At 72.5% G+C, this 57,671-nt stretch carries 44 protein-coding genes and 1 tRNA gene (2 of these 45 cut by a window edge); 13 read left to right on the top strand and 32 right to left on the bottom strand.

The annotated features are described in order from the left end of the window. Together IB242_RS19305 and IB242_RS19300 are read right to left on the bottom strand one after the other, a co-directional pair. On the bottom strand, positions 1–4,235 hold the 5' portion of the coding sequence (locus IB242_RS19305) for an SdrD B-like domain-containing protein (RefSeq protein WP_192283393.1). The gene continues 3,775 nt to the left of window position 1, outside the view; the window shows 4,235 of its 8,010 coding nt (coding positions 1–4,235); its start codon is at positions 4,233–4,235; its stop codon lies beyond the left edge, outside the window. 371 nt (positions 4,236–4,606) lie between these two features. Then, positions 4,607–5,362: a response regulator transcription factor gene (locus IB242_RS19300; RefSeq protein WP_192283391.1), complete on the bottom strand. Its 756-nt coding sequence runs from the start codon at positions 5,360–5,362 to the stop codon at positions 4,607–4,609. Positions 5,363–5,462: 100 nt separating this feature from the next. Between IB242_RS19300 and IB242_RS19295 the strand changes: the two genes are divergently transcribed. From IB242_RS19295 to IB242_RS19280, 4 genes are all read left to right on the top strand, one after another. Beyond that, entirely contained in the window at positions 5,463–7,250 is a 1,788-nt protein-coding gene (locus IB242_RS19295) for an autotransporter assembly complex family protein (protein ID WP_192283388.1), read from the top strand. Then, positions 7,247–11,044 (top strand): translocation/assembly module TamB domain-containing protein, encoded by a 3,798-nt coding sequence (locus IB242_RS19290; protein WP_192283386.1) that lies wholly within the window; start codon positions 7,247–7,249, stop codon positions 11,042–11,044. Before IB242_RS19295 ends, IB242_RS19290 begins: the two co-directional genes overlap by 4 nt. A 139-nt stretch (positions 11,045–11,183) precedes the next feature. Continuing rightward, positions 11,184–13,322 carry a S46 family peptidase gene (locus IB242_RS19285; protein WP_192283378.1) on the top strand — a complete coding sequence of 713 codons (2,139 nt, stop codon included), beginning with the start codon at positions 11,184–11,186 and terminating at the stop codon, positions 13,320–13,322. Positions 13,323–13,353: 31 nt separating this feature from the next. Then, on the top strand, positions 13,354–14,418 hold the full coding sequence (locus IB242_RS19280) for an isoaspartyl peptidase/L-asparaginase (RefSeq protein ID WP_192283376.1): 1,065 nt from the start codon (positions 13,354–13,356) through the stop codon (positions 14,416–14,418). Between the two features lie 215 nt (positions 14,419–14,633). On the opposite strand, the gene IB242_RS19275 is transcribed toward IB242_RS19280, so the two are convergent. Next, a complete protein-coding gene (locus IB242_RS19275; protein ID WP_192283374.1) occupies positions 14,634–15,086 on the bottom strand; it encodes a TonB family protein in 453 nt (150 codons plus the stop codon). Between the two features lie 166 nt (positions 15,087–15,252). Continuing rightward, on the bottom strand, positions 15,253–16,050 hold the full coding sequence (locus IB242_RS19270; protein ID WP_192283372.1) for an energy transducer TonB: 798 nt from the start codon (positions 16,048–16,050) through the stop codon (positions 15,253–15,255). Here IB242_RS19270 and IB242_RS19265 point away from each other — a divergent pair. Together IB242_RS19265 and IB242_RS19260 are read left to right on the top strand one after the other, a co-directional pair. After that, complete coding sequence (locus IB242_RS19265; protein ID WP_225540870.1) at positions 15,976–18,345, top strand: Tex family protein; 2,370 nt, start codon at positions 15,976–15,978, stop codon at positions 18,343–18,345. The two genes, IB242_RS19270 and IB242_RS19265, sit on opposite strands and share 75 nt — an antisense overlap. Before the next feature lie 88 nt (positions 18,346–18,433). Continuing rightward, the gene (locus IB242_RS19260) at positions 18,434–18,826 is read left to right on the top strand and encodes a disulfide bond formation protein B (RefSeq protein ID WP_192283368.1); all 393 of its coding nucleotides are present in this window, start codon (positions 18,434–18,436) and stop codon (positions 18,824–18,826) included. A gap of 21 nt (positions 18,827–18,847) precedes the next feature. Here the strand turns inward: IB242_RS19260 and IB242_RS19255 are convergent, their stop codons facing one another. From IB242_RS19255 to IB242_RS19230, 6 genes are all read right to left on the bottom strand, one after another. Then, complete coding sequence (locus IB242_RS19255; RefSeq protein WP_192283366.1) at positions 18,848–19,030, bottom strand: hypothetical protein; 183 nt, start codon at positions 19,028–19,030, stop codon at positions 18,848–18,850. A gap of 209 nt (positions 19,031–19,239) precedes the next feature. Further along, the gene (locus tag IB242_RS19250) at positions 19,240–20,058 is read right to left on the bottom strand and encodes a hypothetical protein (protein ID WP_192283364.1); all 819 of its coding nucleotides are present in this window, start codon (positions 20,056–20,058) and stop codon (positions 19,240–19,242) included. Continuing rightward, positions 20,055–20,789 carry a hypothetical protein gene (locus tag IB242_RS19245; RefSeq protein WP_192283362.1) on the bottom strand — a complete coding sequence of 245 codons (735 nt, stop codon included), beginning with the start codon at positions 20,787–20,789 and terminating at the stop codon, positions 20,055–20,057. Before IB242_RS19245 ends, IB242_RS19250 begins: the two co-directional genes overlap by 4 nt. Before the next feature lie 247 nt (positions 20,790–21,036). Then, the gene (locus tag IB242_RS19240; RefSeq protein WP_192283360.1) at positions 21,037–22,002 is read right to left on the bottom strand and encodes a cation transporter; all 966 of its coding nucleotides are present in this window, start codon (positions 22,000–22,002) and stop codon (positions 21,037–21,039) included. A gap of 59 nt (positions 22,003–22,061) precedes the next feature. Continuing rightward, complete coding sequence (gene mnmG / locus IB242_RS19235) at positions 22,062–23,957, bottom strand: tRNA uridine-5-carboxymethylaminomethyl(34) synthesis enzyme MnmG (protein ID WP_192283358.1); 1,896 nt, start codon at positions 23,955–23,957, stop codon at positions 22,062–22,064. Between the two features lie 531 nt (positions 23,958–24,488). After that, positions 24,489–25,145 (bottom strand): hypothetical protein, encoded by a 657-nt coding sequence (locus tag IB242_RS19230; protein WP_192283356.1) that lies wholly within the window; start codon positions 25,143–25,145, stop codon positions 24,489–24,491. 113 nt (positions 25,146–25,258) lie between these two features. Here IB242_RS19230 and IB242_RS19225 point away from each other — a divergent pair, with 113 nt between their 5' ends. From IB242_RS19225 to IB242_RS19215, 3 genes are read left to right on the top strand one after another with little or no spacing between them, the layout of a single operon-like run. Then, complete coding sequence (locus IB242_RS19225) at positions 25,259–26,209, top strand: pyridoxal-phosphate dependent enzyme (protein WP_192283354.1); 951 nt, start codon at positions 25,259–25,261, stop codon at positions 26,207–26,209. Next, complete coding sequence (locus IB242_RS19220) at positions 26,203–26,808, top strand: YdcF family protein (RefSeq protein WP_192283352.1); 606 nt, start codon at positions 26,203–26,205, stop codon at positions 26,806–26,808. Before IB242_RS19225 ends, IB242_RS19220 begins: the two co-directional genes overlap by 7 nt. Before the next feature lie 56 nt (positions 26,809–26,864). Beyond that, complete coding sequence (locus tag IB242_RS19215; protein ID WP_192283350.1) at positions 26,865–27,290, top strand: ketosteroid isomerase-related protein; 426 nt, start codon at positions 26,865–26,867, stop codon at positions 27,288–27,290. Between the two features lie 45 nt (positions 27,291–27,335). Here IB242_RS19215 and lpxO read toward each other — a convergent pair whose 3' ends face one another. From lpxO to IB242_RS19195, 4 genes are all read right to left on the bottom strand, one after another. Continuing rightward, complete coding sequence (gene lpxO / locus IB242_RS19210) at positions 27,336–28,241, bottom strand: lipid A hydroxylase LpxO (RefSeq protein WP_192283348.1); 906 nt, start codon at positions 28,239–28,241, stop codon at positions 27,336–27,338. Between the two features lie 65 nt (positions 28,242–28,306). Next, a complete protein-coding gene (gene bioC, locus IB242_RS19205; RefSeq protein ID WP_192283340.1) occupies positions 28,307–29,188 on the bottom strand; it encodes a malonyl-ACP O-methyltransferase BioC in 882 nt (293 codons plus the stop codon). A 22-nt stretch (positions 29,189–29,210) separates the two neighbouring features. Then, positions 29,211–29,975, bottom strand: coding sequence for a pimeloyl-ACP methyl ester esterase BioH (gene bioH / locus IB242_RS19200; RefSeq protein ID WP_192283338.1), 765 nt, complete (start codon positions 29,973–29,975; stop codon positions 29,211–29,213). Positions 29,976–30,021: 46 nt separating this feature from the next. After that, positions 30,022–31,221, bottom strand: coding sequence for an aminotransferase class I/II-fold pyridoxal phosphate-dependent enzyme (locus IB242_RS19195; RefSeq protein WP_343237178.1), 1,200 nt, complete (start codon positions 31,219–31,221; stop codon positions 30,022–30,024). Positions 31,222–31,511: 290 nt separating this feature from the next. On the opposite strand from IB242_RS19195, the gene IB242_RS19190 reads away from it, so the two are divergent. Beyond that, positions 31,512–32,276 (top strand): ComF family protein, encoded by a 765-nt coding sequence (locus IB242_RS19190; RefSeq protein ID WP_192283334.1) that lies wholly within the window; start codon positions 31,512–31,514, stop codon positions 32,274–32,276. 232 nt (positions 32,277–32,508) lie between these two features. Here IB242_RS19190 and IB242_RS19185 read toward each other — a convergent pair whose 3' ends face one another. From IB242_RS19185 to IB242_RS19115, 15 genes are all read right to left on the bottom strand, one after another. Further along, positions 32,509–33,279 carry a heme ABC transporter ATP-binding protein gene (locus IB242_RS19185; RefSeq protein ID WP_192283332.1) on the bottom strand — a complete coding sequence of 257 codons (771 nt, stop codon included), beginning with the start codon at positions 33,277–33,279 and terminating at the stop codon, positions 32,509–32,511. Continuing rightward, the gene (locus tag IB242_RS19180; RefSeq protein ID WP_192283434.1) at positions 33,276–34,283 is read right to left on the bottom strand and encodes an iron ABC transporter permease; all 1,008 of its coding nucleotides are present in this window, start codon (positions 34,281–34,283) and stop codon (positions 33,276–33,278) included. Before IB242_RS19180 ends, IB242_RS19185 begins: the two co-directional genes overlap by 4 nt. Positions 34,284–34,318: 35 nt before the next feature. Further along, positions 34,319–35,377: an ABC transporter substrate-binding protein gene (locus IB242_RS19175; protein WP_192283330.1), complete on the bottom strand. Its 1,059-nt coding sequence runs from the start codon at positions 35,375–35,377 to the stop codon at positions 34,319–34,321. A 95-nt stretch (positions 35,378–35,472) separates the two neighbouring features. Then, the gene (locus IB242_RS19170; RefSeq protein WP_192283328.1) at positions 35,473–36,705 is read right to left on the bottom strand and encodes an MFS transporter; all 1,233 of its coding nucleotides are present in this window, start codon (positions 36,703–36,705) and stop codon (positions 35,473–35,475) included. Next, a complete protein-coding gene (locus IB242_RS19165) occupies positions 36,702–37,355 on the bottom strand; it encodes an isochorismatase family protein (RefSeq protein ID WP_192283326.1) in 654 nt (217 codons plus the stop codon). Before IB242_RS19165 ends, IB242_RS19170 begins: the two co-directional genes overlap by 4 nt. Beyond that, positions 37,352–38,641 (bottom strand): isochorismate synthase, encoded by a 1,290-nt coding sequence (locus IB242_RS19160; RefSeq protein WP_225540869.1) that lies wholly within the window; start codon positions 38,639–38,641, stop codon positions 37,352–37,354. The genes IB242_RS19165 and IB242_RS19160 overlap by 4 nt, the downstream gene beginning before the upstream one ends. A 45-nt stretch (positions 38,642–38,686) precedes the next feature. Beyond that, entirely contained in the window at positions 38,687–39,469 is a 783-nt protein-coding gene (locus tag IB242_RS19155) for a 2,3-dihydro-2,3-dihydroxybenzoate dehydrogenase (RefSeq protein ID WP_192283324.1), read from the bottom strand. Continuing rightward, positions 39,466–43,404 (bottom strand): non-ribosomal peptide synthetase, encoded by a 3,939-nt coding sequence (locus IB242_RS19150; RefSeq protein WP_192283322.1) that lies wholly within the window; start codon positions 43,402–43,404, stop codon positions 39,466–39,468. Before IB242_RS19150 ends, IB242_RS19155 begins: the two co-directional genes overlap by 4 nt. After that, a complete protein-coding gene (locus IB242_RS19145) occupies positions 43,401–43,661 on the bottom strand; it encodes a phosphopantetheine-binding protein (protein ID WP_192283320.1) in 261 nt (86 codons plus the stop codon). Before IB242_RS19145 ends, IB242_RS19150 begins: the two co-directional genes overlap by 4 nt. Before the next feature lie 46 nt (positions 43,662–43,707). Then, on the bottom strand, positions 43,708–45,330 hold the full coding sequence (locus tag IB242_RS19140; RefSeq protein ID WP_192283318.1) for an AMP-binding protein: 1,623 nt from the start codon (positions 45,328–45,330) through the stop codon (positions 43,708–43,710). Between the two features lie 592 nt (positions 45,331–45,922). After that, a complete protein-coding gene (locus IB242_RS19135; protein WP_343237177.1) occupies positions 45,923–47,128 on the bottom strand; it encodes an MFS transporter in 1,206 nt (401 codons plus the stop codon). Positions 47,129–47,354: 226 nt separating this feature from the next. Next, a complete protein-coding gene (locus tag IB242_RS19130) occupies positions 47,355–48,761 on the bottom strand; it encodes a DUF4394 domain-containing protein (RefSeq protein ID WP_192283314.1) in 1,407 nt (468 codons plus the stop codon). Between the two features lie 118 nt (positions 48,762–48,879). Beyond that, on the bottom strand, positions 48,880–50,199 hold the full coding sequence (locus IB242_RS19125; protein ID WP_192283312.1) for a class I SAM-dependent methyltransferase: 1,320 nt from the start codon (positions 50,197–50,199) through the stop codon (positions 48,880–48,882). Beyond that, positions 50,196–51,212 (bottom strand): alpha/beta hydrolase-fold protein, encoded by a 1,017-nt coding sequence (locus tag IB242_RS19120; RefSeq protein ID WP_192283310.1) that lies wholly within the window; start codon positions 51,210–51,212, stop codon positions 50,196–50,198. Before IB242_RS19120 ends, IB242_RS19125 begins: the two co-directional genes overlap by 4 nt. A gap of 49 nt (positions 51,213–51,261) precedes the next feature. Further along, on the bottom strand, positions 51,262–53,523 hold the full coding sequence (locus IB242_RS19115) for a TonB-dependent siderophore receptor (RefSeq protein WP_192283308.1): 2,262 nt from the start codon (positions 53,521–53,523) through the stop codon (positions 51,262–51,264). Between IB242_RS19115 and IB242_RS19110 the strand changes: the two genes are divergently transcribed. Then, positions 53,522–54,358 (top strand): DUF308 domain-containing protein, encoded by an 837-nt coding sequence (locus IB242_RS19110; protein WP_343237176.1) that lies wholly within the window; start codon positions 53,522–53,524, stop codon positions 54,356–54,358. The genes IB242_RS19115 and IB242_RS19110 overlap by 2 nt on opposite strands. Positions 54,359–54,380: 22 nt before the next feature. Here the strand turns inward: IB242_RS19110 and ubiA are convergent, their stop codons facing one another. Continuing rightward, a complete protein-coding gene (ubiA, locus tag IB242_RS19105; protein ID WP_192283304.1) occupies positions 54,381–55,292 on the bottom strand; it encodes a 4-hydroxybenzoate octaprenyltransferase in 912 nt (303 codons plus the stop codon). A gap of 97 nt (positions 55,293–55,389) precedes the next feature. Here ubiA and IB242_RS19100 point away from each other — a divergent pair, with 97 nt between their 5' ends. Next, positions 55,390–56,556 (top strand): nucleotide sugar dehydrogenase, encoded by a 1,167-nt coding sequence (locus IB242_RS19100; protein ID WP_192283302.1) that lies wholly within the window; start codon positions 55,390–55,392, stop codon positions 56,554–56,556. A gap of 9 nt (positions 56,557–56,565) precedes the next feature. Here IB242_RS19100 and IB242_RS19095 read toward each other — a convergent pair whose 3' ends face one another. After that, on the bottom strand, positions 56,566–57,042 hold the full coding sequence (locus tag IB242_RS19095; RefSeq protein WP_192283294.1) for a GNAT family N-acetyltransferase: 477 nt from the start codon (positions 57,040–57,042) through the stop codon (positions 56,566–56,568). A 142-nt stretch (positions 57,043–57,184) separates the two neighbouring features. On the opposite strand from IB242_RS19095, the gene IB242_RS19090 reads away from it, so the two are divergent. After that, positions 57,185–57,261, top strand: a tRNA-Arg gene (locus IB242_RS19090). Positions 57,262–57,472: 211 nt separating this feature from the next. Here IB242_RS19090 and IB242_RS19085 read toward each other — a convergent pair. After that, positions 57,473–57,671, bottom strand: the 3' end of a protein-coding gene (locus IB242_RS19085) for an amidohydrolase (RefSeq protein ID WP_192283292.1). It continues 968 nt past the right edge of the window; only the last 199 of its 1,167 coding nucleotides appear in the window; its start codon lies off the right edge, out of view; it ends in the stop codon at positions 57,473–57,475.

The following is a 57,671-nucleotide window of genomic DNA, read 5'->3' as shown; positions in this document are numbered from 1 at the left end:
ACGCCCTGGAACTCGGGGAAGTCGAACTGCACGCCCTCGGCGCCGCTGGCGAGCACGACGCCGCCGATGACGCTGGTCGAGGCGGTGTTGGCGACGCTGTAGTCCGCGCCCGCCGGCGTGGTGCCGGTGCTGACGCCGTTGCGCACGGTGCGCGCGACGTTGGGCTGCGGCAGGCCGTTGTCGTAACCGGCCGGCTGGGTCTGGGTCAGCGTGTACCCCGCCGCGTCGGACGGCGGCAGGCTGGCGAACAGGTAATCGCCGCTGGCATCGGTGACGGTGCTGACGTCGATGGTGTTGCCGTTGCGGTCGGTGCCGGTCAGGCGCACGGTGACGCCGGCGATGCCGGTGTCGCCCGCGTCCTGGTCGCCGTTGTCGTTGCTGTCCACGAACACGCGGCCACCCAGGCGCGCGGCCGTGGCCACCTGCACCGGCGACTCGTCGGTGTTGTTGCCCGGGACGTTGTCGACCGACACCTCGTTGCCGTCGGCGTCGCGGCCCGGCTGCACCTCGGCCTGGTTGATGCGGTCGACCAGGAACGGCGCGCTGGCCGATCCGTCGTACACGCCGGGCACCGGACGCGCCCACAGGCTGATGGTGACGGTGCCACCGGCGGGGAAGACGCCGCCCACGTCGCAGGTCAGCGCCTGGCGCTGGGCCGGTGCGGTCACCGCGGCAACGCCGTTGGAGACATAGCAGACGTTGTCGGTGCCGTTGGCGGGCACGGTGGCGCTCACCGCGAGCGGACCGGACAGCGAGGCGCCGGAGGCGGCGACCGCGGTCGGGACCTGCGTGCTCACCCAGTCGAAGCCGCTCGGCAGGGTGTCGAGCAGACGCATGCGGGCGACGGTGCCGGCACCGTTGTTGGTCAGCACGACGTCGTAGCGGACGTGCTGGCCGACATCGACCGGACCGGCGGTGACCGTGTTCTTGCTGACCGCCAGGTCGGCGACCGGCATGATCAGGTCGTTGACCGAGGCCAGGTTGTTGGCCGCCACGGCGGCATCGTCCGAACAGCGGCCGGCGCTCTCGTAGGTGTTGGTCTCGTCGGCGCACACGTAGGCGCGATTGCCGAACAGCACCGGGCCGGTCGCCGTGCCGGTCATGCTCAGCACCAGCTCGAAGTTGATCTCCTCGCCTGCGTCCAGATAGCTGTCCGCGACCGCGGGCGCCAGCTGGCAGACGATGTTGGCGTTCTGCGAGGCCTGGGTGCAGGTCACCGCGCGGTTGACGAAGCTGAAGCCGCCACTGGACGTGCCCTGGTTGTAGTTCTCCGGACCGGCGGCCAGCGCGAAGCTGAAGCCGGCCGGCAGCGGCTCGAGCACGTCGGTCATCACCACGCGCTCGGCACGGGACGGACCGGCATTGCGGATGCCGAAGCGGTAGCGCAGCGCATCGCCCATCTGGAAACGGGTCTGCCCGGCGGGCAGGACGCGGATCTTCGACTGCTGCAGGTCGATCGCCGGCACCTTCACGTCGAAGTTCGCGTCATCGGCGTTGTTGCTCAGCGCCCGCGCGTCGCCGCAGGCGGCGCTGACCGGCGTGCCGTCGGTGCGCCACTCGCACAGGCCGCCGCCGAGCTCGACCCGGGCGACGTTGCTCACGCCCGAGTACAGCGTGTGGCCGGCCGGGTGGTCGCTCGGGTTGAGGACCGGCTTCTTGAAGCGCGCGCGGATCACCACCGCATGCGAGGTATTGCTGTCGATGCGCTGCGCGTTGGCGCACTGCACGCGGGTGGTGTCGGCCAGCGACGGATGCGGGATGGTCGCGCAGCTCATCGCAGCGGAACTGGTGGTCACCTCGACGATGTCGTAGGCCGGCTGCGCGAGCGTGGCGGTGCCGGTGAACAGGTCGTCGACGACGACGAAGTCGCCGGCGTCCATGATCGGGAACGGCCCGCGGTTCTGCGCGTTGATCGTGAACGTCACGATCTGGCCGATCACCGGCTCGGTCGGGCTCACCGTCTTGCTGGTCAGCGCCACGTCCAGGCGCGGCTCCAGCTGCAGGTCCGCGTCGTCTTCCAGGGTGCCGGTCAGGATCGCGTCCGGCGAGCTGAGGGTGGCGGTATTGACCAGCAGCGCATTGCCGCCGGTGCCGGCCTGCATCTGCGCCACGCTCGCGCCCAGCGGACGCGCGACGTTGAGCGCGATGACGATCTCGGCGCCGGGAGCGACGCTGGTGAACGCGCAGTTGAGCAGGTTGTTGCCCGCGGTGATGGTCGCCGGGCAGTTGTGCGAGGCGACGTTGCTGGCGGTGACCGAGACCGGAATCGCCGGCGTCCTGCGCGAGGCATCGATGTTGATGACGCCGGGCAGCGGATCGCGGACCCGCAGGGTCGGGATGGTCAGCTGCGCGGGATTGTCGGTGGTGTCGGGCGTGCTGATCCGCAGGCGCCAGATCATGCCGTTGGTCGCCGCCGGCATCAGCGCGCTGTCGACCCAGGTGCCGCCGTTGTCGACGGACACTTCCTTGACGATGTCCACGCGGGCGCTGTCGTCGTCGATCGGCGTGGCGACCAGGCCGGTGCCGGCGTCGTCGCAGTCGTTGCCGGTATTGGTGTCGGCCGGCTGCGGCCCGGCGGCCGGGCCCAGACCGAGTGCGGCGAGCGCGCTGCCGCCGGTGCAGGCGCGGTTGAGCAGCGCGACCGGCGGATCGGTGTCGGCCATCGGCGCGACCTCGCTGGTGAAGCGCAGCGACAGCGAGTTTCCGCGCAGGAGCGTGCCGCTGCCGGTGGTGGCGCAGGTGACCATCACCGTGTGGGCGGGGGTCGGCGGCGTGGCACTGCCGGGCACCGGCCCGACCGAACAGCTCCAGGTGCCCGCGCCCTGGGTGATGGCGACGCTGCCGCCGGTCCCGCCCACGATCTCCTGCGGCAGCAGGTAGTCGATCACGCGGATCGGCGTGGCGGGCGTGTACGCCAGGTCGCTGCTGCTGTCGGCCGCATTGGCGACGGTCAGCCGGGTTTCGAGCAGCGTGCCCGGAGCGACCGGGGCACTGGTCGTGCTGGTGCCGTTGACGAACTTGGACTTGCCGATGCCCAGGTCGGCGAACGGCTCGGCGACCTGCCACGGACGCACGGTGTCGTTGTTGGCCGGTACCGCATCCTTGAGCCCGGCGGGCGGCGTGGCCACGATCGGGAAGTCGCCGGTGCCCGGCGTCAGCGGCATCGTCAGCGGCAGCGCGAACGACTGCCCCGCCGCGACGTTGACCGTGCCGGCCACGGTGCACACCACCAGCGTGCCGCTGTAGAGGGTGCCGTCGACCGTGAGCGAGGACGTGCCGGGGCTGGCCGAGCAGCCGGCCGGCAGGGTGCCGATGCCGAACCCGTCCGGAATGATCGTCCGCACGGTGCCGCCGTTGGACACCATCGGACCGTTGTTGAAGTAGGTGATGGTGAACGAGGCGGCGCTGCCGACCACGCGCGGCGTGGAGTCGAAGACGCCGCGCGCCTCGATGTCGGTGCCCGGCGTGGCGCTGTAGGGCAGCGTGGCGGTGTTGTTGTTCGAGTCCCGGTCGATGTACTGGCCGTTCTGCGAGGCGATGTCGGCGATGTTGAAGAACGAGCCGTCGATGCCCTGGGTGCCCTCGATGAAGATCCGGCTGGCGTTGAACGCCGCGGCGGTGAACGGGCCCGCGTAGACGCAGCGCACCTCATGCGCGCCGGTGTTCACCGAACAGCTCGGCGACAGGCCGGTCGAGGAATGGGTCACGCCGGTGAACTGGCCGACGGCGCCCGGCAGGCGGTCGACCACCACCAGCGACGCGCCCGACGGCACGTCGCTGCCGCCGGTGGCGATGTTCGGCGTGAGCTGGAAGCGGATGCGGCTGCCGGCGAAGGTGTCCTCGTCGGCGGTCAGCTTGCTCTTGGCGACGCTGATGTCGCCGCTGTTGCGGATGTCGCTGGACTGCGAGGCGCTGGTCGCGCCGGCGTCGTTGCCGACCGCAGTCAGGTTGAAGCCGCCCAGCACCGCGCCGGTCACCGGCAGGAGGATCGTCCCCGAGGTCTGCCCGGCAGGCACGGTGCAGGTCACGCGGCTGCCGGACACCGCGCAGCCGCTGGCGGCCAGCGCCGCCGGATCGACGCTGAGCTGGGACGGCAGCGGATCGATGACGATGGTGTCGGCGGCGCCCGCGGACAAGCGGCTCCAGTCGATCTCGGCGTTGACCGTCATCGCCAGGCCGATGTCGGGCGGCAGCCGGACTTCCTGCGGAATCACCGCGGCCCACGCCCCTGCCATCGGCAGCAGTCCTGCCAGCAACGCCAGCCACGCGCGGCCCGCGCCCTGTCGGCGCCGGCCAGTGGTGTACGCGGCCGAATGCCGGCCATGCGCCGCGGAAGGCGCCCTGTCGTCCTGTTGGATCACGCTGGTTTTCCCCTTGGCCGGTTCCCGCTGCTGCGCGGGACCGGCTTTGCCTGGTGTGCCGGGGCATGCGCGGCGACGGGCGCGCGCATGCGGTGGGCCCGAGGGCCCGGTTGCGGCGCGGATTCTTCAGGGAACCGGGGCGGGGGTCAGTAACGGAGGGTCACGTTCGCTCACGCAACCTCACGCACGCACCCCGGGGCACGTGCGATGGACAGGCAGGGCGGGGAGAAGAGCGGCGACGCCGCTCAGTCCGGATCGGCCACCAGCAGGTAGCCGGCGCCGCGCACGGCGCGCAGGGGCAGCGCCTGGCCGCTCGCGCTGCGCACGCGGGTCCGCAGGCGATGGGCGAGGACCTCGAGCCGGTGCGGATCGAAGTCCCAGGGCGCGTCGGTGAGGCCGGCGATCAGGGTCTCGCGGTCGACCGGGGTTTCTGGCGTGGCGAACAGCGGCTGCAGGAAGGCGCGTTCGGTCGCGCTGAGTTCCAGCGTGGTCCCGTTTGGCGCGCGCAGCCGCCAGCCGCCGGCCTGCAGGCTCCAGCCGGCGGGTGGCTCCTCGCTGGCGGGTGCGGCAGCGGCCGCGGCGGTCAGGCGACGGCGCAGGCTCAGCAGCGCCGCGGTCATGACGTCGGGATCGAACGGCTTGACCAGGTAGACGTCGGCGCCCTGCCCCAGGCCATGGGCCATGTCGCGCGAGGCGCCGCGGCCGGTCAGCATCACGATGCCCACCGCGGAGGACCGGCGCAGGTGCGCGGCGATGGAATAGCCGTTCTCGCCGGGCATCATCACGTCGAGGATGACGATGTCGCAGCGTTCGCCGGCCAGATGCCGGTACAGCGCGCCGGCGTCCTCCACGCCCACGGCGTCGGCACCGCGGTCGTCGAGTTCGGCGACAAGCAGCGCGCGCATCTCCGCATCGTCATCGACCACCACCACGCGCAGCCCGGCCAGCGGCATCGCCTCGGCGTCCAGTGCATCGGCCGCCGGATGAAACGGGTCCTCCACCTGCGCCTCGGAGCGTCATCAGATCGGCATCGATGCTAGCACGCGCCCTGCCTCACGCCGGCTTAAGCCCGTGCCCGGCCGATCCCGGTATCCTCCCCGCATGCGTCCGTTCTCCCCCCTGACAGCAGCGCTGTCCACCCTCGTGCTGCTCGGTCTCGCCGCTCCTGCCGCCCATGCGCGCGGTGTCATCGAGCGGTTCGAGATCGCCGGCCTGGACGGCAACGCCAACGAGCCGCTGCGCGAGAACATCCGCCTGTCGCTGACCCTGCGCGACGCGGTCGGCAAGGAACAGGGCGAGTCCCGGCTGGAGTACCTGATCAACCGCACCGAGAGCGAGACCCGGCAGGCGCTGGAGCCGTTCGGCTACTACTCGCCGACGATCACCGTCGAAGCCCCGCGCGATGCGGACGACAACATCGTGGTCACCATCCGGGTCGACAAGGGCGAGCCGGTGCGGGTGCGCGAGGCGCGGGTCGGGCTGATCGGTCCGGCCGAGGACGACATCTATCTGGCGCGCGACGTCGCCGCGTTCCATCCGCAGCCGGGCGAGGTCCTGGACCACACCGTCTACGAGACCCACCGCGACCGGATCACCCACCGCCTGGCCGAGCGCGGCTACTTCGACGCCGACTTCGATGCGCGCGAGGTGCGGGTGACGCGCGCGGCCAACGCCGCCGACATCGACCTGGTCTGGGACAGCGGCGCCCGCTACGACATGGGCCCTACCACCTTCAACCAGGACTACTTCCGCCCCGGCCTGCTCGAGCAGCTGGTCAGCTGGGAGGAAGGCAGCTACTTCCACCAGGGCAAGCTGGACCGGCTGCGCGAGTCGCTGGTCAAGCTGGACTACTTCAGCGTGATCGACATCCAGATCCGGCCCGAGGACGCGGTGGACGACTACCAGGTGCCGATCGACGTCAACCTGACCCTGGCCAAGCGCAACATCCAGACCTACGGCCTCAGCTACGGCAGCGAGAGCGGCACCGGTGTGCGGGTCGGCCTGGAGCGGCGCTACGTCAACGACCGCGGCCACAAGCTCAACTACGACCTGGACTACGCGCAGAAGCGCAAGAGCTTCCTGACCCAGTACCGGATCCCGGCGTTCCGCTGGCTCGATGGCTGGTACGCAGCCGCGACCAGCGTCTACGACGAGCAGACCGACTACATCGACCTGCGCAACGTGCGCCTGATCGGCAGCCGCAGCGGCGAGATCAACGAGCACTGGACCGCGGTGGCCTCGATCAACGCGCTGCGCGAGCGCTGGAGCGTGACCCCCGAGGACGACACCACGCTGCGCAGCTACAGCTACGCGACCCTGGTCTATCCGGAGATCACCGGCACCTACGTCAACGTCGACGACCGCCTGTTCCCGCGGCGGGGCATCAGCGCCAACCTGGTCCTGCGCGGCGGCATCGAGGGCGCCGGCTCGGACACCAGCTTCACCCAGGCCCAGATCAACGCGACCTGGTTCCAGGGCCTGGGCGAGAACAACCGCCTGATCGTGCGCGGCGAAGCCGGCACCACCTGGACCAGCGAGCTGGTGGCGATGGCGCCGAGCCTGCGCTTCTTCGCCGGCGGCGACCGCAGCATCCGCGGCTACGCCTGGCGCGAAGTCGGCCCGCGCCGCGGCGACTACGCGCTGGGCGCCAAGAACGTGGTCACCGGCTCGGTCGAGTACGAGCACTACCTCGGCGGCGGCCCCTGGGGCGGCGCGGTGTTCGTCGACGCCGGCGACGCCTTCGACGACCGCATGGACGTACGCGTCGGCGTCGGCGTCGGCCTGCGCTGGCGCTCGCCGGTCGGCCCGGTGCGGATCGACATCGGCCACGGCCTGGACAACCCCGACTCGCAGTTCCAGCTGTACCTGAGCCTGGGAGCCAACCTGTGAGCGCGCCGGAGCCGACCCCGGCCGCGGCCCCGCGCCGCCGGTTCTACCGCAGGCGCCGCTTCTGGGCGTGGTCGGGCGTCGGGGTGCTCGGCGTGGTCCTGGCGCTGCTGGTCCTGGTGTACTGGCTGCTGCAGACCGTGGCCGGACGCGACGTGCTGCTCGCGCAGATCGTCTCGCGGCTGCCGCTCAACGCCAGCCTGGAGTGGGAGAAGGTCGAAGGCCCGATCGCCGGCCCGCTGATCATCCACGGCCTGGACTTCCGCTACGACGACTACCGCTTCACCGCCGAGCGCGCCTATCTGGATCCGGACATCCGTCCGCTGCTGGGCAAACGCCTGCGCCTGGACGCGTTCGAACTGACCAATGCGCGCCTGAACCTGGCGCCCAGCGACGAACCGTTCGAACTGCCGCGCTGGCCCGACGTGCTGCCGGCGATCGAGATGCCGCTGGCGATCCAGGCCGACACCATCGTGGTCGACGGCCTGGTGGTGACCTCCGGCAATGAACCGCTGATCGACATCCGCAGCCTGCGCGGCGGCATCGACATCGCCACCGGCAGCCTGCATGCCGAGCAGCTGAAGGTCGACAGCGACCTGGGCGTCTTCAGCGTCCACGGCGACTACGTGCCCGCCGAGGACTACCGCAGCGACCTGGTCGCCACCGCGGTGCTGCCGGCCCCGCGCGGCCAGGCGCCGGCGCGTTTCGGCCTGATCGCCAAGGGCGACCTGTCGCGGATGGACGTGGCCATCGGCGGCCGCGCGCCGGAGTCGCTGCGCGCCACCGTGGTGCTGGGCGGCGATGCCGACGCGCCGACCTGGCAGCTGCGTGCGCGCAGCGAGGGGCTGGACCCGGCACTGCTGACCGGCGAGGCCGCCAGCGGCGAGCCGTATGCGTTCGCGCTCACCGTCGACGGCGTCGGCGGACGCATGGACATCGGCGGCGATGCGCGCCAGGGCGACATGGCGGTCACCATCGCACCGTCGAAGATCCACCTGGAAGACCAGGTGCTGGTGGTCGAGCCGCTGCTGCTGGAGGGATTCGACGGCAGCGTGCGGCTGCAGGGCCGCGCCGACTTCACCGATCCGGAGAACGCCAGCTTCCGGATGGCGCTCAACGCGCGCGCACTGCAGTTCACCGGCAGCGAGCCGGACGCGCCGACGGTCGGCGTCGATGCCGCGCTCGGCCTCGCCGGCACGCTGAAACAGTGGGCCGCCTACGGCGAGGCCACCCTGCAGCGCGATGCCGAGCAGGCCACGCTGGACCTGGACATCCGTGGCGACGACCAGCGCGCGCGCATCCATGCGCTGCGCGCGACGATGCCGACCGGCACGCTCGACGTCACCGGCGAGGCCGGCTGGGTGCCGCAGCTGGCCTGGGACGTGCAGGCGCGCCTGCAGGGCTTCGATCCCGGCTATTTCCTGCCCGACTGGGAGGGCAACGTCGATGGCCGCCTCGCCAGCCAGGGCCACCTGCGCGAAGAAGGCGGCATCGAGACCGACGTGGTGATCGAGGATCTGGGTGGCCGCCTGCGCGGGCGGCCGCTCGACGGCAGCGGCCGGCTGGCGCTGCGCGGCGACAGCGGCGAGGGCCGGCTGGCGCTGAGCCTGGGCAGCAGCCGGGTCCGCGCCGAGGGCCGCTTCGGCAGCGACCGCATCGCGATCGACGCCACCCTGCAGCCGCTGCAGCTGGACGACCTGCTGCCCGGTGCGGGCGGCCGCATCGCCGGCAGCCTGCGTGTCGCAGGCAGCCCGCAGACGCCGGACATCACCGCCGACCTGTCCGGCAGCGCGCTGAGCTGGGACACCTGGCGCGCCGACCGCATCGCGCTGCGCGGCAAGCTTCCCTGGCGCGGCGACGGCGGCGATCTGCTGCTGCAGGGCGACGCGCTGCAGGCCGGCATCGCCCTGCAGCGCGTGCGCGTGCATGCCCGCGGCGCGGTGGCCAACCTGCAGCTGGACGCCGAGGTCGACAGCCCGGAAGCGGCCAGCATCGCCCTGGCCGGCACGCTGCGCCAGCGTGGCCAGGCCTGGGAGGGCAGCGTGGCCACGCTGCGGATCGACCCCGTCCTCGGCGACACCTGGACCCTGCAGGCGCCGGCCACGTTCGCCATCAACGGCCCGCGCTACCAGCTGCAGCCGGCCTGCCTGGCCACCGGCAGCGGCGACCGGAGCGCCACCCTCTGCGCCGAGGCCGACTGGCCGCGCGCCGGCCTGCAGGTGACCAGCGAGCGCCTGCCGCTGGCCCTGGTCCACGACTGGCTGCCGCGCAACGAAGGCCGCGCGATCCTGCTGCGCGGCGACCTGAGCCTGGACGCGCAGCTGCGGCCGCAGGGCAACCGCTGGACCGGCCAGGTCCGCGTGGCCTCGCCCGAGGGCGGCCTGCGCCTGGGCGACCGCACCCGCCGCGAGATCCTGCGCTACGACCAGTTCAGCATCGACGCCACCTTCGACCCGCAGAAGATCCAGGGCCGGCTCGGCGTGGGCTTCCAGGGCGACGGCTACGTCGACGCCAGCTTCGATACCGGCTGGGAAGACGGCTCGCCGCTGACCGGCAACCTGTACATGTACATGTCGCAGCTGTTCTGGCTGGAGCTGTTCTCGCCGGACCTGGTGCGTCCACGCGGCGTCGTCCGCGGCCATGTCAGCGTGACCGGCAGCCGCGGCCAGCCGGCGATGGGTGGCCAGCTGGTACTGGAGGAGTTCCAGGGCGAACTGCCGGTGCTGGGCCTGGTGCTCAGCGAAGGCAAGGGCAGCTTCGACGCGCAGCCGGACGGCTCGGCCAGCATCACCGCGTCGGTGAAGTCCGGCGAGGGCACGCTGACCGTCGATGGCGGCCTGTCGTGGTACGGCGATGCCACGCCGCTGCAGCTCGCCATCCGCGGCCAGAACGTGCTGGTGTCCGATACCGCGATGCTGCGCGCGGTCGCCGCGCCCGACCTGCAGTTCAGCATCGTCGACCGGACCATGCTGCTGCGCGGCCAGGTCGACATCCCCAGCGCGCGCCTGGACCTGGAACGGTTCGACTCCGGGGTGTCGCCATCGGACGACGTGGTGGTGGTCGATCCGGTCGATCCGGAGGAAGGACCGGACGCGCCGCTGGACATGGATCTGGCGCTGGTGCTCGGCGACGGCGTGCAGCTCAGCGGCTTCGGCCTGGACGGCACCCTCGCCGGCCGCCTGCAGGTGCGCTCGCGCCCGGGCCGCGACATGACCGCCACCGGCGTGCTCGACGTCGGCGGCGAGTACAAGGCCTACGGCCAGGAACTGGCGATCTCGCGCGGACAGCTGACCTGGAGCAACAATCTGGTCACCGATCCACGCATCAACCTGCGCGCCGAGCGCAAGATCAACGACATCACCGCCGGCATCGACGTCACCGGCAACGCGGAGGCGCCGCGCGTGGTGGTGTGGTCCGATCCGGCGATGCCGCAGTCCGAGGCGCTGTCCTACCTGATGCTCGGCCGCAGCCTGGCCGGCGCGACCAGCGACCAGGCCCAGCAGGTGAGCGCGGCCTCGGCGGCGATGTCGGCCGGCACCGGCCTGCTGGCCGCGCGCCTGGGCGCCAGCCTGGGCTTCGACGACGCCGGCGTGACCCAGTCGCGCGCACTCGGTGGCTCGGTGGTCGGCGTCGGCAAGTACCTCTCGCCCAGGCTCTATGTCGGCTACGGCGTGTCGATGGTCGGCAGCGGCCAGGTGCTGATCCTGAAGTACCTGCTGCGCAAGGGCTTCGACATCGAGATCGAGTCGAGCACGGTGGAGAACCGCGGCTCGCTGAACTGGCGACGCGAGAAATAGCGGCACGGCACGCGCCGCGCGCGTGCCGGATCCGGGACGGCCGCGGCGCGGGACGCACGCGTCCCACCATGACCTGCGGCGGTTGTCGCTGCGGTTCACGCGGGCTACCGTCGCCGGTTTCCCGCTGCAGGACCCGCCGATGACGCGCCGCCTTCCCTTCACGCTCCTCGCCGCCGCGATCGCGCTGGCCGCCGCCGACGCACGCGCCGATGAAGGCATGTGGATGCCGTCGCAGCTGCCGCAGCTCGGCGATGCGCTGCGCGCGGCGGGCTACGCGGGCGATCCGGCCGCGCTGGCCGATGTCACCGCCGCGCCGCTGGATGCGGTGGTGCGGGTCGGCGGTGGCACCGGCTCCTTCGTCTCCGGCGACGGTCTGGTGCTGACCAACCACCACGTCGCCTACGGCGTGATCCAGTACAACAGCTCGGGCGAGCGCAACCTGATCGACAACGGCTACACCGCCGCCGACCGCGCCGGCGAGCTGCCGGCCAGCCCGGATTTCCGCGTGCTGGTCACCGTCGGTTTCGACGATGTCAGCGACGAGGTGCTCAAGGCCGCGCGCGGCCGCACCGGCGCCGCCTACCACGCCGCGATCGACGCGGCCGGCAAGCGGATCGTCTCCGCCTGCGAGGGCGAGGCCGGGATCCGCTGCAGCGTCGCCAACATGTACTACGGCACGCAGTTCTTCCGCATCCGCCAGCTCGAACTGCGCGACATCCGCCTGGTCTATGCGCCGCCGCGCGCGATCGGCAACTACGGCGACGCGATCGACAACTTCATGTGGCCGCGCCACACCGGCGACTTCACCCTGCTGCGCGCCTACGTGGGCCGCGATGGGAAGCCGGCCGCGTACGCGGCCGACAACGTGCCCTACCAGCCGCCGTCGCACCTGCAGGTCTCGCGCACCGGGCCGAAGGAAGGCGACTACGCGATGCTGGCCGGCTATCCCGGCACCACGTTCCGCCACCGCAGCGCGGCCGAGTTCGCCGAACAGGTCGAATGGACCCTGCCGACCCGTGTGGCCACGCTGGATTCGCTCATCGCCACGGTCGAGCGCGCCGGCGAGGCCGACGCCGATGCGCGCACCCGCTACGCCTCGCAGCTGCAGTCGCTGAAGAACAACCGCAAGCGCGCCGCCGGCGAGCTCGAAGGCCTGCTGCGCAGCGACGCGGTGCGCCTGCGCGGCGAGGACGAGCGCGGCATGCTGGCCGCCACCCGCGGCCGGGACGCGCGCGACATCGCCGCCCTGCAGCAGGTGCTGGCCCAGGCCTCGGCAGTGCGCGGCCGCGAACTGCTGCTGGCCCTGATCACCCAGCAGACCCAGCTGCTGCGTTCGGCACTGACCCTGGAGCGGCTGCGGATCGAGACGGGCAAGCCCGATGCGCAGCGCGAGACCGGCTACCAGCAGCGCGACCTGGCCCAGATCGAGGGCACGCTGAAGCAGGTCCAGCGCCGCTACGCACCGCAGGTGGAGAAGGCGCTGCTGGCCGAACTGCTCGGCCGCTACCAGCAGCTGCCCGACGCGCAGCGCGTGGCCGAGTTCGACGCCGCGTTCGGCCGCACGCCGGCGCAGCTCGCCGCCGCGCTGGACACGCTGTATGCCGGCACCACGCTCGGTGACGAACAGGCGCGCCTGGCGCGGCTGGAACAGGCCCGCACCGGCCGGGCGCTGCAGGACGATCCGCTGATCGCGCTCGCGCGGCAGCTGACCCCGGCGCTGCTGCGCCTGGAGCATGAGCGCAAGACCCGCGACGGCGAACAGCTGCGCCTGCGGCCGGCCTACATGCATGCGCTGACCGCCTGGCGCCAGCAGCAGGGCCGCGCGGTGTATCCGGATGCCAACGGCACGCTGCGGGTCAGCTACGGCCGGCTGGAAGCATTGAACCCGCGCGATGCGGTGCACTGGTCGCCGGTGACCACGGTGGCCGGCATCGTCGAGAAGAACACCAACGCCGTGCCGTTCGATGCGCCCAAGCCGCTGCTGGACGCGATCGCCGCCGGCGATTTCGGCGACACCGCCGATCCGGCGCTGGGCACGCAGACGGTCAACTTCCTGACCAACCTGGACACCACCGGCGGCAACTCCGGTTCGCCGGTGCTGAACGCGCGCGGCGAACTGATCGGCCTGAACTTCGACAGCAACTGGGAGTCGGTCAGCGCCAGCTGGTGGTTCGACCCGCGCTACAAGCGCGCGGTGCACGTCGACATGCGCTACATGCGCTGGCTGATGGCGCGCGTGCAGCCGGCGCCGCACCTGCTGCAGGAAATGGGTCTCTGATCCGCCCACGCCCGCTCACAGGAGACCTGCGATGTCCCGACGCCCTGTCCTGCCGCTGCTCGTCGCGGCCCTGCTGTCGACCAGCCTGACCGCCTGCGCGGCGCGACCGGCCGCCGCGGACCATCCGATGTCCGATCCGCAGCGCGCCCTGCTGGTGATCCACGGCGGCGCCGGCGTCACCCGCGCCAGCCTCGGCCCCGGCGAAGAGGCCGAAGCCCGCGAGGCACTGAAGGCGGCGCTGCTGGCCGGCCACGCCAAGCTGCGCGTCGGTGGCACCGCGCTGGACGGCGTCACCGCCGCGATCCAGGTGCTGGAGGATGCGCCGCAGTTCAACGCCGGCCGCGGCGCGGTGTTCACCCACGAGGGCCGCAACGAACTCGATGCCTCGATCATGGACGGCGCCAGCGGCCGCGCCGGTGCGGTCGCCGGCGTACAGCGCACGCGCAATCCGATCCGGCTGGCGCGCACGGTGATGGAGCAGTCCTCGCACGTGATGCTGGTCGGCCAGGGCGCGGAGGACTTCGGCGCGCTGTTCGGCATCGAGCAGGTCGACCCGTCCTACTTCCGTACCGAAAAGCGCTGGCAGCAGCTGCAGCGTGCGCTGCAGGCCGAACAGGAACGGAAGACCGGCGCCGGCGACGGCCCCGACCTGCGCTACTTCGGCACCGTCGGCGCACTGGCGCTGGATGCCGAAGGCCATCTGGCCGCTGGCACCTCGACCGGCGGCATGAGCAACAAGCGCTGGAACCGGGTCGGCGATTCGCCGGTGATCGGCGCCGGCACCTGGGCCGATGCGCAGTGCGCGGTGTCCGGCACCGGCTGGGGCGAGTTCTACATCCGCAGCGCCGCCGCGCACGAGATCTGCGCACGCGTGCGTCTGGCCGGGCAGTCGGTCGGCGAGGCCGCACATGCGGTGATCGACGTCGAGATTCCCGCGGCCGGCGGCGATGGTGGCGCGATCGCGCTCGGTGCCGACGGCAGCATCGCCTTCCCGTTCAACACCGAAGGCATGTACCGCGGCTGGATCGGCGCCGACGGCGTGCCGCACGTGGCGGTGTTCGACGAGGCGCTGCCGCTGCCCTCGCCGCGCGACTGAGGCGCTGTTCGAGGCCTGTCGCGCGTGCCGCCGGAGGGGGCGTGACAGGACAAGGCAGGGTCTGGACGCCACCAACCGGCGGCAATCAAACGCCGTGGCGTCCCTTGCGATGCTGCTTCCCGGCCGCAGGGCACGCCTGCAGCCGACGCCTGCGCCTCTCTGGCGCAGGCAGGCCTCCGCATGAGGCCTGGCGCCAGGACGGAACGGACTTCGGATCAGAAGCGCGTGCGCGACACGCCCGGAAAATCGACCGGAAACGACACGCTCGTCGGTACCGGCCGCCCGCCGACCGTCGCCGGCCGGTACACCCAGCGCCGCGCCGCATCGGTCGCCGCAGCGTCCATCCGCGGATCGCCCGACGACCGCGTGACCTCCACCCGTTCCACGCTGCCATCGGCGGCCAGGTGGACCTCCAGGGTCGTGCTGCGATCGACCCCATCCATCGGCGAACCGGGCGGATAGTGCACCGGATGGATGCCGCGCGAATGCTGCACCACGGTCACCCCCACCCGCGGGCCGCTCAGCGCGGGCGCCCGTGTGTCGTGCTCGACCGCCGGCGGGAGATCGACCCGGCACCGCCAGGCATCGGGCTGGCTGCGCCGTTCCGGTGCCGCGCGCGCGATCGAACACGCGTGCGCATTGTCGTCGGCGTCGACGAAGCGCTGCACCGTCTTGCCGCCGTGGACCAGCGCCCATGGCAGCGGCTGCGCGGACGATGGGGCGGCGAAGGCGACCAGCAACGCGGCAGCCGGAAGCATGGAGCTGGCACCCGCGAGACGGAGGGATCGATGCATGAGGTCGCTGCGCTGGAGGAGTGGGGGCGGCGGTGCCGGCTCAGTTCAGGGCGAACGCGACCGGGATCGACACGGTGCCCGCCGCCGGGCGGCCGCCGATCATGGCCGGGCGATAGACCCAGCGCCCGGCAGCGGCCACCGCAGCGGCATCCAGGTCGGGATGGCCGGTCGATGCGGCGATCTCGATGCGGGCGATGCTGCCGTCGCCGTTCACGTGGACCGCCAGCTGCGCCTCACCCTGGATCCCGTGTCTGAACGCCTCGGGCGGATACCGCGGCGGATTGGTGTTCTTCGAATGGATCACCACCGAAGCGCCGATATCCGATGCGTCCCGTTCCAGCGGGGCGCCGGCCGCATCGGCCTCGACCTGCGCCGGCACGTCGGCGAGGCAGCGCCAGGCGTTGTCGGCGTTCATCCGGCCACGCTCGAAGCGGGCCTGCGAGCAGGCGGCGGCGTTGTCATGGTGCTCGACGAAGCGCGCCATCGGCTCGCCCTCGTGCAGCAGCACCCACGGCAGGTCCTGCGTGGGCTGCGCCTGGGCCAGGGCGCTGACCAGCGCGAGGGTGGAGATCAGCAGGGATAACAACGGACGACGCATGCGCTGGTCACCGGTGGCGATGTGAAGGCGCTGATTGTCGGCAACCAGGCGGTGGCGGGCAAACCCGCCCGCGGCGCACGCTACTGTCAACGCCTTGGATCGGACCGCCCGGAGGCCCACAATCGACGGTTCTTTCCGCAGTCGGTTGCACGCTCCATGGCAGAGATGTCCGTCGCGCTCGCGCGCAAGATCGCCCAGACCATCGCCGAGGAGATCGGTGCCCAGACCCAGCAGGTGCATGCCGCGGTCGGCCTGCTCGACGAAGGCGCGACGGTGCCGTTCATCGCGCGCTACCGCAAGGAAGTCACCGGCGGTCTGGATGACACCCAGCTGCGCAACCTCGAAGTGCGCCTGACCTACCTGCGCGAGATGGAGGACCGGCGCGCGGCGATCCTGTCCAGCATCGAGGAGCAGGGCAAGCTGACCGACGCGCTGCGTGGCGAGATCGAAGCCGCCGACAGCAAGTCGCGGCTGGAAGACCTGTACCTGCCGTACAAGCAGAAGCGCCGCACCCGCGCGCAGATCGCGCGCGAGGCCGGGCTGGAGCCGCTGGCCGATGGCCTGCTGGCCGACCCGACCCAGGTGCCGGAAACCTTCGCCGCCGGTTTCGTCGATGCCGACAAGGGCGTGGCCGACGCCAAGGCCGCGCTGGAAGGTGCGCGCGCCATCCTGATCGAGCGCTGGGGCGAGGATGCGGCCCTGCTCGGCGAGCTGCGCGGCTGGCTCGATGCGAACGGGCAGATCCGGGCAAAGGTGGTCGAAGGCAAGGAAACCGCCGGCGAGAAGTTCCGCGACTATTTCGACCACGCCGAGCCGCTGGCGAAGATTCCCTCGCACCGCCTGCTCGCCCTGTTCCGCGGACGCCGCGAGGAATTCCTGCAGCTGGAGCTGGAACCGGGCAGCGACGTCGACGCCGGCAACGCCTATGCCGAAGGCCGGATCGCACTGCAGGCCGGCATCGCCGACCAGGGCCGCGCCGCCGACACCTGGCTGCGCAGCGCCTGCCGCCTGGCGTGGCGCGCGAAGATCCACCTGCACCTGATGCTCGACCTGTTCAACCAGGCCCGCGAACGCGCCGAGGCCGAGGCGATCACCGTGTTCGGCGACAACCTCAAGGACCTGCTGCTGGCCGCGCCGGCCGGCCCGAAGGCGGTGCTCGGCCTCGACCCGGGCCTGCGCACGGGGGTGAAGGTCGCCGTCGTCGATGCCACCGGCAAGCTGGTCGCCACCGACACCATCTATCCGCATGAGCCCAAGCGCCAGTGGGACGCGTCGCTGGCCTCGCTGAAGAAGCTGTGCGCGGTTCATGGGGTCGAACTGGTCGCGATCGGCAACGGCACCGCCTCGCGCGAGACCGACAAGCTGGCCGGCGATCTGCTCAAGCTGCTGCCGGAACAGAAGATCCAGAAGATCGTCGTCAGCGAAGCCGGCGCCTCGGTGTATTCGGCCTCGGAACTGGCGGCGAAGGAGTTCCCGGGCCTGGACGTGTCGCTGCGCGGCGCGGTGTCGATCGCGCGACGCCTGCAGGATCCGCTGGCCGAGCTGGTCAAGATCGAACCCAAGGCGATTGGTGTCGGCCAGTACCAGCACGACGTCGACCAGTACCGGCTGGCGCGGGCGCTGGATGCGCGCGTCGAGGACTGCGTGAACGCGGTCGGCGTGGATGTGAACACCGCCTCGGCCGCGTTGCTGGCGCGCGTGTCGGGCCTGTCGGCCACGGTGGCCGAGAACATCGTCGTGCATCGCGACCAGCACGGCGCGTTCGCTTCGCGCAAGGCGCTGCTGAAGGTGCCGCGGCTGGGCGAGAAGACCTTCGAGCAGTGCGCCGGCTTCCTGCGCATCGCCGATGGCGAGCAGCCGCTGGATGCGTCCTCGGTGCACCCGGAGGCCTACCCGGTGGTCGAACGCATCCTTGCCGGCAGCGGCCGCGGGGTGAAGCAGATCATCGGCGACAGCGCCTTCCTGCGCGGGCTGAAGGCCGAGCAGTTCACCGACGAACAGTTCGGCCTGCCGACCGTGCGCGACATCCTGAAGGAACTGGAAAAGCCCGGCCGCGACCCGCGCCCGGAGTTCAAGGCCGCGCAGTTCGCCGACGGCGTCGAGGACATCAAGGACCTGCGCCCGGGCATGGTGCTGGAAGGCGTGGTCAGCAACGTCGCCGCGTTCGGCGCCTTCGTCGACATCGGCGTGCACCAGGACGGCCTGGTCCACATCTCGGCGCTGTCGGACAAGTACGTGAAGGATCCGCGCGAGGTGGTGAAGGCTGGCGACATCGTCAAGGTGAAGGTGCTGGAGGTCGACGTGGCGCGCAAGCGCATCGCCCTGACCCGGCGCCTGGACGACCCGGTCGGCGAGGCCACCAGCGGTCCGCGCGCCGGACGTGGCGGCGAGCGCGACCAGCGCGATGCCCGCGGCGGCAACGGTCCGCGCGGTGGTGGTCGCGGCAATGGCGGCGGCGCACGTCCGCAGCAGCAGACCGCGGCGCCGTTCAACAGCGCGATGGCCGATGCGCTGAAAGGGCTGCGCCGCGGCTGATCGCCAGGTGCGCACCGTGTCGCGGTGCGCTGCCCTCAACGGGCGGGATCGTCCATTCCCGCCCTGTCCTCCCGACAGGAGCACCCGCATGCCGACGCTCGACACCCTGCATCGCCACTTCCGCCTGATCGCGCTGCTGGCCGTCGCGCTCAGCGCGCTCACCTGGGCGGTCGATCTGGCCGGCCTGGTCTACGTCTGCCCGTACTGCCGCGCGCAGCGCACGGTCATCGGCCTGCTCGGCCTGCTGATGCTGCTGCCTGATCCGCGCCACTGGCTTGTGCGCTGGTTCGCCGCGGTGTTCGCAGTCTTCGGCCTGGTCGTCGCCTGCATGCAGCACTTCAACCAATGGAAGAAGATCAACGCCGGCACCTTCGAGTTCTCCTCGATGTGGTACGCCGACCCGTTCGTGCTGTCTGGCGCGGCGATCTTCATCATCACCGGGCTGGCGCTGCTGCTGTTCTCGAAGCCGGCGGCGCGCTGAGGCACCGGCGCCCGGCGCGCGTCAGGCCTGGCGGTCGGCGTCCACGCGGCGGCCGTACTTGTCCATGCGCGTGCCGCAGGACGGGCAGGTCCAGCCGCCCCACATCAGCTGGTGCAGATCGGCCGGCACGCGCAGTGGCGGCATCCGTGCACTGCACTGCGGGCAATGCACCGCTTCGAGGTTGATGCCGAGTTCGTCGCGCATGCGTCGTTTCTCCGTTGCCTGATGGCCCGCGTGGTGGCCGGGATGGCTGCAGGATCGCATCGGCACGCGCCACTCTTGCGTGAAGAGGCGCAGTCCGCTGCATTCAAGGCGTCGCCACGCGCATGGCGGCGCAGCGTATCAAAGCGGCGGATGCCACACGATCAGCGCTGCACGTCGCCCACATTCAGGCGTGGCGGATGCGCGACGGATCAGCGCGGCGGGTCTAGCGCCGCGTGACCGGTCCAGCGACAGGCCGACTTCAGCGTGCGCGGACAGCGCAGCGCGCGTCCGGCCGGCAGGCGGTAGCCGGGCGTGTCGGTGACGATGATGTCGCGGTGGAAACTGCGCCGGTACATGCAGATGCCGTCGAGCGCGGTCTCGAAACCGAACTGGTAGCGCTCGGCGACCGCAGCGGCGGCGGCGTCCTTGAGCGGCTCCATGTAGTACGTATGGATGCGGACCCCGCCGCGGTCCAGGCACTGGCCCTGCGGATGCAGCCAGTACACCTCGTAGCGCCGCCAGTCGCGCGGATCCTCGATCGGCGTGTCGGCGAACTGCAGGCTCACCACCTTGACCGGCCTGCCGGGCACGTCGTCGGTCGCATCGAAGCGGGCGCTCAGCTGTTCGAGCCGGTAATGGCGCAGCCGCGGCAGGCGGATCTCGAACGTGCGCGCCTGCTCGGACCAGCGCCCATGCATCTGCACCTCGCGCCTGCGCGCATCGCCAGGGCCGGCGGTGCGGTTGCGCATGTACTCCAGGCCCACCGCGTTGCAATCCACGGCCGGCAGGCAGCGCGGGGTGAGGCCTTCGGGCACGTGCAGCGTCACGGTGCCGTGGCTGTCCATGGCATCGACCTGCGCCGCGTCCAGCGTACGCAGCTGCAATCCGCCGCCGTCGTAGACGAAGCCCTCGTTGAGCGAGGGAAACTGCAGCGCGGTGCGATGGACCATGCCGCACCCGGCGAGCAGCGCGAGCAGCGGCGCGACGAAGGCCAGGCGTGCTGCGCGCGGGCCCGGCCAGCGCGTCATTCGGCACCGCCCGCCGCGGCCGGCGCTGGCGGCTGCCAGTAGGCGCTGAAGCGCGGATCCTGGTAGACCCGCGGGATCCGCACCCGCACCGGCGAGCGGAGGACGCGGCCGGGCGTGCCGGTCGTCACGATCGCGCGCGCCTGCTCCTGACGGAACACGCACAGGCCCTCGAAGCGGGTGTCGAACCGGAACGGATAGCGCTCGCCGTCGATGGTCGCGCCCTTGTCGTCGGCGTACTCGATCGGCTGGATGCGGCCGCGGTCGATGCACTGTCCGTGCTGGCCGCGCCAGAACGCGTCGTGGCGGTCGGCATCGTCCGCGTCGACGACGGCGGTCTCGGTCAGCGGGAAGTCCACGCGCATGTCCTGCGCGCCGGCGGCTTCCGGCGTCCGCACCCACACCAACAGCGAGATCGGATGGTAGCCGGCGACGTGCGGCACCGGCAGGCGCAGCACGCCGTGCGCGTCCGGCTCAAGGCCGCGCGCCTCGAGGTTGCGCCAGCGCGCGCCCGTCACGCCCTTGCCGCGGTTCCTGGCGTACATCAGCGAAACCGACGGCCGGCCGTGCGGCTGCCGTCCCATCGTCGTCCCCGCCGGCAGCGTCAGCACGATCTCGCCGAACCCCGGCATCGCCAGGTATGCGTCACGCTCCACGGTGCGCTGCTGGTGGTCGAGCTGCGGCGCACCGAAGCCGTCGTTGAGTGCCGGCACGTTCTGTGGAAAGGCCAGCATCGTGCTGCAGCCGGACAGCAGCAACGCCAGCGCCGCTGCCGGAAGCCACCGCAGGCCACCGTGGCACCGGCGCAACGCTTCGGTTCGCATCCCTGGCACATCGTCTCCTTGTTCCGGCCACGTATCGGGCGCACGGCGACGCCGCGGCGCGCGCAGCGTACAGGAAGGGATCCGCTGCGCGTGAGTCCATGCGCTCATGCATCGTTCAAGCGCCATCGGCGCCTGCGGGCCGGCGTGTGGTCCGCGCCTACTCGGCCCACTCGATGTCGCTGGTGAACACGATGGTCAACCAACGGTCGGGCGAGGCGGCGCCGAGCGCGTCGCCGACCTCGTCGCGGATCGCGTCCCAGGCTTCCAGCGTGCGCGCGGGCAGACCGGCCGGGACGATGAAGTACAGCTCGATCTGCCTGCCGCGGCCGACGCGCGCGACATAGGCGCGATACGACAGGAAGCCATGCCGCGCGACCGTAGCCGCCGCCACCGCATCGACCTCACGCTTCAGTTCGAGCGGCGTCACCAGCAGGATGTCGGCCAGCGCCTGGCGGATCGTGGCCAGCGGCATCGGGATGATCACCACGCAGACCAGCGCCAGCACCGCCGGATCGATGTAGGGTGCGATCCAGGCCAGCGCCGTGCCTTCGACCAGCGCACCGGCCACGAACGCGACCAGCAATGCGGCGGTGATCGCACCGGACATCATCCAGCCCTTCGCATCCAGCGCGACCAGCTGCGAGCGCAGCCGGCGGTTGACGCGCAGCGCGAACACCGACATCGCGCTGCAGGCCAGCAGCGTGATCGACGCATAGACGATGGCCTGGCCGAACTGCAGCGGCCGGCCGCCATCGAACAGGCTGCCGACCGCGTTGATGAAGGCGTAGACCGCCGCGCCGGTCAGCATCAGTCCGTTGAGCGCCAGCACCATCGGCTCCAGGTGCCAGAAGCCCATCGTGAAGCGGTCGGCGAAGCGCCGGTCCTGCGCCCCGGTCGCGGCGTAGCCGGCGATCAGCCGCGACACCAGCAGCGCGATCATCGTCATCGCCCCGTCGACCAGCGAGTACACGCCGTCGAACACGATCGCGAACGAGCCCGACAGCCAGCCGAACACGATGCCGAGCGCGGCCACCGCCAGCGTGGTCGCGATCGAGAAGCGCAGCGCGCCCTGCTCGGTGATGCCGGCCGTGCGCGCGGACTGCGGTGGTGTCGACCCTGTCATCGCAGGCCTCCGTTTCCGTTCCCTGCGGTCGGCGCCGTGTCGCGCCGAGCGCGCGTCACTCACGCCACCCGGCTGCGCCGGATCCGCTCCAGGTGCACCAGCAGCAGCGAGATCGCGGCCGGGGTCATGCCGGGGATGCGCTGCGCCTGGCCGATGGTCTGCGGGCGCACCTTCGCCAGCTTCTGCTGCAGTTCGGCCGACAGGCCGGAGACACCGGCGTAGTCGAAATCCAGCGGCACCGCGGTGTGCTCGTTGCGCTGCTGGCGCGCGATCTCGTCGCGCTGGCGGTCGAGGTAGCCGGCGTACTTGATGCCGATCTCGACCTGCTCGGCCACCTTCGCATCGTCCACGCCCGGGCCCAGCGCCGGCACCGTCATCAGCCTGGCGTAGTCCAGCTCGGGCCGCTTGATCAGGTCCAGCGCGTTGGTTTCGCGGCTGACCGCCACGCCGAGCGTGGCCTCGACTTCGCGGCCGAGCGCATTGGCCGGCGTCGCCCACAGCGCGCGCAGGCGCGCGGTCTCGCGTTCGACCGCGGCCTGCTTGGCCTCGAAGCGCGCCCAGCGCTGGTCGTCGACCAGGCCCAGGCCGCGGCCGATGCCGGTCAGGCGCACGTCCGCGTTGTCCTCGCGCAGCTGCAGCCGGTATTCGGCGCGGCTGGTGAACATGCGGTAGGGCTCGTTGGTGCCGTGGGTGATCAGGTCGTCGACCAGCACGCCGAGATAGGCCTCGTCGCGGCGCGGGCACCAGCTGTCCTGGCCGCGCACGTGGCGGGCGGCGTTGAGGCCGGCCAGCAGGCCCTGCGCGGCGGCCTCTTCGTAGCCGGTGGTGCCGTTGATCTGGCCGGCGAAGAACAGGCCGGACACCAGCTTGGTCTCCAGCGAGGCCTTCAGCCCGCGCGGGTCGAAGAAGTCGTATTCGATCGCATAGCCCGGGCGGGTGATGTGGGCGTGCTCGAAGCCGCGGATCGACCGCACCAGCTCCAGCTGCACGTCGAACGGCAGCGAGGTCGAGATGCCGTTCGGATAGATCTCGACCACGTCCAGGCCTTCGGGCTCGACGAAGATCTGGTGGCTGGCCTTCTCGGCGAAGCGCACTACCTTGTCCTCGATCGACGGACAGTAGCGCGGGCCGATGCCCTCGATCTGGCCGCTGTACAGCGGCGAGCGGTGCAGCGCGTCGCGGATGATCTGGTGGGTGCGTTCGGTGGTGTGGGTGATCCAGCAGCTGACCTGGCGCGGGTGCTGGGTCACGTCACCGAGGAAGGACATCACCGGCAGCGGATCGTCGCCGGGCTGCTCGTCCATCTGCGCGTAGTCCAGCGAACGGCCGTCGATCCGCGGCGGCGTACCGGTCTTCAGTCGGTCGATGCCGAACGGGCGTTCGCGCAGGCGCGCGGCCAGCGTGGTCGCCGGCGGGTCGCCCATGCGCCCCGCGGTGTACTGGGTCTCGCCGATGTGGATCTTGCCGGCCAGGAAGGTGCCGGCGGTCAGCACCACCGCGGGCGCCTCGAAGCGCAGGCCGGTCTGGGTCAACACGCCGCGCACGGCGTCGCCTTCGATCAGCAGGTCGTCGACCGCGGCCTGGAACACGGTCAGGTTGGGCTGGGATTCGACGATGCGGCGGATCGCCATCCGGTACAGGTTGCGGTCGGCCTGGCAGCGGGTCGCACGCACCGCCGGCCCCTTGGACGCATTGAGCGTGCGCCACTGGATGCCGGCCAGATCGGCCGCATGCGCCATCGCACCGCCCAGCGCGTCGATCTCCTTGACCAGATGGCCCTTGCCGATGCCGCCGATCGCCGGGTTGCAGCTCATCGCGCCGATGGTCTCGACGTTGTGGGTCAGCAGCAGGGTGCGCGCACCGCTGCGCGCGGCCGCCAGCGCGGCCTCGGTGCCGGCGTGGCCGCCGCCGATCACGATCACGTCATGGCGGTGGAAGTCTGCGGTGGTGCTCATGGGGCGTTCTCTGCCGGCTGCGGGCGGCGGTGCGGATGCGCGGGACGGGCGGATGGAAGCGGCGGGGCCTGCCGCGTCGGCAGGTGCGGCCGCGCGACGGGCCGGCGCGCATTCTAGCGCCCGCCGCGGCTGCCGGCCGGCACGATTGGCACGCTTCCTGCTGTAGTTCCCCTGCACCCATCACGACAGGCGCGATGCGCCGGCTGGAATTGGAACAGGGGCCAGCCAGGTGCGTGGTGGGGAAGCGCGGGGGCCGGTAGTCGGGGGACTGCCGGCCCCTCTTTTTTGCCCGGATGCCGGGCGGCCCGCGCTGGCAGGCGCGATTCCACGACGCCGGAAAAGCGTCAGCCCGGGCATGCCCGGGCTGACTGAGAGGCGTCGACGTCCGGCAGGGCCGGAACAGGGGGGATCCAGATTTCCCGACCGGACATCGACATGGAAGTCTTCGGACGGTTGCGTCAGAAAGCGACGCTGTCCGTCACTGCTTGGCGCCTAGCTTGCGACCAGATCGCGGCAAGCGCAAGAGCCCCCTCAGGGCTCTTGTGTGCGTCGGTTCTCATTCCGCTCACGCGACTGCATGGGGCGCTCCATCCGCTGCATCGGGCGGGCTTCCTGCTGCGGCCGGGGCTGCATGGCCGGACGCGGACCACCCGCATCGGGGCGGCCCTGGAACTGCGCCGGACGCGGCTGCGAGGACATCCGCGGACCCGACTGCGCCGGCCCGGGACGCGGCCCCATCTGGCGGGCCTCCATCATGCTGCGGTCCGGGCCACTGTTGCCGCGCCGGATCCGCTCCAGGTCGCGCCAGGGCGCGCGGTCCGACCCGCGCGGCGGCGGCGGTGGGCCGCCGGCGTTGCCGCCCGGCGCAGGCTGCTGCCCGCCATCCGGGCGCGGACGCGGCGGATGCGGATGCTGCGGATACGGGGGACGCACGTAGTAGGTGCCCGGATAGTACGGGCCGGGGTAGCCCCAGCTGTTGTACCCGTAGGGATAGCTGCGGCCGTAGTAGACGCCCAGCGTGGAACCGGGCGCGTAGTACGGATAGCCGTAGCCACCGCCCTGATAGCGGTACTCGGTGCGCGGCTGCCCGGAGTAGTAGCCACCACCGGTGCCGACGTAGTCGTAGGTCGTGCAGCCGCCCAGGGCGAGCAGCAGACCGAGTCCGGCCAGGAGACGACGCGACGACATGACCGATTCCCCCCACAGAGCGTGAGTGGACAGCTTCCCGCGCGCGCATTGAATCCGTGCTTAATCCTTCCGCCACGGGCATCGGGACAGGTGCATGCGCTACGCTTGCGTACATGACGTCCCGCTTCCCCGGACACGACCAGGTCCTTGCCGCCGCTGCGCGGATCGCCCCCCATACCGCCCCGACGCCGGTCCTGCGGTCGCACACGCTGGACGCGCTGGCCGGATGCACGCTGGCGTTCAAGGCCGAGCATCTGCAGCGCAGCGGCGCGTTCAAGTTCCGCGGCGCCTGCAACGCGGTCTGGTCGCTGGACCAGGCCGATGCCGCACGCGGCGTGGTCACCCATTCGTCGGGCAACCACGGCGCCGCGCTGGCGCTGGCCGCACGGACCCGCGGCATTCCCTGCCACGTGGTGGTCCCGGACGGCGCGGTCGCGGCCAAGCTGGCCAACATCCAGCGCCATGGCGCCACGCTGTGGCGCTGCGCCGCAACCCAGGCCGCACGCGAGGCGACCTGCGCCGAGGTCCAGGCCAGCACCGGCGCGGTGCTGGTCCATCCCTACGCGGATCCGGCGGTGATCGCCGGCCAGGGCACGGCCGCGCTCGAACTGGTCGGCAGCGAGGGTCCCTTCGACACGCTGGTGGTGCCGGTGGGCGGCGGCGGGCTGGCCGCCGGGACCGCGCTGGCCCTGGCCGGCGCCCTGCCCGACTGCGCGCTGGTACTGGCCGAGCCGGCCGGGGCCGCCGATACCGCGCGTTCGCTGGCCGCCGGCAGCCGCCTGGTCGACTTCGTCCCCGACACGCTCTGCGACGGCCTGCGCGGTACGCTGGGCGAGCCGAATTTCGCGCTGCTGCAGGCCCACGGCGCGGACACCGTGGTGGTGGACGACGACGCCACCGTGGCCGCGATGCGGCTGCTGTGGACGATCCTCAAGCAGACCGTCGAGCCGTCCTCGGCGATCGCGCTGGCCGCGGTCCTGGCCGAGCCGGCGCGCTTTGCCGGCAAGCGGGTCGGCGTGATCCTGTCCGGCGGCAACGTCGACCTGGACGCACTGCCATGGTGAAGGGCAAGCGCCGTCGCGGCGCCTTCGGCTGGCTGTGGCGGCTGACCGTGCTGCTGCTGCTGTGGCTTGGCGCGGTCGCGGCCTGGATCGTCTGGGTCGGGCAGCGCGACCAGGCCATCGATGCCGACGCGATCATCGTGCTCGGCGCCGCCGCCTACGATGCGCGCCCGTCGCCGGTGTTCGAGGAGCGGATCCGCCACGGGCTGGACCTGTACCGCGCCGGCTATGCGCCGACGCTGCTGTTCACCGGCGGCTACGGTACCGGCGCGCGCTTCGCCGAGTCGCAGGTCGCGCGCCGCTACGCGCTGCGCGCGGAGATCCCGGCCTCGGCGATCCTGATCGAGACCCGCTCGCGCACCACCCGGCAGAACCTGGTCGAAGCGCGCAGCGTGATGCAGCAGGCCGGCCTGCACCGGGCGATCGTGGTCAGCGACCCGCTGCACATGGCGCGCGCGTTGCGGCTGTGCCGCGAGCTGGGCATCGACGCGGTCGGCTCGCCCACGCCGAGCACGCGCTTCCGCAGTTTCCAGACCCAGTGGAAGTTCCTGCTGCAGGAGGTCTACTTCTTCCACCGCGACCTGGTCGCCAAGGGCGCCTGAGCATCGCGCCGGGCGCCGTATCATGGGCGCCCCCGCACGGACCCCAGGACCCTGTCATGAAGATCGACGGCAGCCGCCGCCAGGACCGCACCATCGAACTGGTGCTCGCCTACTACGCCGCCTTCAACCGTGGCGACCGCGAGGCGATGCTCGCGCTGCTGGACGACGACGTGGCCCACGACCTCAACCAGGGCGCCCGCGAGACCGGACGCGAGGCCTTCGCCGCCTTCATGCAGCGCATGGACGGCAGCTACCGCGAGCAGCTGCGCGACATCGTGGTGATGGCCAGCGACGACGGCGACCGGGCCGCGGCCGAGTACGTCGTGCACGGCGAGTACCTGCGCGACGACGAAGGCCTGCCGCCGGCGCGCGGCCAGACCTACGTGCTGCCGGGCGGCGCGTTCTTCGAGATCCGTGGCGACCGCATCGCCCGGGTCAGCAACTACTACAACCTGCAGGACTGGATCGCCCAGGTGTCCTGAGACGTCCGGCGTCGGCGGGGCCGCACCGCCGCCGCGCGCCAGGCCTCACAGCAGGATGATGCCGACCACCACCAGCGCGAACAGGCTCCATTTCAGGAACTGGTAGAGCGGGTTGTTGCGCTCCTTCAGCGCCTTGGCCTTCAGCCGGACCACGTAGAAGTAGCGGAACGCGCGGTTGATGCCGCCGGTGCCGTCGCCGTCCTGGTTGGGCGAGGCGCCGGCCGCCAGCAGGGTGCGCCCGACCAGCCGGTTCAGCGCCTGCGCCCAGCGCCAGCGCATCGGCCGCTCGATGTCGCAGAACAGGATGATGCGGTCGCTCTGGCTGTCGTTGCGCGCGTGGTGGATGTAGGTCTCGTCGAACATCGTCCACGCGCCGTCGCGCCAGCTGTGGCGCTGGCCGTCGACCTCGATGTAGCAGCGGTCGTCGTTGGGCGTGGCCAGGCCCAGGTGCAGCCGGATCGAGCCGGCGAACGGGTCGCGGTGCGGGCGCAGCTCGCTGCCCGGCGGCAGCTCGGCGAACATCGCGGCCTTCACCGTGGGGATCGAGGCCAGCAGCGCGGTGGTCTGCGGGCACAGCGCCGCCGCCGACGGATGCGCGGTGCCGTACCACTTCAGGTAGAAGCGCTTCCAGCCGCGGCGGAAGAACGAGTTGAAGCCGACGTCGGTGTAGCCGTCCGCGGCGCGGATCTTCTTCATCTCCTGCAGCGCGAGGGCCTCGTCGCGGATCGTGGTCCAGTGCGTGCGCAGCGGCAGCAGCTCGGGGAACTCGCGGTCCGGATCGATGAACGGGGTGGTCGGCACCCGCGAGCACAGGTACATCACCGAGTTGATCGGCGCCATGAAGGTCGAATGGTCCAGCAGCTGGCGGCTGAGCCGGTGGCGGACGCGGCCGCGGTAATGCACGTGCAGCGCCGAGGCGACGAACAGGGTGACGAGCAGCCACTTGATCATGGGGGCGGGAGGCGAAGGGGGAAGGAACCGGCTGGCCGGACGGAAGGCATGCGCGGACGCCGTGGCTACTCGCGCCGGCGGATCGGGATCCGCGAGACCGGCACGCTGGCCACGTCCATGCCCTGCTGGCGGATCGGCGCGCCCGGGTCGGGCGACCAGGCATGCGCGTACAGCACGTCCCAGCTGCTGGGCAGGGTGCCGCCGGCCGTGCGCAGCGGTTCGTAGGCCGCGGCGGCGGCACTGAAGCGGCCGCGCCCGGTCAGGGTCCGGCGGCGCGTGGCCAGCGCATTGGTCGCGCCCATCGCACGCAGCTCGCGCATCAGCGCGGGCAGGTCGGGATAGGTCAGGGTGAACAGGTCGCGGTCCAGCACCGGGTCGCGGAAGCCGGCCGCCATCAGCGCATCGCCGAACTGGGCGATGGTCGCGAACGGGCTGACGTGCGGCGCGTGGTCGGCCTGCGCGAAGGCCTCGCGCAGTTCGACCAGGGTGTCGGGACCGAAGCTCGAACACAGCAGCAGGCCGCCGGGCTTGAGCACGCGCCGGAACCCGGCGAACACCGCGGGCAGATCGTCGATCCACTGCAGGCACAGGTTGCTGTGGATCAGGTCGACGCTGCCATCGGCCAGCGGCAGCGCGCGCGCGTCGGCGGCCAGGCGCGAGAACGGCTTCCACCAGCCGGCCTGCTTCTTCGCCTGGCGCAGCATCGGCGCCGAGACGTCCAGCGCCAGCACCTGCGCCTTCGGCCAGCGCTTCTTCATCGCCGCGGCCGCGTGGCCGGTGCCGCTGCCGACGTCCAGCACCACCTGCGGCACGGTGTCGTCCAGATACTCGAGCGAGCCGAGCAGGCGCGTGCCGACCTCCTGCTGCAGGGCGGCGGCGGCATCGTAGCCGGCGGCCGCGCGCGCGAAGGCGCGGCGGAGATGGCGGGAATCGAACAGGGGATCCATCGGAACGCGGGACCGCAGCGGCTCAGGGCACGTCATTGTCGGCGAAAGCGGCCAGCGCCGCCGCAACCTGGTCGGCATGCGCGAGAAACGGTGCGTGCCCGCCGCCGGCGATCTCGATGAAGCGCGCACCCGGCGCCAGCGCCGCGGCATCGCGCATGCCGGCCGGCGGCACCAGCCGGTCGCGGCGTCCGGCCAGCCACAGGCTCGGCACGCGCAGTGCCGGCAGGCTGCGCCGCAGGTCGCTGTGCCCGAGCAGGTGCAGGCCCTGCTGCAGCGCGGCCGGATCCGGCGCGCCGCGCGCATGCAGCAGCGCGCGCATCGCCGCGAGTTCGTCGCGGCCCTGTTCGCTGCCCAGCGTGTCCAGCGCGATGAAGCGCTCCAGGGTGCCGGCATAGTCCTCGCCCAGATCCTGGCCGAAGCGCGCGAACACCTCCGGCGCGACCGCATGCGCCCACTGCCCGCCTTTCACGAAGCGCGGCGTGCTGGCGATCATCGCCAGGCCGCGCACGGTGGGCAGGGTCGCGGCGGCGCGCAGCGCGAACAGTCCGCCCAGCGACCAGCCCAGCCACAGCGCCGGCGGCGTGCGTGCGCCGATCTCGCTGACCACGCTGGCCAGTGCCAGCGGCGTCGCGCTGCCGCGGCTGTGGCCGTGCCCGGGCAGGTCGACCAGATGCAGGCGGAAGCGGTCGGCCAGACGCTCGAGCAGCGGCGCGAACACGCCGCCGTGCAGCGCCCAGCCGTGGATCAGGACCAGGTCGCGGCCGTGGCCATGGGTCTCGATATGCATGCGCGCATTGTCGCCGATCGCATCGGCGTGCCGCGGCCGGGACGGCTCAGGCGACGGCGCCGCGCACCTGTGGCGGGTGCTCGCGGGCGGCCGCGACCGCCTCCAGCAGCGCCTGCACCTGGGCGGGCGTATGCAGCGCGGTCAGGCTCACCCGCAGCCGCGAGCGCCCCTCCGGCACCATGGGCGGACGCACCGCCGGCACCAGGAATCCGGCACGCTCCAGCGCCTGCGACATCGCCACCGTGGTGATCTCGTCGCCGCACAGGATCGGCTGGATCGGCGTGGACGAGGCGGTCAGGTCCAGGCCCAGCCGGCCGGCGCCGGCGCGGAACAGCGCGACCAGTTCGGCGATGCGGTCGCGCCGCCAGTCGTCGCGACGCGCCAGCCGCAGCGCGGCCAGCGACGCGGCCGCCAGGGCCGGAGGCAGCGCGGTCGTCTGCAGGCTGGCGGTCGCGGTGGCCGCGACATGCTCGACCAGGTCCGCGTCGCCCACCAGCACCGCGCCGTAGCCGCCGAGCGCGGTGCCCAGCGACACCTGCTGCAGCGGCACCTCGGCGACGCCGAGCCCGGCCTCGGCGACGCAGCCGCGTCCCTCCGGACCGAGCACGCCGACGCCGTGGGCATCGTCCACGTACAGCAGCGCCTGCGTGGTGCGCGCGACCAGCGACAACGCGCGCAGCGGCGCCAGATCGCCGTCCATGCCGAACACCGCGTCGGTGGCCAGCATCGCCGCACCGCTGCCGGCCTGGCGCAGCTGGCGCATCGCGCCTTCGGCGTCCAGATGCGGATACCGGCGCAGGCGCGCGCCGGCCAGGCGGGTGGCGTCGACCAGGCCGGCGTGGTTGAGCCGGTCCTGGACGCACACGTCCTCGTCCTCGAGCAGGGCCTGCTGCACCGCCAGGCTGGCCGCGTAGCCGTCGCCGAACAGCCGCGCGCACGGATAGCCCAGCCAGTCGGCCAGTTCCTGCTCGAGCTGCGCATGCAGCGCATGCCGGCCGGTGCAGGCTGCGGGCGCGCTCGCACCGAAGCCTTCGCGCGCGGCCGCATCCTGCAGCGCGGCGCCGACCTCGAACTGCTGGGCCAGGCCCAGATGATCGTCGCCGCCGAATCCGGTCAGCCAGCGGCCGTCGAGCTCCACCCGGACCCCGTCGCGTCGGCTCACGCTGCGCAGGACCTGCCCGCGGCCCAGCGCGGTGCGCAGCCGGCGCCGTGCGGCCAGGCGTGCGTGGATGTCGATGCGGCTCACCGGCGGTTCCTCCCTACGAAGACGGCAGCGGCCCGCGGGCGCCGGACCGCCGGCGCTCCGCATGCGACGACGCTGCCGCCGGCCGTTCCTGCGCCGTTCCCACCCCGGGACCGGCCTTGCTCCGATTATGCCGCGGCCCGCTCCACCTCGCGGACCGCCGCGACGCATGGCGCCGTGGCCTCGGTCCGGCCTGGATGCGGCGATCGCCCAGCCGCGCGGTGTCGGTTTCCTGATGCGCGTGGACGCCGTTTTCCGATGGCCGCCGCTGCACACGCCGGTCACTGTGGGCCATGTCCGGACCGACGCCACCGCCCTCTCCCACGCCCGATCCGCGCTGGCCGCGCCTGCTGGCCGGACTGCGCCGCCTGGTCCGCAGCGACTGGCTGCTGCCGCGGCGCTGTCTGGTCTGCGACGAGGCCGGCGACGCCGGGCGCGACCTGTGCGAGGCATGCCGGCAGGCGCTGCCGGTGCTGCGCAGCGCGTGCCGGCGCTGTGCGCTGCCCCTGCCGCTGCCGGGCGTCTGCGGCCACTGCCAGCGGCATCCGCCGGCGCTGGACGCCGCCCACGCCGCGTTCCTCTACGCGCCGCCGCTGGACCGGCTGCTGCCGCGGCTGAAGTTCCATCGCGACCTGCCGGCCGGGCGGCTGCTGTCCGGGCTGATGATCGAGGCCTTCGCCGGGCTGCCGCGCCCGCAGGCGCTGGTGCCGGTGCCGTTGCACCGGGCGCGGCTGCGGCGGCGCGGCTACGACCAGGCGCTCGAACTGGCGCGGCCGCTGGCCAGGGCGTTCGACGTGCCGCTGCTGCGCAACGGCCTGGTCCGGACCCGGGCCACCAGCGCGCAGTCCGACCTCGATGCCCCGGACCGGCGACGCAACCTGCGCGGCGCGTTCGCGCTCGGCCGCGACCTGGTGCATGCCGCGCCGATCCTGCCCGACCACGTGGTGCTGGTCGACGACGTGATGACCACCGGTTCCACCCTGGAGGCCGCCGCGAGGGTGCTGCGCCTGTCCGGTGTGCACCGGGTCGATGCCTGGGTCTGCGCGCGGGTGCCGTGAATCCCGATGACGGACCGGGTGCAGCGATGTACGCACGACCGGGGTTCGCACGCAGGAGGAAGGCCGGCACCGGAGCCGGCGCCCTGGCGGGTGTCACGTCCTGCACCTTGGACCGTTCGACGTTCCAGAGCGGTACCGCGATCGCGCGCAGACACGGGCGCGGTCGGCTGAAGACGCGACATGCGGTCATGCGCGCCACCGGCACGCGTCGCAGGATGCCGCAGCCGCGCGCTCAGGCGTCGGCGGTGACCACCAGCGGCACGTCGCGGGTCGGGTGCGGGATCACCCGCACCGCCTGCCGGTAGACGCGTTCGATCGTGGCCTGGGTCAGCACTTCGCGCGGGCTGCCATCGGCGGCGACCCGGCCATCGGCCAGCATCACGATGCGATCCGAATAGCCGGCCGCCAGGTTCAGGTCGTGCAGGACCACGATCACGCAGGCGCCGGCGTCGGCCAGGCCGCGCGCGCGGCGCAGCAGGGTTTCCTGGTGACGCAGGTCGAGCGCGGCGGTCGGCTCGTCCAGCAGCAGCACCGGCGTGGCCTGGGCCAGCACGCGCGCGAACACGGTGCGCGCCGCTTCGCCGCCGGACAGGGTCTGCACGTCGCGCTGCGCCAGGTGGGCGACATCGGCCGTGTCCATCGCGGAGGCGACCAGCGCGGCATCGGCGGCCGGATCCGGCGGATGCGGCAGGCGCCCCATCGCCACGACTTCCTCGACGCTGAAGGCGAAGCGCACCGCGTGCTCCTGCAGCATCACCGCGCGCTCGCGGGCCAGCGCGCGCGCGTTCCAGTCCTGCAGCGCGCGGCCACCGAGCGTGACCCGCCCGCTGCCCGGCGCGTGGTCGCCCGACAACAGGCCCAGCAGGGTAGATTTGCCGGCGCCGTTCGGGCCGACCAGCGCGGTCAGCGTGCCGGCGGCGAAGGCCAGGTCGATGCCGTCCAGGATCGCGCGGCCGTCGATGCGCAGCCCGGCCTGCTCCAGCACCAGCAGCGGCGCGCTCATGCGGCGCCTCCGCGCGGCGCCCTGCGCATCACCAGCCACAGGAAGAACGGCGCACCCAGCGCGGCCGAGAACAGGCCCAGCGGAATCTCCGCCGGCGGATCCAGGGTGCGCGCGGCGGTATCGGCGATGACGATCAGCAGCGCGCCGCCCACCGCCGACAGCGGCAGCAGCCAGCGGTGCGCCGGGCCGGCCAGCAGGCGCACGAAGTGCGGCACCACCAGGCCGACGAAGGCGACCGAGCCGGCGAACGCGACCGCCGCACCGACCAGCAGCGCGCTCAGCGCGATCAGGCCGATCCGGGTGCGGCGCACGTCCAGGCCGATGTGCTGGGCCTGGCGCTCGCCCAGCGCCAGCATGTCCAGCGGCGTGGCCAGCCGCTGCAGCGCCAGCGCGCCGACCACGAACACCGGCAGCGCGGCGAGCAGGTCGGCCCAGTCGGCGCGGGCCAGCGAACCCATCTGCCAGAACACCAGCGACTGCAGCTGGGTGTCGTCGGCGATGTAGGTGAAGAAGCCGATCGCCGCCGAACAGCCGGCGCCGACCGCGATGCCGACCAGCAGCAGCTTGGCGGTGCCACGGCTGCTGCCGGCACGGGCCAGCAGGTAGATCAGCGTGGTCGCGCCGGCGCCGCCGAGGAAGGCGGCGAGCGGAATGGTCCAGGCGCCGAGCGTGGTCGCGCCGATCACGATCGCGGCCACCGCGCCCAGCGAGGCGCCCTGGGTGACGCCGACGATGCCCGGGTCGGCCAGCGGATTGCCGAACAGGCCCTGCAGGCTCGCACCGGCCATCGCCAGCGCTGCGCCGACCAGCGCACCGAGCAGCGCGCGCGGGATGCGCAGGTTCCACACCACCGACAGGTCACGCTGGCTCAGCCCGGCCGGATCGACCAGGCCGAGCTGGGCACCGATCACCTGCAGCACCGTGCCCGGCGCGACCTTCAGCGGCCCGGTCGCGAACGAGGCGACGATCGCCAGCAGCAGCAGCGCCAGGCCCACGCACAACAGCAACGGCCCGCTCGGCCGGCGGATCGAGCCCCGGCTCACTGCGCGCCCTGCTCCGCCAGTTCCGCCAGCGCCTCGGCCAGCGCGACCGCGCCGGCGCCGGAGGCCACGCTGGTCGACTTCAGCTGCACGTCGGGCATCACCCAGACCCGGCCGGCGGCACCGGCCGGCGTCTGCTTCAGGGTCGGATAGGCCTGCCACAGGCCGGCTTCGCCGCCGAACAGCTGCAGATCCTGCTCGGTCACCAGGATCACGTCCGGGGCTGCGGCGACCACGCCCTCGTTGCTCAACGCCGAGTAGTTGGCCACGCCGGCCTCGTCGCCGATGTTGATGCCGCCGGCCAGCCGGATGATCGCGGCGGCGGCGTTGTCGCGGCCGGCCACGGTCGGCTGCCCGCCGGCGCCGCTGGCCGAGACCTGGATCACCCGCGGCGTGTGCGGATGCGCGGCGGCGATCTGCGCGGCGCGGTCCATCTGCGCCTGCACCTGCGTGGCCAGCGCCTCGCCCTGCGCGGCCAGGCCGAAGGCGGCGGCGGTCTTGCGCACCTTGTCCGGCGCCGGCTGCAGGTCGTCGATCACCACCGTCGCCAGGCCGGCGTCGCGCAGCTTGGCGGCCAGGCCGCTGGCGGCGTGGCGGCGCAGGCTGTTGCCGACGAACAGCGTCGCATCCAGGCTCAGCACGCCCTCGGCGCCGGTGTTGCGGTTGAACAGGAAATGCTTCGGCGCCCGGCGCCCGGCCTCGGTCGCCGAACGCTCCGGCGCGGCGTAGACCTGGTCGTCCAGGCCCAGCGCTTCCATCACCGCGATCACGTCGTCGCCGCCGGCGATCGTGCGGGTGCTGTCGCTGACGGTGACCTCGACATCGTCGTCCGAGCGCACCGTGGCCGGCAGCTGCTGCCGCGGCACGTCGGTGGCATCGGGAACGTCGCGGCCGACGATGTGGCGCCAGCCGGCGGGCAGCGGCGCGGCATCGGCCGGCGCCGCGGCCGGGGGTGCGGCGTTGCCGTCCGCCGGAGCCGGTGCCGCCGGCGGCTGGCCGCAGCCGAGCAGCAGGGCCGCGCCGAGCAGCAGGGGGGAGGTGCGGACGATCATCTTCATGGCGTGTCGTGGTTCCTCGGTGGAGGCGATGGGCGGTGGCCGGATCGCATCGCGCGATCCGCCGATTGTAAGAGGTCGCAGCGGATGCCTGCCGCCTACGCGAGGCTGTCCAGGCAGGCGCGCATCCGGCGCGGGTCCAGTGCCAGCAGCAGCGCCGCGCCGAGCAGCGCGGCCAGCGCGAAGGCCAGCAGCACCCACGACGGGCCGTGGCCGGTGGCCAGGATCTGCCCGCCCAGGATCGGTGCGATCACCGCGCCCAGCCGGCCGATGCCGAGGGTCAGGCCGATCGCGGCCGCACGCCAGTGCGCGGGAAAGGCATCGGCGACCAGCGCGTTGACCAGGTTCTGCGCGCTGATCGCGCTCATCCCCAGCACCGCGATCACCGCGAACAGGCCCCAGCCCGGCAGCGCGCGCGCGGCGATCGCGACCAGGCAGACCGCGGCGACCAGGCCACAGACGATGGCGACCGGGCGCGTGCCCAGCCGGATCGCCAGCGCGGCGGTCAGCAGCGAGCCGACGATGGCGCCGATGTTGAGGGTGAACATCATCTGCATCGCACCGGCGAACGGGATCTCGAACTCGCGCATCAGCTGGGTCAGCCAGGTGCTGAGTCCGTACCAGGCCAGCAGGTCGGCCAGGGTCGCCAGCGCGCCGATCAGCAGCACCGGGCGGCTGGCCGGGCTGAACAGCCCGCGCAGGCGCCCGGCTGCGGGCGCGGCGGCAGCGGCCATGCCACGCGCGGCGCGCGCCAGCACCGGGCCCAGCAACGCCAGCAGGAGCAGGCCGAGCGCGCCGCCGGCCAGGAACAGCGGCCGCCAGCCGCCCACCGGGATCAGCTGCAGCGAGACCAGCGCGGCCAGCATCCCGCCCACCGGCAGCCCGGCCATCACGATGCTGATCGCCAGCGCGCCATGCCGCGGCTGCACGCTGGCCCGCGCCAGCGACAGCGTGGCCGGCAGCACCACGCCCAGGCCGAGGCCGGCCAGGAAGCGCAGCAGCGCCAGCTGCAGCCCGTCGCCGGCCAGGGCGATGCCGGCGGTGGCGAGCGTGAACAGCAGGAAGCCCGGAATCAGCGCGCGCGCCAGCCCCAGCGCGGCGACGACACGCCCCGCCGCGACACCGCCCAGCAGCATGCCGACGAAGACCGCGCTGCCGATTCGCCCCGCGGCGGCCTTGTCGATGCCCATCGCCGCGTCGTGCAGCAGCGAGGGGATCGCGTTGCCGTAGATCAGCAGGTCGAAGCCCTCGACCAGCATCACCGCCGCGCAGGCGGCGACCACCGGCCAGCGGCTAGCGGCAGTGGACGGCGGGATCGCGGTCGCGCTCACTGCAGGGCGTCGACCAGGGCGTCGGTGCTCAGCGGCACGCCGCAGCAGCCGGCGACCCAGGCCAGCGCCTGCTCGTGCTGCGCGCGCGAGAAATCGGCCAGCGCGTCGGCGGCGAAGAACGGTTCGATGTCGCGCTGGAAGGCCTCGGCCGCGGTGGCCAGGCAGCCGATGTGCGCATAGACGCCGGCGACGATCAGCTGATCGCGGCCGCGCGCGCGCATCAGCGTCTCCAGGTTGCTGCGCTGGAACGCGCTGTAGCGGTGCTTGACCAGCACGTGGTCGCCCGGCTGCGGCGCCAGCGTGTCCACGATGCCCTGCTGCTCGGGCAGCGCGCGCATGCCCGGCCCCCACAGGTCGGCCTGCAGGCCGCGGTCGCGCCGGTCCTGGTGGCCTTCCTGCGCGGTGTAGAACACCGGCACGCCGGCCACGCGCGCCTGTGCCGCCAGCCGCGCGATGTTGACCAGCACCGTGCTGATCGGCTCCACGCCCGGCGTGAACGCATCGACGAAGTAGCGCTGCATGTCGTGGATCAGCAGCGCCGCGCGCGCCGGCTGCAGCGTCCACGGCGCGCGGGCGGCGGGAAGCTCGTGCGCCTGCGGCAGCGGGTAGCCGGCGATCCTGGGCAGGCCGGGGCGGGGACGGTCGGTCACGGTGAGGGCTCCTGGGTCGGGGATGCGGGTTCGCCCAGCCCGAGCGCATCGAGCAGGGCGGCGAACTTGGCCGAGGTCTCCTCGGTTTCCAGCGCCGGATCGGACTCGGCGACGATGCCGGCGCCGGCATACAGGCGCAGGTCGGCGCCATGCCATTGCGCGCAGCGGATCGCCACGTACCAGTCGCCGTCGCCGGCCGCATCGGTCCAGCCGAGCGCGCCGGCATAGAAGCCGCGGTCGTACGGTTCCAGTTCGGCGATCAGCGCGCGCGCGCGCTCCGGCGGCTGGCCGCAGATGGCCGGCGTGGGATGCAGCAGCGCGGCCAGCGCGGCCGCGTCGACGTCGGCATCGCGCAGCTCGCCCTCGATCCGCGTGCCCAGGTGCCACATGCTGGCGGTCGAATGCAGCGACGGGCGCGGTGGCGCCTGCAGCTGCGTGCACAGCGGCGCGAGCGCGTCGAGGATGGCCTCGACCACCATCCGGTGCTCGTCGTGGTCCTTGCGCGAGACCAGCAGCGCCTCGGCCGCATCGCGGTCGCGGACCGGGTCGCGGTGGCGCCGCGCCGACCCCGCCAGCGGATGCGAATGCACCCTGCGGCCGCGCCGCGACACCAGCAGCTCCGGCGTGGCCCCGACCAGCGCATCGGGGACGTCGCCGGTGCCCGGCAGCACCGCCAGGTAGGTGGTCACGCTGCTGTCGGCGGCCAGCCGGCGCGCCAGCTGCCACGGGTCGGCCGCCGCATCGGCGACCACGCGCAGGCTGCGCGAGAGCACCACCTTGCGCAGCGCATCGGCGCGGCCGTGCTCGGCACGCATGAGCGCGGTGCTGCGCGCCACCGCCGCGTGGTAGGCGTCCGCCGCCGGCTCCGGCACCAGCGCGGTCCGCGCGATGGCCGGCGCGGCCCCGGACGGGACCCGCAGCGGCAGGCCGGCGGCTGCCTGCACGTGGCGCACCCGGTCGGGCTGATAGAGGCAGTCGGGGTGCTCGCGCGCGAATGGCAGCGCCCCCACCAGCAGGGCCGGGCCAGTGGGCGCAGCGGCGAAGAAGGCGCGCACGCGCGCCGCCAGCGTGTCCGCGGTCCCGCGCGGCAGCGCCTGCCGGCAGCCTTCGGCGACCAGCGCGGTCCCGGCGTCCTGCAGCACGAACGCCGCCTGGCGCGCCGCGGCGGATGCGACCGTCCGGGCCGGTGCCTCCGGCGCTGCACCCGCGACGCGGCCGTCGCCTTCGCGCGCCGCGGTGTCCGTCTGCGGGCCGGATGGTCCGGTCATCTGTTCACTGTTCGACATCGTGTTCTCGTTTTCCATCGCGCTGCCGCACCGGTGCGGTGCGGGTCAGCCCCGCAGCGTCGCGCCGCCGTCCACGTACAGGTCGGCCATCGCGATGTGGCCGGCCTGCTCGGACAGCAGGAACAGCACCGCGTGCGCCACGTCCTCCGGACTCGCCAGCTTGCGCAGCGGGATGCCGGCCTTGTACTGCTCGGGGAAGCCGGCGATCACGCGCGCGGCGCCGTCCGCATCGGCCCACATCCCGGTCTGCATCGGGGTCAGGGTCGACCCCGGCGCGACGATGTTGCAGCGGATGCCCAGCGGCGCCAGCTCCAGTCCCAGGCAGCGGGTGAACATGACGGCGGCGGCCTTGGATGCGGCGTAGGCCGCCATCGCCTGGCGCGGCACGCCGGCGGCGTTGGAGGCCACCGTGACCAGCGCGCCGCGGCCGCACGGCGTCCAGCGCCGGGCCAGCGCGCGCGACACATGGAACACGCCATCGGTGTTGACCGCGAACACCTGCCGCCAGGTGGCGTCGTCGGTGTCGACCACGCGGTCGCCGGACAGCACGCCCGCCACGTTGACGCCCAGGTCGATCGGGCCCCAGCCCTGCTCCACCGCGGCCACCAGCGCCTCGACCGCTTCGGCGTCGCGTACGTCCAGCACATGGGTGCGCAGGCGCGTTCCGGCCGCCAGCGACGCGTCCAGCGCCTCCAGCCGCGCCCGGTCGAGATCGGTGGCGCAGACCTGTGCGCCGGCCTCCAGCAGCAGGCGCACGACGGCGGCGCCGATGCCGCCGCTGGCGCCGGTGACGAAGGCGATGCGGTCCTGGAAGCCGGTCAGTCTCATGGCGTCGATTCCTCGTTGGTGACGGTGCCGGCCGCATCCCACGCGGCCAGACGCGCATCCAGCAGCGGCGCGATCAGCGCGCTGGCCTCGGGTCCGGTCATGTGCGCGTGCAGGAACGGCACTTCGAGCAGGTCGAGCGTGCAGGCATGCGGCGCCCACAGCGCGCCGTGCAGGTCGCGGCCGGCGTGGTCGAGCCCGGCGCGGATGTGGGTCAGCGTGCCCGGCCAGCGCGTGTGGTGATGCTGGCGGATCAGCCGGTTGGTGTCGGTGACCACGCGGATCACGCCTTCCAGCGCAGCCTGCGGCAGGTTGCCCAGCGCGCTGTCGCCGCGGCGCAGGAAGTCGACGATGGCGTCGCGGCTGTCCAGCTCGGGATGCGCGTCCGGGTCGTAGCCGGCGATCGCCAGCAGCGCGCGCAGCGCCATCACCGGGGTCGGTTCGGGTTCGTCGCGCCAGCATTCGCTGGGATAGGCGTCGAGCAGCGCGACCAGGCCGACCGCATGTCCGTCGGCCTCCAGCCGCGCGGCCACCGCCTGGGCGATGATGCCGCCGACCGACCAGCCGGCCAGGTGGTACGGCCCTTGCGGACTGGTCGCGACGATCCGCGCCGCGTAGTCGGCGGCCAGCGCGTCGATGCCGGCCGGGATCGGCTGCTGCAGGTCCAGCGCCGGCGCCTGCAGCGCATGCACCGTGCGCCGCGGCGACAGCGCGCGCGCCAGATGCCGGTAGCCCCAGCCGATGCCGCCGGCCGGATGGATCACGAACAGCGGCGCCAGCGTGTTTCCGCCGTCGAGCAGACGCAGCGAGGGCGCCAGGCCGCTGTCGAAGCCGGTGTCGCCGGCATCGAGCACCGCGGCCAGGCCGGACACGCTCGGCGTGGAGAACAGCGCGCCCAGGCCCGGGTCGCGCTGCCACTGCTGCTGGATCCGCAGCAGCAGCTGCACCGCCAGCAGCGAGTCGCCGCCGAGGGCGAAGAAGTCGGCGTCGGCGTCGGGCACCTCGGCCAGGCCCAGCACCTCGGCGAACAGCGCGGCCAGCGCGTGTTCGGTCGCGGTCTGCAGCGCGCGTCCGCCGCTGCCGGCACTGCCGTAGTCGGGCGCCGGCAATGCCTTGCGGTCGAGCTTGCCGTTGGCGTTCACCGGCCAGTCGTCGAGCGCGACGAAGGCGGCCGGCACCATGTAGTCGGGTACCTGCGCGGCCACGTGGGTGCGCAGCGCATGCAGGTCGTAGCCGGCGCCCGGACGCACGTAGGCGACGATGCGGCGGTCGCCGGGGCGATCCTCGCGCACCACCACGCCGGCGCGTTCGACCAGGCCGGAACCGGCGAGCGCGGCCTCGATCTCGCCCAGTTCGATGCGCAGGCCGCGCAGCTTGACCTGGTCGTCGCTGCGGCCGAGGAACACCACCGCGCCATCCTCGCGCCAGCGCGCCAGATCGCCGGTGCGGTAGATGCGCTCGCCGGGCAGGAAGGGATCGGCGAGGAAGCGCTCCGCGGTCAGGTCGGGCCGGCCCAGATAGCCGCGCGCCAGCTGCACGCCGCCCAGATACAGGTCGCCGGCCACGCCCGGCGGCAGCGGCCGCAGCTGCGCGTCGAGCACGTACAGGCGCGTGTTCCAGACCGGGAATCCGATCGGCACCGGACGCGAACGGTCCTGTGCCGATGCCGGCCAGTACGAGACATCGACCGCGGCCTCGGTCGGGCCGTAGAGATTGTGCAGCTCGCCGTGCAGGGTGGCGTGGAAGCGCTCGCGCAGGTCGGCCGGCAGTTCCTCGCCGCTGCAGAACACACGCTTGATCGCCAGTCCGCGCACCGCCGGGTCGGCCAGGAACGCGGCCAGCATCGACGGCACGAAGTGCGCGGTGGTCACCCCGCGTTCGCGGAACAGCCGCGCCAGCGCGACCGGGTCGCGGTGCGCGTCGGGCGCGGCGATCACCAGCGTCGCACCGGCCAGCAGCGGCAGGAAGAATTCCCAGACCGACACGTCGAAGGTTGCCGGCGTCTTCTGCACGATGCGGTCGCCGGCATCGACGCCGTAGTGCACGCGCATCCATTCGAGCCGGTTGACGATCGCCCGGTGCTCGACCAGCACGCCCTTGGGCTCGCCGGTGGAGCCGGAGGTGTAGATCACATAGGCGGCATCGCCGGGCTGCGCGCGCTCGATGTCGGCAGCCGCATCGGCCGCGTCGTTCCAGGCATCGGTCGCCAGCACCGGCGCATGTGCGGACAACGCCGCGGCGTCGCCCGGCAACGCCAGTGCCAGCACCGGCGACGCGGCCTGCAGCACCTTGGACAGGCGCTCGGGTGGATGCGACAGGTCCAGCGGCAGATAGGCCGCACCGGCACGCAGCACCGCGACCAGCGCCACCACCAGCTCCAGCGAGCGCGGCAGCGCCACCGCGACCAGCCGGTCGCGACCGGCGCCTGCGGCACGCAGCTGCGCGGCCAGCGCCGCGCTGCGCCGGTCCAGAGCGGCGTAATCCAGCGTCCGTCCGTCGAACTCCAGCGCAACCGCCGCCGGCGTGCGCGCCATCGTCGCCTCGATCAGGTCGACCAGGGTCGCGTCCGGCAGCGCATGCGCAGTGGCGTTGACGTCGAACAGATAGCGCTGCGCCTCGGCCGGGCTGGCCAGCGGCACCTCGTCCAGGCTTGCGGCATCGAAGGCCGCAGCGAGGAACGCGGCAAGACGCTCGGCATGCGCCTGCGCGGCGGCGGCCGAATACAGATGCGGATTGGCCTCGATCTCCAGATCCAGCAGTTGCTGGCCATCGCCGCGGAAACCCAGGGTCAGGTCGTCGACCGGGCCGGTGCGCAGCACCTCGAGCCGGGCCGTTGCACCGTGCAGCGTGGTCGGGCGATAGAACGGCTGCACGTTGACCAGCGGCCCGTGCAGGCGGCGCTGGCCGCCGAGCAGGCCAAGATCGCGGCGCAGCTGCTCGCTGCGGTAACGGCCGCGCCGGCGCGACTGCACCAGTTCACGGGCGATGCCGCGCAGCACGTCCTCCAGCGGCGTCTGCGCCGGCACCGACACGCGCAGCGGCAGCACGTTCATCACCATCGCCGGTACCCGCGCCGAGGCGCTGCCCAGCCGGCCCATGAAGGGCACGCCGATCGTGGCTTCGGCCGCGCCGGTCATGCGCTGCACGTAGGCGGCGGTCAGTGCGGTCAGCACATCCGGCCACGGCAGGCCGACGCGCGCGGACAGATCCATCAGCCGCTGCCGCCAGGCCGCATCCAGCGGCACGATCAGGTGATGGCAGGACTGCGCGCTCTGCGCCCGCCCCTGCGCCAGGCTGGCGACCTCGGGCATGCCGTGCAGTCGTTCGCGCCACCACGCGGCATCGGTGTTGCGCTTGTCGGAGCCGCGGTAGGCGGCGTCCTCGTCCAGCACGCCCTGCCAGGGCGCCAGCGCCGGGCCGGCCTCGCCACCACGCAGGCGCACGGCATACAGCTCGGCGACGCGGTCGGACAGCAGGGCCATGCCGTAGCCGTCGATCGCCAGGTGGTGCACGCGCAGATACCAGACGTGGCGCTGCGCGCCGAGCACGAACAGGCGCTGCGCCGACAGCGGATCGCGGGTCGGATCCCGCGGCGTGTCCAGATCGCGGCGGAGCGCCTTGCGGGCCTCGGCGTCCGGATCGACCGCGGCGCTCAGGTCGACCACCTGCAGCAACGCACGCGCGGACGGCTCGACCCATTGCTGCGGGCCGCCGGCGTCCTCGCGCATGCGCAGCGCCAGCGCGTCGCTCTCGGCCGCGGCCTGGTCGACCGCGGCGGTGAACGCGGCCACATCCAGCGGGCCGTCGATCCACAGCGCATGCGCGGTGTTGAACACCGGATTGCCCGGGTCCAGCCGCTGCGCGTACCACAGGCCGGACTGGGCCTCGGTCAGCGGGTACGCGCGCGCATCCGGACGTGGCGACGCCGCGGCGTTCATCGTGCGGCCGCGGCCTGTGCCTGCAGCCGCTGGATCACCTGCCACCAGCCGGCCAGCGTGGTGTGCTCGGCCAGCGCGGAGAAATCCAGCGCGATGCCGGTCTGGCTCCACTTCAGCACCAGGCCGAGCATGCGCATCGAATCCAGGCCCAGGTCGATCAGGTTCTCGTCCAGGCCGATCTCCAGATCGGGCTCGTCGAGCACGGCGGCCACGTCGGCGCGCAGGGTGTCCAGGGTCAGCGGGGCGATGTCGTTCATGGGTCGTGGTCTCGATCTGGTGCGGTCTGCGGAGCGGTGGGCAGGCTCATGCCTTGCTGGCGAGGAAGTCGGCGCGCAGCCGTGCGCGCAGTTCGCGGCGGCTGATCTTGCCGACCGCGGTGGTCTGGAACGCCTCGACGAAGACGATCTGGTCGGGCACCTTGAACGCGGCCAGCCCGCGCCCGCGCACCCAGGCCTTCAGCTCGGCGGCGCGCGGTTTCTCGCCACGCGGAATCACGAAGGCGCAGCTGCGCTCGCCGAGGAAGTCGTCGGGAATCGACACCACCGCCGCATCGAACACCTGCGGGTGGGCCAGCAGCTGGTCCTCGATCTCCTCGGCCGAGATCTTCTCGCCGGCGCGGTTGATGTGGTCGCCGGCGCGGCCCTGCACCACCAGATGGCCGTCCGGCGTGCGCAGCACGATGTCGCCGGTGCGGTAGTAGCCGTCGGCGGTGAACGAGCGCGCATTGGCCGCGTCGTCGTTGTGGTAGCCGCGGATCGTGTACGGGCCGCGGGTCAGCAGATGGCCGGGCTCGCCGTCGGCGACCGGCACACCGGCATCGTCGACGATCAGCACTTCGTCGTCCGGGCTGATCGGCCGGCCCTGGGTGCCGATGACCAGATCTTCGGGATCGTCCAGCCGGGTGTAGTTGACCAGGCCTTCGGCCATGCCGAACACCTGCTGCAGCGTGCAGCCCAGCCCGTCGCGCACGCGCCGTGCGGCTTCCGGGATCAGCTTGGCGCCGCCGACCTGGATCACGCGCAGGCTCGACAGGTCGTGCTGGCTGGTGGCGGCCGCCTGCGCCCACAGCAGCGCCAGCGGCGGCACCAGACCGACGCAGGTCGCGCGCTCGCGCTCGATCAGCGGGAACGCCGCTTCCGGCCCCGGCGACGGGCTCAGCACGATCGTCGCGCCCGCATACAGCGCACCGAACACGCCCGGCGAACTGGCCGGGAAGTTGTGCGCCACCGGCAGCGCGACCAGGTAGACGCTGTCGCTATCGATGCCGCAGATCCCGTTGCTGGCGCGGAAGCTGTAGATATAGTCGTCGTGGGTGCGCGGAATCAGCTTCGACAGGCCGGTGCTGCCGCCGGACAGCTGCAGGAAGGCGACCGAGGACGGATCCGGATCCTGCTGCGGCAGCAGCGCCGGATCTTCATCGAACGCCTCCAGCGCATGGAACTCCTGCGCGTCGCCGGCGATCACCACATGCCGGACACCCGGTACCTGCGCCTGCAGCTCGCGCGCCAGCGTGCGGTAGTCGAAGTGCTCGTAGCGCTCGCAGGCGACGTAGGCGCTGGCCTCGGCCTTGCGCGCGAAATGCGCCAGCTCGGTGATCCGGTGCGCGGGCAGCGCATAGACCGGGATCAGGCCGGCGCGGAACAGGCCCAGCACCGCCTCGAAGAACGCCGGCACATTGCCCAGCTGCACGATGACGCGGTCGCCCGGCTGCAGGCCCAGCGCGAGGAAGCCGGCCGCGGCGCGTTCGGCACGCTGCCACAGCTCGGCGTAGCTCCAGCGCACGTCGCCGCCGACGATGGCGGTGCGCCCGGCATGCTGCGCCGCGCGTTCCCGCAGGAAGCCGGGGAAGGTCTCGCCGCGCCAGTAGCCGGCGGCGCGGTAACGGGCGGCCAGGTCGTCCGGCCAGGTCTGTCGCAACGGAATCATCGGATCTCCTTGGTACCGGCGCAGGCGGACGCCAGGTGAGGTGCGATCGCGTTCGACGGGCCACGCATCGCCTGCGTGCAGGAACGGCCCCAGCCGCGACCGCGATGCATGCACCCCTTGCCATCGCCAACGGACGCTCCACGGCCGCCCTTGAGCGGGCTCCTGCAGGGAACGGTCAGGCGGTGATCGACAACAGTGACGGCAAGGCGCAGGCAGAACCCATACCTCGGGCCACGCATCGCCCGCCCGCAGGAGCGGCCCCAGCCGCGACCGCCATGCATGCCCTCATTGCCATCGCCAACGGACGCTCCACGGTCGCCCTCCAGCGGGCTCCTGCAGGGAACGATCAGGCGGTGGTCGACAACAGTGACGGCAAGGCGCAGGCAGAACCCACACCTCGGGCCACGCATTGTCCGCCCGTAGGAGCGGCCCCAGCCGCGACCGCCATGCATGCGCCCCTTGCCATCGCCAACGGACGCTCCACGGCCGCCCTCCAGCGGGCTCCTGCGGAGCGTGCCCGGGTGGTGTACCGCACCGGCAGGGATGCAGCACCTGCGTGGTCTCGACAGGGGGCAGGTCGTGGCGGAGCGACTCATGCGGCGCTCCTCCGGCTGGTCAGCGCAACCAGTGCCAGCAGCACCAGCACGCCGGCGGCCAGCAGGTAGGGCGCGATCGGCGCGAGGCGGTACAGCCCGGTGCCGAGCAGCGGCCCGACCACCATGCCCAGGCCCTGCATCGAGGCCACCGTGCCGGCGGCGGCGCCCTGCTCGTGCGCCTGCACCGCGTTGGCCGCGGCCGCCTGGAACGCGGGCATCACCATGCCCATGCCGAAGGCGGCGAGCACGTGCGAGGCGATCAGGGTCGGCTGGCCATCGACCAGCACGACCGCGCCGAAGCCGGCCGCGGCCAGCGCCGCGCCGATCGCGATCCAGCGCTGCGGCGGGACCTGGCGCAGGCGGATCACCAGCGCCTGGGCAAGGACCAGGCCGACACCGACACCGGTCAGCGCGCGGCCGGCCGCAGCGGCGGCGGCGGCCGGTTCCAGGCCGAGCCGGTCGAGCGCGAAGAAGCCGATGTTGACCTGGGCCACCGCGATCGCGCTCATCGCGGCCAGCGCGGTGAGCACCGGCAGGCGCAGGCGTGGATCGAACAGCAGCGCCGGCGGCCTGCCCGGACGCGGCTGCGGGCGCGGGCCGGCATCGAGGGTCTTCCACAGCACCAGCAGCGCCAGCAACGGCAGCGCCGCGGCGGCATACAGCGGCCAGTGCAGGCCGAAGCCGGCCAGCCAGCCGACGGCGGCCGGGCCGGCGACCATGCCGATCGCGTTGGCCGCGCCCAGGCGCGCCATCGCGCCGGCGCGTTCCTGCGGCGGCATGCGGTCGGCGACCAGCGCCGCGGCGGTCGGCGGCACCGCGGCGTAGAACGCGCCGATCAGGCCGCGCGCGACGACCAGCGCGGTGACCGACAGCAGCACGGCCGGCGGCTCGCGCAACGCGACATCGACGAACAGCGCCAGCAGCACGTAGACCACGCCGCTGGCCGCCAGGCCGAACAGCAGGACCGGCTTGCGGCCATGCCGGTCGCTGACCACGCCCCAGGTCCGGGCCAGCAGCATCCACAGCATGCCGGCCACGGCGATCGCCAGGCCGGCATGCCACTCGGCCAGGCCGAGCCGGCGCACGATCGGCCCGATCACCGCGACGAAGCCCATCATCGCCATCGTGCCGGCCAGCGCGGCGAAGGCCAGCGGGCGCAGCGCGGCGTTGGCCGCGGCGATGTCCGGCGCCGGCGCGCTCACGCGACGGCTCCCGCGCAGGGCGGCAGCGACGTGACGGGCGAGACCAGGAGGACGGCGGGCAACGGCGGCATGACGATCGGAGACACGGATTCGGGGGTGCGAGGCGTATCGGCGGCGGACGCGGCGGACAGGCCAGGCACCTGCGGGTGAGCAGGCCCCCGCACCGGTTTTGCCGGTGGCGGGGGCCGACGGCGTCCGGCGCGCACGCCGGACGCCTGCGCCTGGATCAGCGCTTCTTCGCGGCGATGCGGGTGATCCGGTCGCCCTTGGCGTCATCGGCACCGCGCGACTTGTTGACCGCGAACACCACGCCGGTCGGGCCCTTGCTGACGTGGTTCGGGAAGGTGCCGCCGTCCAGGTTGGCGACGATCCTGCCGGCCGCGTCGACCGCGGTCACCGTGCCCGCGCCGCGGCTGGTGACGTAGGCCAGACGGCTGCCCGGGTCGTAGGACACGTTCAGCGCGCCGGCGCCGACGTAGACATCGTGCTCGACCTTGCCGGTCTCGGGATCGACGACCAGCAGGTTGTCGCTGCCCTGCGAGACCACCAGCAGGCGCCTGGCGTCCGGGTTCCAGGCCACGCCGATCGCGCTGCGCGCGTTGCCGAGCCGGATCACCTTCTCCACCGTGTTGCTGGCGGTGTCGATGACCGCCGCCTCCGGCGTGGTCAGGCTGGCGGTGTACAGCTTGCCGGTCGCCGGGTCCAGGTCCAGGCTGGTGGTGGTGAAGCGTTCGCCACGCACGCCGGACTGGATCTCGATGTTGTCCAGCTGGGTCAGCGTGCGGGTGTCGAACACGGCCAGATGGGTCTCGAACGCGGCGCTCACGTAGGCGCGGCCGCGGGCTTCGTCGATCAGCACGTCACGGGCGTGCGGGACCGCACCGACCGGGAACTGCTTGACCAGCGACAGGTCGGACTGGCGGTAGACGGCCACGGTGTCCTGGCGGGTGTTGGTCACCCAGACGTTGCCGTTGGCATCGTCCACGCCGACGCCGTAGACGGCGTAGACGCCGCCCTCGCGCGGCGGCTGGCCGGCACGCGCGGCGGGGGCCGGGGCTTCGCCCGGGGTGACGCGGGCGACCACGCGCAGGGTCTTCGGGTCCAGCTTCATCAGCTCGGACTGCTTGACCGGCGGGCGGCCGACGGCGCTGGTCACGAACGCGGCGTTGCTCTTGGCGCTGTAGGCCACCTGGTACAGGCCCTGGCTCAGCTTCTGGCTGCTGATGTCGAACAGGTTCTGGCCCGACAGCGGCACCTGCTTGGACACCTTCAGCTCGAACACCGAGGCCGCATCCGGGCCGGCGGTGCGGACCACGATCGGCTGCACGCCGGCGACCGCGTCGGCCGGGATCGCCAGCTGGCCGCTGAACTTGCCTTCGGCATCGGCCACGTACGGCTGGGCGTTGAGCACGGTCTCGCCGCGCAGCAGGGTGACCTGCTGGCCCGGCTTGAAGCCGTTGCCCTCGATGCCGGTCTGGGTGCCGGGCAGGACGACCTGGGTGGTGGCGCGGACGCTGCCCTGGAAATCGGTGTCGGGCTGGCCGAAGACCTGCGCACCGGCGACGCCGGCGGCAAGCAGCAGGGACAGGCCGAGGAGGGTCGGGCGCAGGCGGAAGGACGTGGAACGCTTCATTGCGAACTCCTTGGAGCGTGGGTGGTGACGGGGCGACACCCCGAACGGGATCCGTGGGTGACGGAGGTTCCGCTGTACGGAACGCCCGCTGCCTGGGGAAGGAAGAAGAGGCGGACGCTCATGTCCGCTCCGGCGCGATCACGGCGGTGCCGGCCTCGGGCACCAGCCGCAGCGGCATCGCGCTGGTCAACGCACCGGCGGGCGGCGCGTTGACCGCGATGCCGTCGCTGCGCAGCGGATGCACGAACCCGGCCCACTGCAGCGCCTGCAGGACCTGGTTGAGCAGGCCCGGCGCGTCGGCGAACGGCGCCAGCGCGCGCAGCGCGGCGAACGACTGCGGGCCTGCGGCCAGCGCACGCAGCACCGGGTCGAACCAGGCGCGCGGCCCGTCGACCGGTCCGATCCGGGTCTGGAACCGCAGGTCGCCCTCGGCCGCGGCCGGTGCGCCGGGCAGCGCGGCGAACACCAGCGCATCGAGCGCGGCCAGATGCGCGCTGGCGTCCAGGGCGCGCGTGCCGCGCTGGAACAGGTCGCGCCGCTGGCTCTGGTTGCGGGCCAGGTCGCGCACCGTCTCGGCCAGCGGGCCGCGCGGCATCGCGCGCAGCAGCGGCTGCAGCGCGGCCGGCACCGACAGCGTGTCGATGTTCTCCAGCGGCGTGGCGCTGCCCAGGTGGTCGCAGCCGGCGGCGGCCAGGCGCCGCAGCAGGTCGGCCGAATGCTGCGGCTCCCAGGCCGCGCCGAGGAACTCGTGGGCCAGGTAGGCCGGGGTCTCGCGCTGCATCGCGGCCAGCTGGGTGCGCGCGCCGGCATGCTCGGCGAAGTAGCCGGCGCCGCCATCGGCCAGCTCCCGCAGCAGGCCCAGCGCCGCGGACGCGCGCTGGCCCGAGTCGCCCTCGGCGTACTGCGCGGCCTCGCGCATCAGCTTGTGCGCGGCCTGCAGCGGGGACGCGCCGGGATGGCTCATGTAGCCGATCTGCAGCACCCCGCCCACGGCCAGCCGCCGGCGTACGAACGCCAGGATCGCCTCGCGCACGTCCTCGCCGACCCAGGACCAGAGCCCGTGCAGCACGATGAAGTCGAACGGCGCGCCGTCGTCGCAGGCCGCCGCCCAGTCGCGCAGATCGGCGGCGACGAATTCGATGTTGCGCAGGCCGGCCGACGCCGCGGCCGCACGCGCATGCGCGATCTGGGCCGGGTCGATGTCGACCGCGGTGAAGTGCCCGCGCGGGTTGCAGGCCGCGGCGACGCGGGCGCTGAGCCCGCCGCCGCAGCCCAGCTCGCACCAGCGGTAGGGTCGGTCCAGGTCGGGCGGCGCGTGGCCCAGGGCCAGCACCGTCGACCGCATCCAGCCCGGCATCAGCTCGCGCTGGAAGTGCTCCGGATAGGCGACATCGCCGACATAGTCGACGTGCGCATCCCGGATGCCTGCCGCCTTCATTCGGTGCCGCCGCTGGCGCCGCCCGGACGCGGGGTGCCGCTGCGGTCGGCCACGCCGGTCACCCGGTGCAGCGCGTCCATCAGCGAGGCGCGGAACATCGGGCCGTGGGTCAGGCCGTCGAACTCGCGGTAATGCACGTCCACGCCCGGCACCGCGCGCAGCCGCCCGGCCAGGCCTTCGACCGCGTCAGGCGGCGCGGCGGAGACCCGGCGCAGGTGCTCGAGCACGCGCGGGTTGCTCATGTCGCGGTTGCTGGTGTCGCGGGCGCGTTCGCCGCCGCCGAGCGACAGCAGCACCTGCACCGGGCGGCCGGCGTTGTGCGTGGCGAAGCGCCGCTCCGGGCCGCGCAGCATCGCGCCGTTGCCCCACCACAGCGACGGGCTGCCGGCGGCGAAGGTCTGGAACAGGCCGGTGCGCGTGTACAGCGCATGCAGCACGAACAGGCCGCCCAGCGAATGCCCCCACAGCGTGCGCCGGTCCGGATCGAGGGCGACGCGGCGCGCCAGTTCCGGCTGGATCTGGCGCTCGATCGCCTCGAGGAACGCATCGGCGCCGCCGCCGACCTGCTCGGCCGCACCCTGCGCGCCCTCGCGGGTATCGCTGACGAACGGGTAGTCGCGGGTCCGTGCCGGCGAGTCGATGCGCAGGTCGTTGTCGTAGCCGACGAACACCAGCACCTGCGGGTCGGGACGCGCGGCCAGCTCGCCGAGCAGGCGCTCGTCGAACTCGATCAGCGCGCCGTTGCCGTCCAGCATCCAGAACGAGGCGAACCCGCGCTCGGGCTGCGCCGCGGCGCGCGGCACGGCGACGTCGACGCGCCAGGTGCGGCTGCCGTCGGCGCTGGAGACGGTGAAGCGCTCGAAACGGTAATGCTGCGACGGCTGGTCGGCCACGGTCTGGCCGACCCGCTGCAGCGGGTTGCGCTGCTGCGCCGATGCCGGCAGCGCCGTCATCAGGCTGCCGAGGAGGACCAGTCCGGCCGCGATAGCGGGCATCGCGGCACGGCGGCGCATGGTTGGCTGGGTCTTGGCTGGCATGCGTTGGCGGGTTGGCGAGGAGCGGTCAGAAACCGATGTTCATGGTGACGAAGTAGGCGCGGCCCGGCTCGTTGTAGGTGGCGGCACCGGCGTACTGGCTGTTGGATTCGCGGAACAGGCGCTTGTCGAACAGGTTGTTGACGCCCGCGCCCAGGCTGACGGTGTCGGTGATGCGGTAACGCCCGCTCAGGCCCCAGACCGTGTACGGGTCGCGCACCTGGCGCAGCGCGGTGCAGTCGGCGCCGGCCTCGTTGCAGCGGTCGTCGTTGTTCATGTCGCGGGTACCCGGCTCCTGGCGGCCGTAGAAGGTACCAGTCAGCAGCAGCGAGAGGTTGGACGTGGCCTGCCAGTCGAGCGAGGTGTTGACCGTGTACTCGGGGATCACCGACAGCGGCTGGCCGGTGGTCTTGTTCTCGTTCTCGACCATCCAGGTGACGTTGGTGTTCCACTTCAGCACCGCGCCGGCGTCGCCGAGCAGCGGCACGTTGATGTTGCCTTCCAGGCCCTGCACCACCGCGTCGGGCGCGTTCTCCCACTCGAACACCCGGCCGGTGCCGCCGACGGTGATGCCGATCGGCACGTAGCCGGCGACGATCTTGTCCTTGTAGTCGTTGTGGAAGTAGGTCAGCGAGGCGTGGTAGCCGTTTTCCGGCGCCCACTCGATGCCGACCTCCTTGTTGAGGCTGGTTTCCGGATCCAGCCCGGCGTTGCCCAGGATGTAGCAGCCCATGCCCAGGCTCGGGTAGTTGTCCGGGCAGCCGAAGCCCATCGTGTAGTACAGGTAGTTCGGGTTGGACTGGTACAGGTTGGGCGCCTTGAACGCCTGCGCGATGCCGCCCTTGAGCTTGAGCGCGTTGCCCAGGTCGAACTGCGCGTTGAGGCTGGGGCTGGTGTTGTTGCCGAACTGGCTGTGGTGGTCGAAGCGAAGGCCGGGGGTCAGGATCCAGCGCTCGCCCAGGTAGATGTTGTCCTCGACGAACACCGCGCTGAGCTGGGCGTCGGCCTTGCCGCCGCCACGGGCGGGATCGAGCCCGGGGATGCCGCCGCCGGCGCTGCCGGACTGCGACATCGAATACGGATCTTCCAGTTCGCTGTCGCGGTGCTCGAAGCCCAGGGTCCACACGTGCTCGGTGCCGCCCAGGGTGGTCGGCAGGTTCACCTCGCCGTCGATGCTGTAGTTGCGCAGGCGCGAGGTCGACCAGGCGTCGGCATTGCCGATCGTGCCCTCGGGACCGCCGGCCAGGCCTTCGTTGAGGCGCTTGTTGTTGGTGCCCTCGAACGCCACGGTGACCCGCGAGCTGTTGTCGCCCCAGCGGCCGCGATGGGTCAGCGCGCCGGTGGTGCGGTACATGCGGTTGGTCTCGGCGCCCTGCTCGGCCAGTTGCGTGGTCAGCGGCGTGCCGTCCAGGCTGACCGCGCGGTCGCCGGCGTAGATGTTGCCCTGGCGGCTGGTGCCGGCCTCGAACTCAAGCACGTGGGCCTCGCCGAGGTCCCAGCGCAGCAGCGCGTTGACGTCCTTGTTCTTCACGCCTTCGCGGCCGGCCGGCGGGGTCACGCCGGCGCCGGTCAGGTAGTCGGCGTTGAGGTCGAGCGAATCGGCATCGGTCCTGTTGACGTTGCCGAACAGGCGGAACGACAGGCTGTCGGTCAGCGGACCGCTGAGCTGCACGCCGGCGCGCTGGCTGCCGCCTTCCTCGCCGTGCTGCGGCTCCAGGCCGTAGAGGCTGAGCGAGCCGGTCAGGTCGCCGGTCGGACGCTTGGTGATGATGTTGACCACGCCGCCGGAGGCGCCGGAGCCGTAGCGCGCGGCGGCCGGGCCGCGCAGGACCTCGATCCGCTCGACGGCCTCGGCCGGCACCCAGTTGGTGTCGCCGCGCGTGTTGCGCTCGCCGCTGCGGCCCATGCGGATCGCATCCCGCGAGCCGACCGGGCGGCCGTCGACCAGGATCAGCGTGTTCTCCGGGCCCATCCCGCGCAGGTCGATCTGGCGGTTGTTGCCGTACTGGCCCGAGGCGCTGTTGCCGGTCAGGTTGACGCCCGGCATCCGGCGCAGGAGTTCGGACAGGTCGTTGGCCGGCGGCTGGCGCTCGATGTCGTCGGCGGTGATGACCGAGGTGCCCAGCGCCTGGCGCGCGATCTGCTGCGCGGTCACGTGGACGGTGTCCAGGGTCGCGGCCTCGTCGCCGCTGCGGGAGGACTGCGCCAGCGCCGGTGCGGCACCGAGCAGCAGGGCGGCGGCCAGGGCGGCCGACAGGGGCGTGCGGGACGGAAGGGACGTGGACGACATGGCGACACTGCTCTCGTGGGTAGGGCCCGGTGGGAGTCGGGTTGCGCACGGCCGAGGGGTGGTGCGCCAGGACTTCGACAAGTCCGCCATTTTAACTGGAAGTGAGAATTGTTATCAAATGGACGGATTGTCCCGGGCACCGCTCCGGGGCGTGTCGGCGGGCGCCTGCCGCGACGGCGGGCGGGCCCGGCCGGGCCTCCTGCGGCCCTGGCGGACGCCGGCCCGGCGGCTATGCTCGTGGCATTCGTCGGCGGGGACGGCCCCGCATCGCCAAGGAGCAGGACATGTCCACCCCCGCCGCCCTCCGTTCCAGCCACGCCTGGCTGATCTTCGCGCCGCGCTGGCCATCGGCTTCGGCCTGTTCACCCTGTTCCGGCCGGAGTCCACGGCCTGGGCGCTGGTATTCGGGTTCGGCGTGCTCGCACTCGGCGATGGCGTGATCAGCCTGGTCAACGTGTTCCGCAAGGACATCCCGCTGCCGAACTGGCTGCTGGGGCTGTATGCGGCGGTCTCGATCGGCTTCGGCGTGCTGTGCCTGAAGGACCCGCACTGGGTGGTGACGGTGCTGGTCTGGCTGCTGGCGCTGTGGCTGCTGCTGGCCGGCGTGGCCCGGATCGTGTTCGCCGCGGTGCTGGGCCGGCTGATGCGCGGGCAGTGGCTGCTGGCGCTGAGCGGCCTGCTGGCGGTCCTGCTCGGGGTGCTGTTCCTGGCCCGCCCGGACCTGGGCCTGGCCACGTTCGCGGTGTGGATCGCCGCCGGCGCGCTGCTCTACGGCGCGCTGCAGATCGCGCTGGCCCTGCGCATGCGGCGCCTGGCGCGGCCGGTCGTGTCCTGACCCGCCGCCGCCGGGCCGGCGGTCAGGGCGTGGCCAGTGCGAAATGCAGGGCGATGCCGACGAACACCGCCGCGCCGATCCAGTTGTTGTGCAGGAAGGCGCGGAAGCAGGCGCCGCGCTCGCGGTGGCGCGCCATCCAGAACTCGTGGCAGGCCAGCAGCACCGCCAGCGCCAGCGCGCCCCAGTACGCCACGCCCAGCCCGCCGCGCCAGCCGACCAGGGCCAGGGTCGCGAACACCAGCGCGTACAGCACGCCCTGGATGACCAGGTCGAGGTCGCCGAACAGGATCGCGGTCGACTTCGACCCCATCCGGATGTCGTCGTCGCGGTCGACCATCGCGTACCAGGTGTCGTAGGCGGTCGCCCACAGGATGTTGGCGCAGTACAGCAGCCAGCCCAGCGCCGGCACCTCGCCCTGCACCGCGGCGAAGGCCATCGGGATGCCCCAGCCGAAGGCCAGCCCCAGGTAGACCTGCGGCAGGTAGGTGTGGCGCTTGAGGTAGGGATAGGTCGCGGCCAGGAACAGGCCGACGATGCTCAGCAGCACGGTCAGCCGGTTCATGGTCAGCACCAGGCCGAACGCCACCAGCATCAGCACCGCGAACACCGCCAGCGCCTCGCGGCCGGACACCGCGCCGGTCGCCAGCGGGCGCCCGCGGGTGCGCTCGACGTGCGGGTCGAGCCAGCGGTCGGCGTAGTCGTTGATCACGCAGCCGGCCGAGCGGGTCAGCCACACCCCGGCGGTGAACACCAGCAGCGTCCACCACGGCGGCGTGCCTTCGGCGGCCAGCCACAGCGCCCACCAGGTCGGCCACAGCAGCAGCAGCACCCCGATCGGGCGGTCGCCGCGGACCAGCTTCCAGTACTGCCCCAGCCGGTCGCGCCAGCGCGGGACCGGGGCGCTGGCAGGCGCTTCGTATCGTTCGTAACCCATGCGTAAAGGGTAGCAGCCACACTCGTGCGGTTGGCGCCAGAATGGAGGCCCGGGCCGCCCGGCCGGGCACCCCGTCATTGCTTCCGAGAACCACTGGATGAAGATCGCCGTCGTCGGTACCGGGTACGTGGGCCTGTCCAATGCGGTGCTGCTGGCCCAGCAGCAGCGGGTGGTCGCGCTGGACATCGATCCGGAGCGGGTGGCGCTGATCAATGCGCGCCGCTCGCCGATCGAGGACCCGGAGATCGCGCAGTTCCTGTCCGGGCGGCCGCTCGACCTGCAGGCCACGTTGGACAGGCACGAGGCCTATGCCGGGGCCGACTACGTGATCGTCGCCACGCCGACCGACTACGACCCGCACACCAACTACTTCGACACCGGCTCGGTCGACCGGGTGATCGCCGACGTGCTGGCGATCGCGCCGGAGGCGGTCATCGTGATCAAGTCGACCGTGCCGGTCGGCTACACCCTGCAGGCGCGCGAACGCTTCGGCAGCGACAACATCCTGTTCTCGCCCGAGTTCCTGCGCGAGGGCCGCGCCCTGTACGACAACCTGCACCCGAGCCGGATCGTGGTCGGCGAGCGCTCCGCGCGCGCGCGCCGGTTCGCCGCGCTGCTGCAGGCCGGCGCGGTGCGCCAGGACGTGCCGCTGCTGTTCACCGACGCGACCGAGGCCGAGGCGATCAAGCTGTTCGCCAACACCTACCTGGCCATGCGCGTGGCGTTCTTCAACGAGCTCGACACCTACGCCTGCACCAACGGGCTGGACACCCGCCAGATCATCGAGGGCATCGGCATGGACCCGCGCATCGGCGGGTTCTACAACAATCCCTCGTTCGGCTACGGCGGCTACTGCCTGCCCAAGGACACCAAGCAGCTGCTGGCCAACTACCGGCAGGTGCCGCAGACCCTGATCCGCGCGATCGTCGAATCCAACGGCACCCGCAAGGATTTCATCGCCGACGAAGTGATCCGCCGCAACCCCAGGGTGGTCGGCATCTACCGGCTGGTGATGAAGGCCGGCTCGGACAACTTCCGCGCGTCCAGCGTCCAGGGCGTGATGAAGCGGATCAAGGCCAAGGGCATCGAGGTGATCGTGCACGAGCCGACTCTGGAGGCCGACACCTTCTTCCGCTCGCGCGTGGTCAACGACCTCGGCCGCTTCAAGGCCGAGGCCGACCTGATCGTCGCCAACCGGGTCACGCCGCAGCTGCACGACGTCATGGACAAGGTCTACACCCGCGACGTGTTCGGGATGGACTGAGGCCGCGGCTCAGCCCGGTGCACGCGCATCCGGCGCGTCCAGCGCCAGGACCATGTCGCACCGGTCCAGGCCCGACCCGTAGCCGTCGGGCGTGATCCGTTCGACGCGGAAGCCGAAGCGCGCATAGAACGCACGGGTGTGCTGGCTGGTGTCCAGGCGCACGCGCGCGATCGTGCCGGCCTGCCGGCAGGCGTCGAGCCGGGCCCGGGTCAGCAGCCGGCCCAGGCCCTGGCGGTGCAGGCGGCGCTCGACCATGCCCCAGCAGAAGCCGGCGGTCGTCGCGTCCTCCTCGAGGGTGTGCCCACCGCAGGCCACGACCACGCCGCCACGCTCGACCACCAGATAGGTGCCCGCTCCGGCCTGACGGGCCAGGAACCGGATGAAGTCCGCGCGCTCGCCGCGGGCGAAGTACATCGGCACGTTGCCGTCGAACAGCGCCAGGCAGGCGTCGGCGTCGCGGTCTTCGTAGGGGCGGATGCGGTCCATGGCGTGCATTGTGCGGATGCATCACGCCGGCCGGAACCGCAACGCCCGGGCGCGGCACGCCCGCCTCCGCCCGCCGCAGCGGGTCGACCGCATCGGAAGGCTGGGCGCGGGCGCAGGATTGCCGCTACAATGGCCGCCCTGCGCGCCTGTAGCTCAGCCGGATAGAGTAGTGGCTTCCGAAGCCATTGGTCGGGGGTTCGAATCCCTCCAGGCGCGCCACTCCTTCATCGCATCGCCGCGCGGCCTGGTCCGCGGACCGGCTGGCGGACACCCACTCGCTCCCTCTTGTCGCGGCCCGGCGATGCCAGGCCTGGCGCACGACGCCATGCGCGGATGCAGCGCATGCGGCCGATATGCGGACCGCCTGCAACCCCACCGCAACCGGCAGGGCGCGCGGCGGCTCCACGCACCTTCCTGTCGCCGTCCGCCCTCAGCCCAGCCGGCGCTGCACGATCCGGGCGAACACGCTGGCCGCCACCGGCAGCAGCTGGTCGTCGAAGCGGAAGGTCGGGTGGTGGCACATCGCGCTGTCCATGCCCAGGAACAGGTAGGCACCGGGCCACTGCTCGAGCATGTAGGAGAAATCGTCGGAGAACGGATAGGCGCGCATGTCGGTCCTGACGTTCTCG

The organism is Xanthomonas sp. XNM01 (genome assembly GCF_014851915.1).
Taxonomy (GTDB): domain Bacteria; phylum Pseudomonadota; class Gammaproteobacteria; order Xanthomonadales; family Xanthomonadaceae; genus Pseudoxanthomonas.
This window is presented reverse-complemented; position numbering and strand designations above follow the sequence as displayed.

Bases quoted from the DNA above. Each gene is read 5' to 3' on its own strand.
- IB242_RS19295 (WP_192283388.1), top strand. From the start codon at position 5,463: ATGCGTCCGTTCTCCCCCCTGACAGCAGCGCTGTCCACCCTCGTGCTG.
- IB242_RS19285 (WP_192283378.1), top strand. From the start codon at position 11,184: ATGACGCGCCGCCTTCCCTTCACGCTCCTCGCCGCCGCGATCGCGCTG.
- IB242_RS19280 (WP_192283376.1), top strand. From the start codon at position 13,354: ATGTCCCGACGCCCTGTCCTGCCGCTGCTCGTCGCGGCCCTGCTGTCG.
- IB242_RS19265 (WP_225540870.1), top strand. From the start codon at position 15,976: ATGTCCGTCGCGCTCGCGCGCAAGATCGCCCAGACCATCGCCGAGGAG.
- IB242_RS19270 (WP_192283372.1), bottom strand. From the start codon at position 16,050: ATGCACCTGCTGGGTCTGGGCACCGATCTCCTCGGCGATGGTCTGGGC.
- IB242_RS19260 (WP_192283368.1), top strand. From the start codon at position 18,434: ATGCCGACGCTCGACACCCTGCATCGCCACTTCCGCCTGATCGCGCTG.
- IB242_RS19255 (WP_192283366.1), bottom strand. From the start codon at position 19,030: ATGCGCGACGAACTCGGCATCAACCTCGAAGCGGTGCATTGCCCGCAG.
- IB242_RS19250 (WP_192283364.1), bottom strand. From the start codon at position 20,058: ATGACGCGCTGGCCGGGCCCGCGCGCAGCACGCCTGGCCTTCGTCGCG.
- IB242_RS19245 (WP_192283362.1), bottom strand. From the start codon at position 20,789: ATGCTGGCCTTTCCACAGAACGTGCCGGCACTCAACGACGGCTTCGGT.
- IB242_RS19240 (WP_192283360.1), bottom strand. From the start codon at position 22,002: ATGACAGGGTCGACACCACCGCAGTCCGCGCGCACGGCCGGCATCACC.
- mnmG (WP_192283358.1), bottom strand. From the start codon at position 23,957: ATGAGCACCACCGCAGACTTCCACCGCCATGACGTGATCGTGATCGGC.
- IB242_RS19230 (WP_192283356.1), bottom strand. From the start codon at position 25,145: ATGTCGTCGCGTCGTCTCCTGGCCGGACTCGGTCTGCTGCTCGCCCTG.
- IB242_RS19225 (WP_192283354.1), top strand. From the start codon at position 25,259: ATGACGTCCCGCTTCCCCGGACACGACCAGGTCCTTGCCGCCGCTGCG.
- IB242_RS19220 (WP_192283352.1), top strand. From the start codon at position 26,203: ATGGTGAAGGGCAAGCGCCGTCGCGGCGCCTTCGGCTGGCTGTGGCGG.
- IB242_RS19215 (WP_192283350.1), top strand. From the start codon at position 26,865: ATGAAGATCGACGGCAGCCGCCGCCAGGACCGCACCATCGAACTGGTG.
- lpxO (WP_192283348.1), bottom strand. From the start codon at position 28,241: ATGATCAAGTGGCTGCTCGTCACCCTGTTCGTCGCCTCGGCGCTGCAC.
- bioC (WP_192283340.1), bottom strand. From the start codon at position 29,188: ATGGATCCCCTGTTCGATTCCCGCCATCTCCGCCGCGCCTTCGCGCGC.
- bioH (WP_192283338.1), bottom strand. From the start codon at position 29,975: ATGCATATCGAGACCCATGGCCACGGCCGCGACCTGGTCCTGATCCAC.
- IB242_RS19190 (WP_192283334.1), top strand. From the start codon at position 31,512: ATGTCCGGACCGACGCCACCGCCCTCTCCCACGCCCGATCCGCGCTGG.
- IB242_RS19185 (WP_192283332.1), bottom strand. From the start codon at position 33,279: ATGAGCGCGCCGCTGCTGGTGCTGGAGCAGGCCGGGCTGCGCATCGAC.
- IB242_RS19175 (WP_192283330.1), bottom strand. From the start codon at position 35,377: ATGAAGATGATCGTCCGCACCTCCCCCCTGCTGCTCGGCGCGGCCCTG.
- IB242_RS19160 (WP_225540869.1), bottom strand. From the start codon at position 38,641: ATGTCGAACAGTGAACAGATGACCGGACCATCCGGCCCGCAGACGGAC.
- IB242_RS19155 (WP_192283324.1), bottom strand. From the start codon at position 39,469: ATGAGACTGACCGGCTTCCAGGACCGCATCGCCTTCGTCACCGGCGCC.
- IB242_RS19150 (WP_192283322.1), bottom strand. From the start codon at position 43,404: ATGAACGCCGCGGCGTCGCCACGTCCGGATGCGCGCGCGTACCCGCTG.
- IB242_RS19145 (WP_192283320.1), bottom strand. From the start codon at position 43,661: ATGAACGACATCGCCCCGCTGACCCTGGACACCCTGCGCGCCGACGTG.
- IB242_RS19140 (WP_192283318.1), bottom strand. From the start codon at position 45,330: ATGATTCCGTTGCGACAGACCTGGCCGGACGACCTGGCCGCCCGTTAC.
- IB242_RS19130 (WP_192283314.1), bottom strand. From the start codon at position 48,761: ATGAAGCGTTCCACGTCCTTCCGCCTGCGCCCGACCCTCCTCGGCCTG.
- IB242_RS19125 (WP_192283312.1), bottom strand. From the start codon at position 50,199: ATGAAGGCGGCAGGCATCCGGGATGCGCACGTCGACTATGTCGGCGAT.
- IB242_RS19120 (WP_192283310.1), bottom strand. From the start codon at position 51,212: ATGCGCCGCCGTGCCGCGATGCCCGCTATCGCGGCCGGACTGGTCCTC.
- IB242_RS19110 (WP_343237176.1), top strand. From the start codon at position 53,522: ATGGCGACACTGCTCTCGTGGGTAGGGCCCGGTGGGAGTCGGGTTGCG.
- IB242_RS19115 (WP_192283308.1), bottom strand. From the start codon at position 53,523: ATGTCGTCCACGTCCCTTCCGTCCCGCACGCCCCTGTCGGCCGCCCTG.
- ubiA (WP_192283304.1), bottom strand. From the start codon at position 55,292: ATGGGTTACGAACGATACGAAGCGCCTGCCAGCGCCCCGGTCCCGCGC.
- IB242_RS19100 (WP_192283302.1), top strand. From the start codon at position 55,390: ATGAAGATCGCCGTCGTCGGTACCGGGTACGTGGGCCTGTCCAATGCG.
- IB242_RS19095 (WP_192283294.1), bottom strand. From the start codon at position 57,042: ATGGACCGCATCCGCCCCTACGAAGACCGCGACGCCGACGCCTGCCTG.